30 protein-coding genes are annotated in these 42,554 nt (G+C 49.4%); 12 read left to right on the top strand and 18 right to left on the bottom strand.

Going from position 1 to position 42,554, the window contains the following annotated elements; genetic code table 11:
* Window positions 1–352: 352 nt before the first annotated feature.
* The 8 genes from Q0991_RS02910 to Q0991_RS02875 form a co-directional block, all read right to left on the bottom strand.
* Window positions 353–1,027, bottom strand: coding sequence for an SDR family NAD(P)-dependent oxidoreductase (locus Q0991_RS02910; protein ID WP_299485347.1), 675 nt, complete (start codon window positions 1,025–1,027; stop codon window positions 353–355).
* Window positions 1,028–1,148: 121 nt separating this feature from the next.
* Complete coding sequence (locus Q0991_RS02905; RefSeq protein ID WP_299485345.1) at window positions 1,149–2,756, bottom strand: VWA domain-containing protein; 1,608 nt, start codon at window positions 2,754–2,756, stop codon at window positions 1,149–1,151.
* Window positions 2,757–2,988: 232 nt separating this feature from the next.
* The gene (locus Q0991_RS02900) at window positions 2,989–3,609 is read right to left on the bottom strand and encodes a DUF4126 domain-containing protein (RefSeq protein WP_299485343.1); all 621 of its coding nucleotides are present in this window, start codon (window positions 3,607–3,609) and stop codon (window positions 2,989–2,991) included.
* A 24-nt stretch (window positions 3,610–3,633) separates the two neighbouring features.
* A complete protein-coding gene (locus Q0991_RS02895) occupies window positions 3,634–5,319 on the bottom strand; it encodes a dynamin family protein (RefSeq protein WP_299485340.1) in 1,686 nt (561 codons plus the stop codon).
* A 167-nt stretch (window positions 5,320–5,486) separates the two neighbouring features.
* Window positions 5,487–7,565 (bottom strand): dynamin family protein, encoded by a 2,079-nt coding sequence (locus Q0991_RS02890; RefSeq protein WP_299485339.1) that lies wholly within the window; start codon window positions 7,563–7,565, stop codon window positions 5,487–5,489.
* Window positions 7,566–7,821: 256 nt separating this feature from the next.
* Window positions 7,822–8,385, bottom strand: coding sequence for a hypothetical protein (locus Q0991_RS02885; protein WP_299485337.1), 564 nt, complete (start codon window positions 8,383–8,385; stop codon window positions 7,822–7,824).
* Between the two features lie 100 nt (window positions 8,386–8,485).
* A complete protein-coding gene (locus Q0991_RS02880) occupies window positions 8,486–10,048 on the bottom strand; it encodes a Na+/H+ antiporter (protein WP_299485335.1) in 1,563 nt (520 codons plus the stop codon).
* Window positions 10,049–10,149: 101 nt separating this feature from the next.
* On the bottom strand, window positions 10,150–11,505 hold the full coding sequence (locus Q0991_RS02875) for an ATP-binding protein (protein ID WP_299485333.1): 1,356 nt from the start codon (window positions 11,503–11,505) through the stop codon (window positions 10,150–10,152).
* 488 nt (window positions 11,506–11,993) lie between these two features.
* On the opposite strand from Q0991_RS02875, the gene Q0991_RS02870 reads away from it, so the two are divergent.
* The 3 genes from Q0991_RS02870 (at window position 11,994) to Q0991_RS02860 (ending at window position 15,436) form a co-directional block, all read left to right on the top strand.
* A complete protein-coding gene (locus Q0991_RS02870; RefSeq protein ID WP_299485331.1) occupies window positions 11,994–13,748 on the top strand; it encodes a ShlB/FhaC/HecB family hemolysin secretion/activation protein in 1,755 nt (584 codons plus the stop codon).
* 88 nt (window positions 13,749–13,836) lie between these two features.
* Entirely contained in the window at window positions 13,837–14,571 is a 735-nt protein-coding gene (locus tag Q0991_RS02865; RefSeq protein ID WP_299485329.1) for a CorA family divalent cation transporter, read from the top strand.
* 133 nt (window positions 14,572–14,704) lie between these two features.
* Window positions 14,705–15,436, top strand: a complete 732-nt coding sequence (locus Q0991_RS02860; RefSeq protein WP_299485327.1) for a hypothetical protein — start codon at window positions 14,705–14,707, stop codon at window positions 15,434–15,436.
* On the opposite strand, the gene Q0991_RS02855 is transcribed toward Q0991_RS02860, so the two are convergent.
* Window positions 15,425–17,683: a heavy metal translocating P-type ATPase gene (locus Q0991_RS02855; protein ID WP_299485324.1), complete on the bottom strand. Its 2,259-nt coding sequence runs from the start codon at window positions 17,681–17,683 to the stop codon at window positions 15,425–15,427. The genes Q0991_RS02860 and Q0991_RS02855 overlap by 12 nt on opposite strands.
* A gap of 84 nt (window positions 17,684–17,767) precedes the next feature.
* On the bottom strand, window positions 17,768–20,956 hold the full coding sequence (locus Q0991_RS02850; RefSeq protein ID WP_299485322.1) for a cyclic nucleotide-binding domain-containing protein: 3,189 nt from the start codon (window positions 20,954–20,956) through the stop codon (window positions 17,768–17,770).
* A 275-nt stretch (window positions 20,957–21,231) separates the two neighbouring features.
* Here Q0991_RS02850 and Q0991_RS02845 point away from each other — a divergent pair, with 275 nt between their 5' ends.
* Complete coding sequence (locus Q0991_RS02845; RefSeq protein ID WP_299485321.1) at window positions 21,232–23,964, top strand: cation-translocating P-type ATPase; 2,733 nt, start codon at window positions 21,232–21,234, stop codon at window positions 23,962–23,964.
* Between the two features lie 6 nt (window positions 23,965–23,970).
* Here Q0991_RS02845 and pyk read toward each other — a convergent pair whose 3' ends face one another.
* A complete protein-coding gene (pyk, locus tag Q0991_RS02840) occupies window positions 23,971–25,395 on the bottom strand; it encodes a pyruvate kinase (RefSeq protein WP_299485318.1) in 1,425 nt (474 codons plus the stop codon).
* A gap of 437 nt (window positions 25,396–25,832) precedes the next feature.
* Between pyk and gap the strand changes: the two genes are divergently transcribed.
* A complete protein-coding gene (gene gap, locus Q0991_RS02835) occupies window positions 25,833–26,873 on the top strand; it encodes a type I glyceraldehyde-3-phosphate dehydrogenase (RefSeq protein WP_299485316.1) in 1,041 nt (346 codons plus the stop codon).
* Window positions 26,874–26,909: 36 nt separating this feature from the next.
* On the opposite strand, the gene Q0991_RS02830 is transcribed toward gap, so the two are convergent.
* Both Q0991_RS02830 and clpB read right to left on the bottom strand, forming a co-directional pair.
* Entirely contained in the window at window positions 26,910–27,629 is a 720-nt protein-coding gene (locus Q0991_RS02830) for a glutathione S-transferase family protein (protein ID WP_299485314.1), read from the bottom strand.
* A gap of 366 nt (window positions 27,630–27,995) precedes the next feature.
* A complete protein-coding gene (gene clpB / locus Q0991_RS02825) occupies window positions 27,996–30,638 on the bottom strand; it encodes an ATP-dependent chaperone ClpB (RefSeq protein ID WP_299485312.1) in 2,643 nt (880 codons plus the stop codon).
* 283 nt (window positions 30,639–30,921) lie between these two features.
* On the opposite strand from clpB, the gene rpmI reads away from it, so the two are divergent.
* The 4 genes from rpmI (at window position 30,922) to accC (ending at window position 35,408) form a co-directional block, all read left to right on the top strand.
* Complete coding sequence (gene rpmI / locus Q0991_RS02820) at window positions 30,922–31,119, top strand: 50S ribosomal protein L35 (RefSeq protein ID WP_299485310.1); 198 nt, start codon at window positions 30,922–30,924, stop codon at window positions 31,117–31,119.
* 85 nt (window positions 31,120–31,204) lie between these two features.
* Window positions 31,205–31,555 carry a 50S ribosomal protein L20 gene (gene rplT / locus Q0991_RS02815; RefSeq protein ID WP_299485308.1) on the top strand — a complete coding sequence of 117 codons (351 nt, stop codon included), beginning with the start codon at window positions 31,205–31,207 and terminating at the stop codon, window positions 31,553–31,555.
* Between the two features lie 266 nt (window positions 31,556–31,821).
* Window positions 31,822–33,768, top strand: coding sequence for a hypothetical protein (locus Q0991_RS02810; protein ID WP_299485306.1), 1,947 nt, complete (start codon window positions 31,822–31,824; stop codon window positions 33,766–33,768).
* Between the two features lie 290 nt (window positions 33,769–34,058).
* Window positions 34,059–35,408: an acetyl-CoA carboxylase biotin carboxylase subunit gene (gene accC, locus Q0991_RS02805; protein WP_299485303.1), complete on the top strand. Its 1,350-nt coding sequence runs from the start codon at window positions 34,059–34,061 to the stop codon at window positions 35,406–35,408.
* A gap of 89 nt (window positions 35,409–35,497) precedes the next feature.
* Here the strand turns inward: accC and Q0991_RS02800 are convergent, their stop codons facing one another.
* Window positions 35,498–35,782 carry a YggT family protein gene (locus Q0991_RS02800; RefSeq protein ID WP_299485301.1) on the bottom strand — a complete coding sequence of 95 codons (285 nt, stop codon included), beginning with the start codon at window positions 35,780–35,782 and terminating at the stop codon, window positions 35,498–35,500.
* Between the two features lie 270 nt (window positions 35,783–36,052).
* On the opposite strand from Q0991_RS02800, the gene Q0991_RS02795 reads away from it, so the two are divergent.
* Both Q0991_RS02795 and Q0991_RS02790 read left to right on the top strand, forming a co-directional pair.
* Window positions 36,053–36,175: a photosystem II reaction center X protein gene (locus Q0991_RS02795; RefSeq protein ID WP_299485299.1), complete on the top strand. Its 123-nt coding sequence runs from the start codon at window positions 36,053–36,055 to the stop codon at window positions 36,173–36,175.
* Window positions 36,176–36,631: 456 nt separating this feature from the next.
* Window positions 36,632–37,525 (top strand): Ycf66 family protein, encoded by an 894-nt coding sequence (locus tag Q0991_RS02790; protein WP_299485297.1) that lies wholly within the window; start codon window positions 36,632–36,634, stop codon window positions 37,523–37,525.
* A 60-nt stretch (window positions 37,526–37,585) separates the two neighbouring features.
* Here the strand turns inward: Q0991_RS02790 and ilvN are convergent, their stop codons facing one another.
* The 4 genes from ilvN to msrB all read right to left on the bottom strand — a co-directional run bounded on the left by ilvN (window position 37,586) and on the right by msrB (window position 40,281).
* Window positions 37,586–38,104 carry an acetolactate synthase small subunit gene (gene ilvN / locus Q0991_RS02785; RefSeq protein WP_299485296.1) on the bottom strand — a complete coding sequence of 173 codons (519 nt, stop codon included), beginning with the start codon at window positions 38,102–38,104 and terminating at the stop codon, window positions 37,586–37,588.
* Window positions 38,105–38,155: 51 nt separating this feature from the next.
* A complete protein-coding gene (locus Q0991_RS02780) occupies window positions 38,156–39,127 on the bottom strand; it encodes an alpha/beta fold hydrolase (RefSeq protein WP_299485294.1) in 972 nt (323 codons plus the stop codon).
* A gap of 42 nt (window positions 39,128–39,169) precedes the next feature.
* Window positions 39,170–39,730 (bottom strand): DUF4333 domain-containing protein, encoded by a 561-nt coding sequence (locus Q0991_RS02775; protein WP_299485291.1) that lies wholly within the window; start codon window positions 39,728–39,730, stop codon window positions 39,170–39,172.
* Between the two features lie 155 nt (window positions 39,731–39,885).
* On the bottom strand, window positions 39,886–40,281 hold the full coding sequence (msrB, locus tag Q0991_RS02770; RefSeq protein ID WP_299485289.1) for a peptide-methionine (R)-S-oxide reductase MsrB: 396 nt from the start codon (window positions 40,279–40,281) through the stop codon (window positions 39,886–39,888).
* A 365-nt stretch (window positions 40,282–40,646) separates the two neighbouring features.
* Between msrB and Q0991_RS02765 the strand changes: the two genes are divergently transcribed.
* Window positions 40,647–42,554 (top strand): glycogen/starch/alpha-glucan phosphorylase (locus Q0991_RS02765; RefSeq protein WP_366524882.1); only part of this gene is annotated, 1,908 nt, incomplete at its 3' end.

Below are 42,554 nucleotides of genomic sequence, written 5' to 3'. Positions count from 1 at the left end.
TTACGATTAAACGGGTATAAATCTCTCAAACCCGCTATGACCAAGCTTGCTAATAGGATTCATCGCATTTTCTCGCTGCTAACTTAAAACAGCCCTGGTTTCTCTATGAGCACGTTCTGTTAATGGACTTAAATATTGAACGTGCTCGCAAGCCAACACGATTCCCCACTGTTTTTTTGCGCTCTGAAGTTGTGAGAGACAACATGGGTAGGGGCCACTTGTAAATGGTTAGCCTGCTCTATGGTGCTGGAGTACACCTCAGGGAATGTTTGTCGAGCCAAAGATATTGATTTTGACTATGACCAAATCGTAGTCAGATCACTTTCCCCGCCTGCATATGCTTATTAGCTGCTTAGTACTCAGCCTCGTGCCCAAAAGCATGATAAATGCCATTTGCAGGTGCGAAAAAAATTACATCTAACATACCTTGAGCGCCTTCCTCGGCTGTGTTTTTTGCATCCCTAGAACCCGAGTCAGTACGAAGTAACCCAGGTATAATCGAAATCACTAAATTACTGGACAGCCTTTCATCACCAGCAAGACACAAACTCAGCATATTTTGCGCTGCCTTTGCAATCCGATAAGCATAAGAGAAACCTTTACCATTAAAATCACCTCTGGCGTTCAGCTTAGTCGACCCTAAACGAGATGTGATATTGACGATTTTGGAATTATCCAGATAAGGGCAGAGGACTTGAACCATCTTGAACGCACTGACACAGTGAAGTTCGAACTGGCTTCTTAGTTCATTCACATCAATAGTTTCGATACTGCAACCCGTCGCGCCAACGCCTGCATTGTTGATAAGTAAATCTAAACGGGAAAAGCCTTGGTCGAGAAAAATGTCTTTCAGTAACTGTGGGCATTCTTCGGAAGTAATATCAGCAGTTAAGTGAAAATAGTTGTCGTGCTCAATGGGACAAGGTGAACGAGCAATACCGATGACTGTGTAATTTCGGGACAACAATTGCTTAGCCAGTTCTAACCCTATGCCCTTTGACGTACCTGTAATGAGTGCAGTATTCATAGGCAGCTAACTATGGCTATATGATTGTGAGGATAAAAGAGTGGCTCTCTGAAAACTAGCGTGATAGTCGCAAAATATCGTGAGAATTGGCCTGTCATCTCTTTGTGATCGCATCCCTCCCTTAAGAGAGCGTTTTGCTCTTCTCGACGAGGCGGAGAAACTCTGCTCGGTACCCCTCTAGATCGGGGCCTTGGGCCTGAGTGGCCCAGGCCTGCACTTGCGCTAGGGTGGCATTGCCCTTATGAGCAGACTCGCGCAAGACCATCCCAAACGCAGCTACTGCTGCCGAAAATCTCAGATTTGTAGAGGCTTTATCAAAGGTTAACCCTTGATCCGTAACCGATTGGGTGATCAACTGCGACTCATTTTGCTGAGGCAGCTTATAGCGCAGGTTCACCTGCAAGAGTTCATTGGATTGGAAGGTGGGAAGGGGCTGTTCACCTGACGGGGGCTCAATGGCAGGGCTATCATCTTGAACACCGGACGGAATAATTTCATATAAGGCGGTGACGGTATGGCCTGCCCCCAGCTCACCCGCATCTTTACGATCATCCTCAAAATCCTGACTCTGTAACAGTCGATTTTCGTAGCCAATCAGACGATAGCGCTGCACCTGTTTGGGGTTAAAGGCGACTTGAATTTTGACATCTTTAGCAATGGCAACCAGGGTGCCGCCTAACTCTGTGACAAGCGCCTTCTTCGCTTCCAATAGGCTGTCGATATAGGCAAATTGGCCGTTCCCTTTATTCGCGATCTGCTCCATCTTGGCATCTTTAAGGTTCCCTTGACCAAACCCCAATACGGTTAGAAAAACGCCTTTCTCCCGTTTTTGTTCGATCAACTCCACCAATTCAGCATCACTAGAAGGACCCACATTAAAGTCACCATCCGTGGCCAGAATAACGCGGTTATTGCCAGAGCGGATAAATTGCTCTTGGGCCACTTTGTAGGCTAGTTCTATGCCTTCCCCACCTGCGGTTGAACCCCCTGCTTCCAGTTGATCGATAGCCCCTAAGATTTTGGCTTTTTGACTACCGGGGGTAGAGGGTAAAACCAGTCCAGCACTGCCCGCATAAACCACGATTGCCACCCGGTCATTGGCATTCAATTCGTTCACCATCAATTGAAGAGAGGACTTCAGCAATGGCAGTTTATTGGGGGCATTCATGGACCCCGATACGTCCAGCAAAAAGACCAAATTACTGGGGGGTAAGTTCTCCGTAGACAACCGCTGACCCTGGAGCCCAATTTGTACCAGCCGATGTTGAGGATTCCACGGCGCTGCAGCCACTTCTGTAGTAACGGAAAAGGGCTGTTCCCCTTTGGGTTGGGGATAGGCGTAAGAGAAGTAGTTGATCAACTCCTCGATGCGAATGGCATCTTTGGGAGGACGTTGTCCCTGGTTAATAAAACGACGCACATTGCTATAGGCGGCGGTATCAACATCAATGCCAAAGGTGGATAGGGGATAAGCATTAGCCCTTAAAAATGGGTTTTCTTGAATCGGGTTATATTCTTCACCCGTTTGTTGAGCGTCAGGGTTGGGTATGGGCGGTGCCCCAGCCTCGATTTGGACCTGGGCAGGAGGGGCTTGGCTACTCGGCGCTGAGTCAGAGCCAGAAGTTTGGGAGGAACTACACGCCGTTAAAGCCGTTAATAGAACCAGGGTACTCAACCCATAGATTGGCCGAGAATAGCGTTGGGCTAAGGATCGATAGGTATGCTGCATGATCATGAGTTCCTATGGCGATGATGGACCTTCCTTTTGGGAGCACACGATATTTGCTGTGCGTACCGCTTAGTACGCTCTTATCTATCAATATTGCTTTATCCTTTCCAATTGAGATCGCTCTGTTTCCAAAAATGCAACCATACCAACTGTGCGATTCTGTATCACTATGGGGCCTCACCTATCGCAGTTGATACGCTGCCTGCTCAGACCCATGTCAGTTCACACGAGTCTAATGCGGGATAATTTGACGACGCATTTTGATAGAGCTAGATCTGCCAGCCTGTCGGCGTTTTCGCCGCTGAATCAAAATGGCTTTGGTCTTGCGAATCAGCCAGATGATCACTAACAAGACGATGCCGACGGCCAGTAGAGGAATTGCAAGGCCTAATAACGTCAATAAAACCGATAAAATGGCTTCGATGGTGGAGAGCACTGGATTACCTAGTCCTCCCGTCATGGTGGTGGCGGCAACGCGAGTAACGGAGGTGGTTGTTTCCACAATCCCGGCGGCACTGCCCCCAGCCAGAATGGCTAAGGTCCATTGCAAAACCGGATTCAGATCCCCTAGGGTGGCGGCAGTTAAGACGGAACCGACTGCGATCGCAGTCGGTATCTCGATCAAATCCAGTAGATTATTTACCCCAGGAATGTAGTAGGCTAAGACCTCGACCACGACGGCCGTGCTTAAGACGATCAGGGTAGGATAGGTGCCAATCCACTGTAAATTGGAGGCCAACGGCAAATCACCAAACAGGGCCGCCATACACATGATCAGCGGCGGGATAAAAACCCGTAAACCGCTCGCGGCACTTAGGGTAATCCCGAGACAGAGACTAATAAGGATTTCCATGGCGTTTTTAAGATCAATCCTTTTTTATAGTGCCTCAATCGCATCTTCTAGCGAAGCCAGGGTATTTTGCAGGAGGGTAAGCTGATGCTGATTTTGATAGGATTTCGGTTCTGCGTTGGCTTCCCCAATCGGGGTCAAGATAATTTTTTCGGCGGTGCGTTCATACTCCTGCAGAGCCGTTAAGGCCGCCGCTCGAAACTGTGTGAGATAGTAATGGGCAGCCTGTCGATAGCTTTCTTCATTCTTTTCAAACTTGGGCAAGTCCGCTTTAGAAACGGCAATGTTCTCCAGTTTATTGACCATATAGCCGGTGCCGCCAAAAATAGCGGCCCCCAAGGGGCCACCCATTAGCCAGCCTAATCCGGTTGCGATCGCAACCGGAGCGATTTCCTCTTCCTTCGATTGAGGGGATGATGTCGGCGGCTGGGGGGGCGAGGCAGCAGGGCCACTGGGAAACGCGAACCATAATTCTGCGGGACGAGGTTGGTTAAAGAATTCACACGCTTTATGCACCCAGCCCACTACTTGGCGCTGATGGTTGAGCCAGGTGGGTTTTAAGGTTTCGGTGAGCCAGGCAGGAAAACGGTCTTGTTGCAGGGCGATTTGGGCTCCCGTTTCATGGGTCCGTAGCAAGGTGGGCAAATCCAGCCAAGCTTTGGTATCGGCTACACTCTCTCGAAACCCTTTGATAATCAGCTTCTGTGCCCGTTCTTTAATCTCTAAGCGCTGTTGAGCTCGATCTTCAGCCTCGGTCTGAACTTGGGCTTGGACAAAGGCAATTTTTCCTTTGAGGGCGAGTTGGAGTCGGTTTGCAAGGGCGATCGCTCGCTGGGATTGCTGCGGAATGCCTTCCGTTTGATAGGTCTGGACAATACTGTGTAGCGCGGTCTCCAACATCGGCAGTCCCGTGGTTTGGGCAGCCGCCATATCCCCTTTAAGTCGGGCTCTCAAGGCGGGCAGCGCATCGACGCGGTAGAGGTTGCTAATCCCTGACGGCAGTTGAGACCGAAAGCTTTCGGCCACGAATCGCATCCGATTCATCACCTGTTTTTGATCCTCGGGGTCTAATAGGTTTAAGAAATTAACGACAAAGACAACACTTTCAATCCCCCGATCGAGCAGCCAATCCCGCAGATGTTCTCGCTCACCTAAGGTCATTAATTTGCGGCCATCCAGCATTTGAATAACTAAATCTGCCGTCAACAATTGCGCTTTGGCCAAGGCATCTTGAGCTTCTCGATCATTGGTCCCCGGCAAATCCAACAGCTCTACCCCCGTTTGCAAGAACGGATGGGGACAGCTCACTTCGACCGACACCACGTCTTCTCGCATCCGCCGATGATCATCCAAAATAGCGTACTGCTTGAGGATATCCGTGCCCTGTTCGATGATTTCTTGGCGACTTTGCAAACAGATGCGGGTTTGGAGGTGTGGACCATAGCGAACGGTAATGGCTGCCCCAGTGGTCGGGATCAAATCAATAGGTAGGGCCTTTTCTCCTAACAGAGCATTCAACAGGGTGGATTTCCCATAGTTGAAGGGACCAAATACCGCGAGTCGCAAAGTGGATCGGGGGCTACGATCGCAAATCGTTAATACCTCGCGCCGCAGTTCATCGGTCTCTTCCAGTTCAAGTACCCCCACTGCCATTTGCAGCCTTTGGATCAAATGACGGTAGTCTTCTGACCTATCCATCGCAGAATTTGACATCTTCAAATATGGACCTGATTTCAACTTCAGACTGCCTGCACAGAGCTGCATATCTTAGGCAAAAGCCCAGTCGCTCTTAATTGACGCTCGCTCTCCTCATTACGAGGAAGACGTCCCCTGTTCTTCCAACATAAATGAAGAAATAAATTTAGGCAGTAGTTTCAGCTTTATGCAGCTAGCAAATTTTGATAGGCCGTTTCAATTAACTCGCAGTCCGTAGAGACTGCTTGCTCTAAGTTTTCCAAACGGGCAACTTCTGTTTGACGATCAATCTCCCGAGAGTTTTTCTGCTCTAATAAGTTATCCAATTCTTGTTTGCGGGATTGGATATCCTCTTGCAAACGCTGCATCACCTCTTGGTTATAGGCATCAAAGCAATCTTGGACTGAGTTATAAATGGGCTGGTATTTTTCTTGAGCGATTTGGGGCAGACATTTGACAAACTCTTCCTTCGTGGCCTTGGTGAGCTGTTTGCGGGCATGATCCGCTTGCAAAGCGCCGATGCCTAATCCCACTAGGGCAAAGGTAATCGGTCCCAACATAATGCCAAAGACCGATGAGGCAATAAGAGCAATGCCAGCGGAGGTAAAGAAATTGAGCATAATGCTTTGGAAGTCGAACCCGGTGACGGCCATTGCTGCCCCACCAATATTCCCGGAAGCTAGGGAAAACAAGCCCATTGCCCATTTGGCCCATCCAGGCACATTGTCATTTGATTGGCGCTGGGGACCGCGAGCATGGACACTTTGCCCCGTCAATTTCTCAGTGATTCGATCGGTAATTCTGGCGTAGGAGTTGCCGTATTGCTCCGCGCTTCTGGATAGCTCTTCGAAAGCAGCTTTCAGATCGCGCTCGGCTTTGATACTCCAGGCAAAAAACTTATCGTTGACATACTGCTGAAAGGCTTGTTGGAAGGCCGCGTTAAAGGCTTCGCGCCGCCCTTGGCTAAATAGATCCAGCAGCTCTAGATCGGGGGGTTGATATTTCAGAAAGTCTTGATCAAAGGTGGTTTCTAAATCGAATATATAGGTACGAAATGAATCGGCAATGGATCGCGATCGCTGATCACGCATCCGATAAATATCTTCTTTAAAATGCTCACCAATCTCTTGCAAGTCTTCAAATTCCGGTTCTACGGACTCAATGCGTTGCTCTAGTTCCTGAACGCTCTGATCCAAAAGGGGAATGCGACGAGACGTAGCATCCTGGACTCGACTGAACGCTTGCCGCGCCAGGGTTCGGGCTTGCCGCAATTCAGAAATGGCTCGCTCCTGGGTGAGGAAGGTATTCAGCGCCGATAAAAAGCCCGGAAACCCTGTCCCCTCTAAGTTGGCGTCAGCGTCTTTGACTCGCTTGCGGAGGGCCTGCAAGGCTGAGATGGGAAAGACCCGTTCTTCATAGAGATCATAGCCATCGATCTGGCAGTATTCTGCCAAATTGGCATGAAAGACTTTATGGAGTTTGCGGGTGGCATCTTCTAGCTCTTCAGGATCATCGGGGTCAATCAGACTGTCCTGAATTTGGTCCCAAGCATTAATCAAGAAGAAGATTGACAGTCCCCGATCCTTGATGTAGTTCTCCAGATAGCGGCGTTCAGCGAGGGTGCAGGGTTGGGTGGCCCGCAGCACAAAGAGGATGGCATGACAGTTTTGAATAAACCCTAAAGACAGGTCGTTTCTTGCTTCCGTATCGTTTAAGCCAGGGCTATCAACAATCTCAACGCCTTTTTCCAGTAAAGGGAGAGGATATTCGACAACGGCATGGCTGACATCAGGAAAGGCAATCTGCTTTTGTTCCTCCAGTTGCTTTGCTTCTTCTGGGGCAATGGTATAGCGATCTTTGAAGCTAGCAAAATCAATTTGTTCGGGGGATTTACCATCATTGAAGTGGATGGTGACGGTCTTGTCGGGACCATATCTCAAGATGGTCAGCAACGCCGTACAGGGATTCACATCACTGGGCAGCAAATTCTCGCCAATCAGGGCGTTCAGGAAAGTGCTTTTTCCTCGCTTCATATCTCCCAGAACCATAAGCCGGAAGACCCCCTGCTTTAAATTGCGGCTGGCAATACTGACATCTTCAATTTCCTGTTGAAGCTGCAATGATCCCGAGGCAGATTGCCCTGCACGTTCGGCATCCTCTAAGGTGTCAGCAATGCTAGACAGGTGAGATGCAATTTCCTGACGAATTTGAGAAATGCGATCTAAATCTTGCAGAAAGCTGGCGGTTTCGACGGTATTGCTCATGTTGTGAGGAAGGTAGGCTGCTTTTCCAGCATACCCATCTGCCCTTTAAAATCCATCGAATAGTATTTGAGAATCAAGTTCTGCAACTGACAGTTGTTCTACTGTAGGAACGCCTCTCTAAATCGCTGAAATCTTGAAGTATGGGCGGTGATGGCTCTTCCATATAGGGGAGAAGATGATACTTGAATGGCATCTGATGGAGGCGGGGTCAATCTCGTAGCGTGCCTACTCGTCCTAACGCCTGCAAATTTAGGTTCTAACGCTTAAACTTCTTTTTGGGTTTTGCTGCTTTCTGCACCCGCCATGATGTTTCGGTTCCCATTTGTCCCACCTTGGTAAAGACAAAGCCATACCGCTCAAACTTTGGATACTTGCCCACTGAACGCCGAGACAATCCTAGGGTCATTGACAAGTCCGATGTTGGCAACAACCACTCATGGGCTGCCGCTTTTTCTAGTAAATCTAGTCGATTCGTCAGCGCTTGCACAGGCTCTGGCCGAGAGGCAAACGCATCTAAAAAAGTGGCAAAGTTCGCATTTGGATTCACGGGAGTCATGCTGTCTTCAGCAGTAACGGTCAAAGCGCTCGCGTCTACGCTGGATGCTTGCTCTGCAAAATCATGGATATTTCCACCAGCCTCAATATGATCGGCCAAAGCATCCAGTCGCCCAACATCGGCTGGGGTCACAAAGGCCCGCCGCCCCACTTTTGTGGGCTGTAATTCCAGTGCCGATAGACGATTGTAGAGAGCTGAACGCTTAATGTTATAGCGTTCTTGTAATTGGCTGACTGGAATGAGTTCGGCAGAATCTTTGGCCATAATACCGAGTAAAAACATTGAGGAACCTTGTTAGCCTAGGATACTCAACTTTGAGAGTCTTGCTAAGAGACCGTTGTTTTCCGTTACATCTGAGCCCTGATTATTCTGGAATAAACACTTCAGCCAGAAAAGGGGCTAACTCCTTATTGAGGCGACCGGCTCGGACAAATTCGGCGTAGGTATCTGCTTCAACCGCGAGTAGCTCCTCTTTAAGTTGCTCTGCGGTGAACTCCTTGAGCTGAGGATATTGTTTTTGCATCTCGTCCAGTTCGGATTCGATTTTAGCCAACTGTCCTTCAACTAAGGCTGTTTGATACCGATAGAATTCTGGCTCAATCCCTGGTCGGGAATCTCCTTTCTCTAGATAATCCAAGACCCGAGAGAGGGCTGCTCGACGTGCGATCGCAGCCATGTAATCCTGCTGTTGTGTCTGATCGCCAATCAACCCCAGGCCTTGGAGCAAAAACTTGGTCGTTAACCCTTGGACCAACAATGTAAACAACACGACGCCAAACACCGTGGCGATAATCTCTTCCCGCTCACCCAGCACTGCAGGCACACTCAAGGCCAGGGCAATGGATACAGATCCTCTTAGCCCTCCCCACCAGAGAACAGTTTGATCTTTTATAGGGATCTCTGACTTGGCGGTGACATTACTAAACAGCCCCAGAACATAAATGGAGACAGCCCGCGTCACCAGCATTCCCAAAATAGTAACGACAATGGTGCCCAAGTTATCGCCTAAAATGGCAAACCGAATCTGATCGCCAATTAGCAAAAAGACGATGGAGTTGACAAAGAAGGCCAGAAAATCCCAAAACTCTGTGACAATCAGGCGGGTCCTGGGGTTCATGCCAATTCGGGAACCGAAGTTGCCCAGCACCAGGCCAGTGGTGACCACGCCAATGACGCCAGAACCGCCCAAGTCTTCTGTCAGCAAATAGGTGCCGTAGGCAGACACCAAGGTCAGCGACTGCTCCACCAGGGGTAAATCAAAGCGTTGGGTAAGGTAGGAAATCCCAAAGCCAATCAGAGAACCAACACCAATGCCAATGCCAATCACGGCTAGTAGTTGTCCCAGGACTTGCGACGGTTCAAAAGTACTTACCCCCAGGGGTAGGCCTACCAGAAAGCTAAAGGCCACAACCGCCATACCATCATTAAATAGGCTTTCCCCTTCCATCAGGGTTTTAAGGCGTTTGCCTGCCCCCAGTTCCCGGAATAGGGCAATGACGGAAACCGGATCCGTGGCTGATAAGCTAGCGCCAATTAACAGAGCGGTGGTAAGAGAAATGCCGGCAAATTGGTTAAGGCCATAGGCGACACCACCCACGGTGATCACCACACCAAAAATGGCGTAAAGACAGATGGGAAATAAATCTTTTTTGAGGTCAGACCATTTCAGATTCCAGGCCGCTTCAAAGAGGAGCGGCGGTAAGAAGATGGCTAGAATCAGCTCTGGAGACAAATCTACTAAGCGGACATCGACAAAGGCTAGGCACAGGCCCACAATCACCAGCAGCAGCGTATAGGGAATTTGCCGAAACCAGCTAAACACCTGGGGTAGCGTGGCAACGCTTAAGGAGACCGATAACACCAGCAAAAATTGCTTGAGATTATTTGCGATCGCATCCTCTGCTTCCATCGCCACCTCAGCTACCATTGGATTGCTCAACAGCATTCAGTACTATTCCCCACAAACGTTTGTTTTGACTAGTGAGAGCGGATAACCCCGCTTCATTAACCCTTTATAGGCTACCCTGCTTAGGTTAGAATCTTGACGTCAGATTCCAGCAATCTCACCAGGAATGTGCTGCCTGGCGCAGCCCCAGTCAACTGATCGGGCTGATCAATGCGAGGACTAAAGGCTTGAATTTCGCCCTGCATTTGTTCTACTAAGGTTTTGGCAATGGCCAACCCTAAACCGGTTCCAGGAATATCGGTTTGTGCCTGTACCCCGCGATATTCACGCTCAAACACTCGATTTAAATCAGTCTGGGGAATCCCCGGTCCACTATCACTGATCAACAATAATTGTCCTGAGAGGCCGCTATCGGGGACTTGGCGATGGACCGCCATACACACCTCACCCCCAGCAGGGGTGTATTTCAAAGCGTTGTCCAACAGATTGCTACAAACCTCGCGCAGAGCCATTCCATCTGCTTGGATAGGAGGCAAATCCTTGGGAATGCTAACCGCTAGCTGTAGTTTCTTTTGATCGACTCGTCCCGCCGCTGATTGAATCAAGGGGCTGAGAATATCCATAAGCTGACAAGGTTGTAGATGCAGCTCATCCTCCCCTAACGGTAACGAAGGGGGGAGGGCGGGGGGAGAATGGGGAGGGGTGGATACCCAAGCGTCCACATCCCCAGGTTCGATAGCAGCTTCCCCTAAATCGATGGCATCGTCAAACTGGTGGAGCATCTCTTCTAAGCGATCGCTCTGTTCCACAATGCTGGCCGCAATCTTGCGATTGTTATCCGCTTCACTAAATCGCTTTTGGAGGAGTTTGCCCAAGGTTTTTAAAGCGGTGAGGGGATTGCGGAACTGATGTAGCAGATTTGAAAGGGTCTGATGCTGTTCCGACTTCAGGGCGCGCTGCTGATACTGAGAATTGGCTAGCCATTGCGATCGCTGGTCCAAAATACATGCGATCGCCAGGGTATCAGCAATCTGCTGCAATTGAGATTGTTCCCCCTCACTCCAGGCAAGGTGGTCTCGGGCAACGACCAGCAAGCCCAACACCATTTCATCATGGATCAAGGGAATCACGAGTCGTTGAGTTTGAGATAACGCCAGTGTTGAGTTGGGAGACACTAACGTTGGCCCATATTCCTTATGTTCCAGCTCTGAAGGGACTTCAGCCTGACTTGCAGCAGAGATGGAGGAAGGACGAATAATTGGGACAGAGGCGCTGGCGGGAAGTTGGAGGGTAGCGGGCTGTAGGTCGTGGGCAAGATCTTCAGGGTAAATAATGATGGGGACTAGCTCGCCTTGCTGCCGAGCGGGCAAATCCTTGGACAAATAAACAGCACCCATGTTGACTTGAAAGCTTTGTATTAGCAAGGTCACTTGTGTCTGACAGAGGGTGGTAAATTCGATGCTAACGGGCAACAACATAAGGTAGGAGCGACCAAGGCTGAAATGGGTTTCTCACCCTTACCCACTCTAATTGATTTCTAGAAGCTTTATCTGCAAATACTGAAGGAGCGGGTTGACATTCAATAGGTTTTCCCCTCCATTTTTTATTGAAAAATAGAGAAAAAGAATAACCGGAAGAATTCCTAATTTACGCCTCATCATTTTGCTGAGTCTCACGCTATCCATTGACAATAGTCGCAACCAGCTTTTTGTATACCCGAGAGAATAGGGTGTGAGCTAAAACGCAATTCATGCCAATAAGAACAGTCCACGTAAGCCTCATGTCTTAAAGGCCTTACAGGATAGTGATCCTATGAATTGATAGGTGAATAAGCTGACTAGAAAAATTTATTTTTGTTGAGGGATTGCGTATTTTTTCGATGACATCATGATGATAAAGTGAGCTTAATCGAATTAGAATCACTCCCCTATTCCTAAGCTAAGACAGTTACTGATGAACCTTAAAGATGGCTTCTGAATATCGTTTTCTTCGCCTTCGCTTTCACCTTCTCAGAACTTTGTTGGGATTATGGGGACTTTGCTCTCTCCCCCTGGGTGTTTCCGCACAATCTATCTCCCCGAGTAATCCCCCCCCTGACTTCAATCGGATTGAACCGGAAACATTGCCTGAGCCTACACCTCAAGTCCCTCAGAAACTCCCTTCTTCGGAAGACTTGTTAAACGCTCCGCCACAGCCCGTTCCCCAACCCGAATCTCCAGATAACCCTACCTTTATCACTGTCACCCAATATCGTGTGACGGGGAATACCGTCTTCAGTGAAGCAGAAATTGAGCGCGTTACCAAGCCGTTTACGGGAGATGCCGTTCCTTTTTCACAGCTTTTAGAAGCCCGTTCGGCCCTGACACAATACTATATTGAGAAGGGCTACATCACCTCAGGTGCTTATCTTCCAGCCGATCAGGTTATTGAAAACGGCATCGTCACGTTACAAGTTGTGGAAGGACAACTTGAGGATATCGAAGTCTCCGGCAATAAACATCTCAAATCTAGCTACGTCAGTAAGCGTCTAAACCTGGGAGCAGGACCGCCCCTGAATGTGAATGAGTTATTGGAATCCATGCGGTTGCTCCAGATCGATCCGCTTATCGGTAATATATCTGCTGAACTGACCGCTGGTTCAGGCCCAGGTTTGAGCATCCTGCAGGTGAAAGTTGAAGAAGCTCCCACGTTTGATGTGCAGTTTGTTTTAGATAACCAACGGTCTGGGAGTATTGGCAGCTTTCAACGACAAGTTGTGGTTAGCGAAGCCAATCTCTTGGGATTTGGGGATGGCGTTCGGCTGGGTTATGCCAATACGGATGGCAGCAATGAATTGGACTTTAGCTACACCGTTCCGATTAATGCTCGCAATGGCACCATTGGTGCAAGTTTCAGTCAGGTTTGGAGTCGAGTTGTGGAAGAACCCTTCGATCAGCTAGATATCGAAGGAGTGTCACGAGATATCAGTTTGACCTATCGCCAGCCCGTTATCCTGACGCCCCAGAAGGAGCTAGCATTAGGCATTACGCTGGGTCGCCAGGAAAGTGACACCTCTTTACTGGGCTTCCCCTTTCCTTTATCTCCGGGGGCAGATAATCAAGGCCGCACCGAAGTTTCTCAACTGCGATTATTCCAGGAGTGGACCCAACGGGGGAATGATTCTGTTCTCGCATTGCGATCTGAGTTTGGTATTGGGTTAGATGTCTTGGCCACGATTAATCAAACGGCACCTGATGGCCGATTTTTCCTCTGGCGGGGACAAGCACAGTGGGTCAAGCAATTTGCGCCTAGCAACCTCTTACTATTGCGTTCGACGGTTCAATTTGCCGATCGGCCATTAGTCCCTCTGCAGCAGTACGGTTTAGGGGGGCTGAATAGTGTTCGAGGGTATCCCCAGAATCTCTTACTCGTTGATAACGGATTATTTGGTTCCGCAGAATATCGTTTGCCCCTGGTTCGGTTTGGGAACAACCAACAAGGACTACTGCAGTTCGCTCCCTTCTTCGATATCGGTCATGGATGGAGCTACACCCTCCCTAACTCAAATCCAGGGAGGGAAGAGACTTTAGCGGCTGTCGGTTTGGGATTGAGATGGCAGTGGTCTGATCTGATGTCGGCTCGTTTAGATTGGGGAATTCCGATCCTCTCGGTGGGACAAGGTGCAAACAGTGGCTTTGATGACAGCCAGCTGTTCTTTTCAATTGTGGTGAGCCCATTCTAAGGATGGGATGTCTGGGGCATTCTATACTCTGTCTGCACAAAAGATCGTGCAGTTGGGCAAATTGGGAGTAAAAGACACTGCAAAAAACATGACGATGCAACTGCCTGCCAATTGGCAACTCCCTGATGAAATTAAACGCCGTTTTGGCCAAAAGGGGGCTGGCAAACAGCGGGCGATGCTAGCCGAGGATCATCTGCTACTGGTTCTCCATAAACTCCCCCAACCCGGAAGTCGGCAGCGGCAGGGAATCTTCTTTTGGCGCAATCCTCAAGGAATCTGGAAGTGCAGTGAGGGAGGAGAGGGGTTACCCCGACTTAAAAAACATCTCAAAGACTATAGCAAGGCAGAGCAGCAACTGAGCCAAGCGTATAGTCAAGCTGCCTTGGCAGACGACTATTTCCAGATCTTAGAAAACTTAGCTCCTCTCTGTCGTGCGGCTAAAAATATGATGGCTACCCTGCAAACTGCTCGGGAGGATGTCCCTGAGGATAGAGACATCATTGATCTACGGGATTGGGCGAATGATTTAGATCGGACGCTGGATTTGCTTTATACCGATGTTAAAAATGCCCTGGAGTTTGACTTAGCGCGACGGGTAGAGGAACAAAGTCGCCTCAGCTTGGAATCGGTCCGTACGGCTCAACGCCTGAATCTATTGGCTGCTGTATTTCTACCCCTCACTGCTCTGTGCAGCTTGTTTGGCATGAACCTGCCCCATGGCTTAGAACAGTCGCCTTTGGGCTTCTGGATTATTTTAGGTTTAGGGATTGCATTGGGAATAATCACACAGCGGTGGATTCTGCAGCCGGCTTCTAAAGCTTAATCCTTCGGTCTTCATTGGCGGACTAGAAACTCACTTTTTCTCAGCAAAAGTCTATGTCGATTTAACAACAGCGTTCAATTTAGCTGGTAGAGTTGGTGCGAGTGCAGCTTGAATACACTGAGAGCCAAGCAAAATGGTTAATCCTGGGATATTTCTCGCCATCGGTTTAGCGGTTGTCCATGCCTTTTTTTCTAAGCTTACTATCCCCAGTTTTATCCCTCACCATCGGTGGCTTTCGTTTGCGGGTGGGGTGTCTATCGGCTTTGTTTTCTTAGAGATTTTCCCGGAGTTGAGTCATGCTCAAGAAGAGATCGAACATGCACAAGTGCCGTTCATTATCTATTTAGAGAATCATGTTTATCTGCTGGCACTCTTAGGCTTAGTGGTCTTTTATGGATTAGACAGTTTGGTGTTACAGTCTCGGAAAGCCAATCAGGAAGAGCAAAATACTGATGGTGCTGGTACCGTTATCTTTTGGATTCATATCAGCGCTTTTGCTGCCCTTAATGTGATTTTGGGCTATTTACTCCAAGATTTAGGGGCCCATAGTCTCTATACCTGCATCCTCTTTTTTGCCGCATTGGCCTTGCACTTTTTTATCATTGATCATCATTTGTATGAGCATCACAAAACCCCCTATAACCAGCGAGGACGGTGGTTGTTGGTAGCTGCGATTATTTTGGGGATGGTCTTAGGACAATCGGCCATGCTAGATAAGGCAGGCGTCTTGATTATTTGGTCGTTTTTGGCGGGCAGTATTATTCTCAATGTGCTCAAGCGGGAACTGCCTGATGAGCAGGAGAGCTGTTTTATGTCTTTTATTGTGGGAGCTGCTTTGTATACCGGACTTTTACTAGCGAAATAACCCCGGTTGAAACTGCCGCAGTCGGAGGGCATTGGTTACCACTGAGACAGAGCTAAAGGCCATGGCTGCCCCCGCAATCATCGGGTTAAGGAGCAATCCCCAGAAGGGGTAGAGAATCCCAGCAGCAACAGGGATGCCAATAATGTTGTAGATAAAGGCAAAGAAGAGATTCTGACGGATGTTACTCATGGTAGCCCGACTCAGTTGGATGGCCGTGACGATACCCTGTAGATCCCCTGAAATCAACGTGATGTCGCTGGCGGCAATGGCAACATCAGTGCCTGTGCCAATGGCTAGCCCTACATCTGCTTGAGCTAAGGCAGGGGCATCGTTAATGCCATCCCCCACCATAGCGACGATGTGGCCATCAGCCTGGAGTTGCTGGATGGTGGCAGCTTTTTGGTCGGGGCGGACTTCTGCTTTTACCTGTTCAATATGGGCTTGAGCTGCGATCGCACCAGCAGTACGCCCATTATCCCCCGTTAGCATCACCACCTCTAACCCCATCTGCTTCAGGGTTTGGACCACTTCGATCGAGGTGGGTTTCAAGGCATCCGCAATTCCCATAATGGCTTCGAGCTGATGATCCACTGCCAGCCAAATCACGGTTTTGCTTTGGGCTTCCCATTGATGGGCATAGGTCTGCAGCGTATCCGTTTCGATCCCTAAGGTCTGAAGCCAGCGCTGGGTGCCAATATGAATCTGGTGGCCTTGGACTTGGGCTTGGACGCCTTGACCTGCGATCGCAGCAAAGTTTCGTGTATCACTCAGCGATACGTCCACGCCCTGGGCTTGAGCGTAACGGACGACCGCTTCAGCCAACGGGTGTTCGGAGTGGCTTTCGACGATACTGGCTAGCTGCAAGAGATAAAGCTCATTGCCATGACTGGTGCCCTTTACCGTCCTAAAGTCTGTCACAGTCGGCTTCCCCTCGGTCAGGGTGCCTGTTTTATCCAGCACGATGGTTTGAATTTGATGGGCTAGCTCTAAGCTCTCGGCCCCTTTAATCAGAATGCCGTGTTCTGCCCCTTTGCCCGTACCCACCATGACCGAAGTCGGCGTGGCTAATCCCAAAGCACAAGGGCAAGCAATAATCAGAACACCAACCGCTGTAATTAAGGCCAAGGAGAGAGTTTGGGTGGTGATTAGCCAGACGATAAAGGTGATGACTGCAATGGTGATCACTGCTGGGACAAACCAGCCTGTGACTTGATCGGCCAAGCGTTGAATCGGCGCTTTCGATCCTTGCGCCTCTTGCACTAATTTGACGATCTGAGCCAAGACCGTCTCTTTGCCCACATGAGTAGCCCGAAACTGGAAACTGCCTGTTTTATTCAGCGTTGCCCCAATCACGAGATCACCGGGTTGCTTAAGAACCGGCTGGCTTTCCCCCGTTACCATTGCTTCATCTATGGTGGATTGACCTTCAATGACTTCGCCATCCACGGGGATTTTTTCTCCGGGACGGACGAGAACAGTATCGCCCGGTTGCACAGTTGCGATCGCAATCTCCACGACCTGCCCATCCCGAATCACCCGCGCCGTTTTGGCCTGCAAGCCCATCAACTGACGAATCGCTGTAGAAGTTTGGCCTTTGGCTCGCTCTTCAAACCATCGTCCCAACAGGATTAGGGTAATCACCACAGCAGAGGTTTCGTAGTAAACCCCAAGGCCCTGGTTTGCTCCTGCGGGGATAAAGGTCACCGCCAAAGAATAGAAAAAAGCGGCACTGGTCCCCAGGGCCATCAGCGTATCCATCGTGGCAGTTCGCTGCTTTAGAGCCTTAAGTGCTCCGCCATAGAAGGGATAGCCACACCAGAACTGGACTGGCACAGTCAGAATAAGCTGCAAGATGGGGTGATGAGCCCAGCCTGGAATCCATGCCAAGGGGATGCCTGTCATCATTGGCAGTGATCCCACCATCAGTAAAATGCTGATCACACCACCGATAAACACTTTGAGTTGAAGTCGTTGAGAGGATGGGGAGGTAAGACGCTCAGACAGATCATCTGCTAGCTGGTACCAATCCCGATCATCCAGAACCTCAGCTCCATATCCAGCCGCATCAATAGAGGCAGCCACGGTTGCAGGTTTTATTTGAGTGGGGTTGTAGTGAACTGTCGCTTGCTCGGCCCCAAAGTTGACACTGCAGTCCTCAACACCATCTAAATTCTTGAGGACTTTCTCGATACTGTTAGCACAAGCAGCACAGCTCATCCCGTCCAGTTTTAGTGTCACTGTTGGCATCGCGTCACACTCCTCCGCAAATCAGACAGCCATCAGGCTACCCCCACTCAGGTGATCAGACTCTAATTCCAGTGTAAATCCTGCTTACGATTGAACTTCTGAGAGTTGAGAAGTTTCAAGGGTTCCTAAAGATCGATAATTATCCGTTTCTCGAAGGCGCTGACTGAGAAATCGGCAAATTTCCAAAATAATATGGGGGCGCTGGGTCATTAGGCTAATAAAGCGGTTCTTCTCCAGCTTTAGCAATGTGCAATCTTCTAATGCGACGGCTCCATCCCAATGGGGAGCGTCATCAAACAAAGCCACTTCCCCAAAGTATTCACCAACTGAAAGCTGCTTTAAATCGCAGGATTGGTCATCAATGTTTTTCACAATCTGAACCTTACCCTCAGCAATGATGTAGAAGTGAGTACACCAGCTCCCTTCCGAAAAGATGGTTTCACCAGCCAGTTTTTGCTCTTGTTCTAGGGTTTGGTCAATCAGCAGTAGCTCATCCAGCGATAGGTTCTTAAACAGAGCGACTTCCTTGAGCAGCAGCAGGCGTTTCATAAATTGATGGGTGGGTAAGGGATCTGGATCAACCGACAGAAAAATCTGTTCTGCCACGGTTTTGACCAGGGAGTCTGGATCATTGACTAAAGCAGAGGGTACCCCCGCTAGGGCAATTAAAGCCCCGATCCGAATCCATCGATCCTGAGTTTCCAAGGCCTCTAACAGTAATTTATACCCTTTATCGCGCATCCATTGGGGTTCAACACAGCTCCGCCCACTCGTTGGCTCTTTTTTGACAAACTGTTCCAGCACGGGCAGAAGCGGTAAGACAAAGCGACGATTTTTCAAGGAAGCCAAGGCTTCGACCGCGCTGGCTAAATCCTTTTGCTCATTAGTGCTCAAAATCCGATTAATGGCGTTGACGGTGCGGTCATGGCCCAAACAGGCCAAAATGTAGAGCACCTTTTGCAACAGGCGATTGTGAAAATCTTCAATGGCTAAGGCTAAAGGTTGCCAATTGGGGTCTGTGCTGGGGAGTTGCTGCTGCCATTTGCGGGTATGGACGAGCTGCTGAAACTCAGGCGCTAGGTGTTCATACAAGATCTTGCCAGCTTGGCGATTACGCACCTGTCCGATGGCTGCGATCGCAGTATTCACTACGTCCGTATCCTTCGCAGATAAACTCTCTTGGGCCATCAGCAATCCCGTCTTGCCATAGGCCGGCAAAATCTGAGCCGCCTGCTGGCGAACCCGAGGATCAGAATCTTCAAATCCGACGGCAATGTGAGTGACATAGTCAGGGACATGGACCACACCCAATAACTGAAAGGCGGCAGCTCGCACTAAGGGAGCCGGATGATCGAGGGCCGTAATGGCGATATCCGCTAGGTCCCGGTCCCCAGCTTGGCCCAGAGTAGCCAGGATAGCCAAGCTCTCCTGCTGGATGCCGGGGTCGTCCTGGATCAGTAATTTCGTGAGCAACGGCATCAATCTACGATCGTGGCTGCAGGCGACTACCCGCACAACGGCTTGACCCGCAGCTTCAGACAAACCTGAGTACCAGATTTGATCACAGGTGGCTTGCAGGGTTTCGTCCATTTGGCCGACTTGATCGACGGCGACAGCGGCTAAGGACCGAATGGTTGGATCGGCTTCTTTTAAAAGGGTCTGTAGCTGTTCTGCTGTAAAGGGGTAACGATTCGCAATCAGTATCTCTAAGGCGGTGGAGCGAAGTGCACCAGAAGCGGTCTGCAGGCAATCTTCGAAAATCGCGACGGTTTCTGGATCGGGATTCGTGCTGAATAGACGAACAATAGCCGTTTGCAACTCGGGATCGTCCTGTCCTAGCAAGGGCTGGACATCCAGATAAAACTGGCTGGGTTGCCCCAATTGGGTTGCAAATTCCAGACCCTTAATTTGAGTGTAGCGATCGCTATCTTTGAGCAAGTCGCGAATCACCGCATTGGACTCTGCCGGAAATTGCGCTTGCACATCCCCCAGCTCATCTAAGTTAATGGCATCCGAACGAATCATTTCTTCTAGACCCTGGGCATAGTACTTGCCCATGGGTAAGCGCAGGCCAAATAACACGCAAGTCAGGCCAATGGCTATCCAGGAAATTTGGGCCAAGCTGAGGGTGTGATGGCAGATCCACAGGAGTCCCCCCGCTGAGGTTAAGCCCACTGCATAGAAAAAGCCATCGCTCAGGGTGCGAATTCGACCGAGAAATTCTCGGGGAACGGCATTGTAGTTGAGTTGATGAACGGGAATATTGATGCTTTTGTAAAGACCATCCCCATTGATATGGAGAGCGATGGCAGCCGGTAAGCTGGTTTGCAGGACAATGCCAAACAAACCAAACAGCGTCGTTAAGGGATAGACCACATTCATCCGCGCCACCCCGACCCAGTGCAAAAGGGGACGGGTAAAGCAATAGAGCACTAGCACCTGAATAACGCTGACACTCACCCGCATCAGGCCTAAGAAACCGGTGAGGGCATCTTCGGTAAAGTTATCGGCGTAGATGCTAAACCATAAGAATTCGGCGGATAGGTAGATGATGACCAGTAGGAAGCTGCTGGCGGCGAGGAAGAGCATCAGCGGGTAGCGCCTCACCAAGTCAGGAAAGGTCTTCAGGGCTTCAATCATGCCCACATTGTCTGTTTTACTGACGGTTTCAATTTGGCGCTGGGTGTTTTCCAGGAAAAACAATTGTGCGATCGCAATTCCAAATACAACCGGCAACCCCAGCAATAGCTCCCGGGTAGAGAAGAAGTGGGACAGCAGCGCCGTCAATCCACCTCCGACTAAGGTGCCAGCCGCTTGGGCCATACCAATAAACGGAGCATAGCGCTTATAGTCCAGAGCCGAAAAATAATCTGTTAGTAAACTGGCATAGAGAATATTGTTGTGAAAGTCCCACTGAAAAAAGACCAAAATTAGGACAATATAGTAGGTGACGAGTCCTGTCTCAGCCAGGAGGAACCACATGCCGACGGCCATCACTGCGGCCAACAGCAGCATATAGCGAAACAATTGGGGACGGCTGTAGCGATCCACCACCTGTGAGAACATTGCATAGGCCGGGATCGAAAACAGACCAATCAAAATAAAGGCAAGGGGTAAGCCATCTGCACCCACATGGGTGAGGAAGAGTGAATTGGCCACGGCCATTTCAATGACGCTATAGGTCAGCACCACTACGGCCAGAAGCAATAGCTGAGTCAGTCGCCCCAATTTCCACGGGGACGAACCAGACGGACGCTCAGCTAAGTTGACCATAAATACACTCTGCTCAATACCTAATTTTGGCTTAATTTCCGTCTCAGTTGAATAATCCTTAGAGCTGATCCCTAGTGATCCCTTCCGTGAGTCTTTCTGAGCCTAGGGCATGCTTGGATTAATCCAGGCAATCTCAATGAATTGCAATAAGTTATCTCTCTTCTTGCCCAGTATTCGGTTGAATACCGTTCCTCGATCACTACAATTGAGGTAGAGCAACGGATCCCTGTCTTTATTAGGATGAGGAAAAGGCCGTACATTAGAGGGAATCCAGTATGGAGTGGTATCAGCTGCATCCAGAGGAAGTCCTGCATCATCTGGACACCTCTCTTGATCAGGGGCTCTCCCAAGCTGAGGCAACGATTCGACAACAGACCTATGGCTTGAATGAACTGATCGAACAAGACCGCGAAAGCCCCTGGCAGATGCTGTGGAAACAGCTAACGGCCACGATGGTTTTAATTCTAATTGTGGCTGCAGTTCTATCCGGTTTGCTGGGGGATCTGAAAGATGCCTTAGCGATCCTAGCCATTGTTATTTTCAATGCTGGACTGGGCTTCTTTCAAGATTACCAGGCTGAACAAGCCATTTCTGCTCTCAAAAAACTGGCTGTCCCCTCTGTTCGGGTGCGCCGCCAGGACGCTTGGCAAGAGATAGGGGCTCAGTTCCTCGTTCCAGGGGATGTCATCAGCATTGAAGCGGGTAACCTTATTCCCGCCGATTGCCGAGTCCTTGACAGTGCCTCTTTACGGGTACAAGAAGCCTCTCTAACGGGAGAATCAGAGCCGATTGATAAGATCTCCGATGCCTTAGCCGATCAGCACCCCTTAGCAGAACGCCACAACATGGTCTATATGGGGACTGCCGTTACCTATGGTCGAGGTGAAGCGGTTGTCACTGATACTGGGATGAATACGGAGCTAGGCCGGATTGCGGCAGCGATCCAAACGGCAAAGCCCAGTCCGACGCTACTGCAGCAGCGGTTGGATCAGTTCGGCAAACAACTTGCGATCACAATCACAATCCTAATCCTGATCATTTTTCTCCTTGGACTGCTCCAGGGTGAAGATTTGCGGTTTATGTTTTTGACCGCCGTGAGTTTGGGAGTCGCAGCCGTTCCAGAAGGGTTACCCGCCATCGTCACAATCGCGCTGGCGTTGGGGGCTCAGCGGATGTTGAAGCATCAGGCCCTGATTCGGAAGCTGCCCGCAGTCGAGACCCTGGGTTCTGTGACAGTCATCTGTTCGGACAAAACCGGAACGCTGACTGAAAACCGCATGACCGCCACTAATTTGGTGGTTGCTGGCACAGAAATCACCCTCCCTCCTCCCGCCATCCCCCTAACCCCCAAACCTTCTTCCCATAATCATTTTCAAGACCTCCAACCCAATCAACAGTCTGCATTGGATGTGATGTTGACCGGGATGGCCCTCTGTAATGATGCCTGCCTGGAATTGGATCCCGAACAACCCGACCACTTCCTGCTTTTGGGGGATCCAACGGAAACGGCGTTGCTGGCCGTTTCGGCCCAGTTGGGCGCTTGGCCTCCCCAATCCCGGCAACATCTTCCCCGTTATCAAGAATTACCCTTTGATGCCAACCGCAAGTTGATGAGTACAGTCCATCAATGGAAGGCAATGCCTTGTTTAGAGACGCTTGCTCAACAGGCTCCAGCGCCACTCAACTCCTTAAAACTGATGTTCACCAAAGGGGCTCTCGACCGCCTCTTGGATGTCTCCAGTCATATTCTGGGCACAGATTGGATTGAGCCGCTTTCTGAGATAAAACGCCAGAAAATCCTCCAAGTTCATGATCGCTTGGCTTCTGAAGGAAAGCGTATTTTAGGCATTGCCCTGCGATGGCTTCCTCAAAGTTCGAATGGGCTATCTCTGCAAAACCTGGAGCAGGATTTAGTCTTGGTGGGATTGGTCGCTATGATTGATCTCCCCCGTCCCGAAGCGAAAGATGCCGTGTTCCTCTGCCAAACCGCCGGGATTCGCCCGGTGATGATTACGGGGGATCATCCGATTACCGCCAAAGCCATTGCCCAACAGCTGAATATTTCAAGCCACCCCCCGCTGACCGGGCAGGACTTAACCCAATTCAATCCGGCCCAGCTTGCTGACGCGGTTCAGCAAGTGTCTATCTATGCCCGCGTCTCCCCTCAACATAAGCTAGCGATTGTACGCGCTTTGCAGCAGCAAGGACAGATCGTAGCCATGACTGGGGACGGCATCAATGATGCCCCTGCGCTGAAACAAGCCGATATTGGGGTAGCCATGGGTATCACCGGAACCGATGTCGCCAAACAGGCCGCGGATATGATTCTGCTAAATGATGACTTTTCCACTATTGTGGCGGCGGTGCGGGAAGGACGGGTGATTTATGACAATATTCGCAAATTTATCAAGTACACTCTGAGCGGCAATTGTGGTGAGCTGTGGGTAATCCTGATGGCTCCTTTGGTGAGCATGCCCATTCCCCTCCTCCCTCTGCAAATTTTATGGATCAATCTACTGGCAGATGGCTTACTAGCAATTGGGCTGAGTGTGGAACCTGCAGAGCGTAACATTATGCGCCGTTCTCCCTACTCTCCCGCTGAGAATTTGTTTAGCCGCGGTGTTGGGCGTGATATTGCTTGGATTGGATTCTGGTTAGGCAGCCTGTTTTTTGGGGTGGGCTATTGGGGCTGGCAATCCGATTTAGCCCATTGGCAAACCTTAATCTTTTCCACTTTGGCGTTTTCTCGAATTTTCCTGGTCCAAGCGATTCGAGGTGAGCAAGAATCCTTTTTCAACATGGGGGTAATGAGCAACAAACCGTTACTCGGATCGGTGGTGCTAACCACTGGACTCCAATTATTGGTCCTTTACAATCCGATGTTCCAAAAAATCTTCGAAACCCAGCCCCTTTCTGTCGCTGAGCTGTTGCTTTGTCTTGCGATCGCAAGTCTGGGGTTCTGGGCGGTTGAACTACAGAAATGGGGGCTGCGCCCAAAAAAGCGCTAGTCACCCCTACTCAATCCGATGAATCTTGATGAAATTAGTCCCTCGCGGCTGCTGGGTGGGAATTCCTCCAATAATCAAGATTTTGTCTCCATAATCCACAATTTCCTTGGCCAATAGGTACGATTGGGCTTGGGATACCAACTCCTCGAAGGATTCGACCTGGTGGTCAATTAAGATGGGCTTCACGCCCCAAACCAAGTTGAGGCGATGATAGACCTTCTCGAAAGGGGTAATGGCAATCACGGGGTGCCGGGGTCGCTCCCCTGCCGCCATTAAAGCCGTATAGCCGGTTGAGGTAAAGGCGGCGATGCACTTTAAGGTGAGCACATCCTGAATCGCACTGAGCGCTTCACTCAAGGCATGGGTTTCATCAAAGCAGGCAGGCGGGTTATTGACGAAGTTTAAATCCGGTTCCACATCCGTGGCGATCCGGGCCAGCATTTCCACTGCTTTGACGGGATATTTGCCTACAGCCGATTCTCCTGACAACATCACCGCATCCGTGCCATCAATAATGGCATTGGCTACATCACTGGCTTCGGCGCGCGTCGGTCGAGGATTGCGAATCATGCTATCCAACATTTGGGTAGCCGTGACCACGGGGAGGTTGCGCTTATTGCAAGCGCGTATAATCTGCTTCTGCAGCTTAGGGACTTTTTCCGCACTCATTTCGACGCCTAAATCCCCTCGGGCCACCATCACCGCATCACAGGCATCTAGGATGGCTTCCAGATTTGCGATCGCATGGGGTTTCTCAATCTTCGCCATCACGGGTACATCTGCAGCCCCATGTTTGGCTAGCAGCTCTTTTAGAACATGAATATCTGCGGCTCGCCGCACAAAGCTGAGGGACACCCAATCTACCCCTTGGGACAGGCCAAACGCCAAATCTTGCCGATCCTTGTCTGTTAGAGACGGAAGCTGCAAATCTAGGCTGGGGAGATTGACACCCTTGCGGCTGCCTAGAATCCCGCCTTGAATAATTTGGCAATGGATTTGATCATTCTCAACCGCTTCAACTCGTAATTCCAATAAGCCATCATCCATCAAGATCGGAGTACCGGCTTGGGCTTCGGTCGCCAAGTAGGAATAATCAATCGCAATGGTCTGAGGTTGATTGTGGAAATGTTCTTCCGCCACTAAGGTTAACCGCTCACCCGCGGTTAATGTCATGGAGTTGCCCGCAATCTGCCCCACTCGGATTTTGGGGCCTTGTAAATCCTGCAAAAGCGTAATGGGGGTATCCAACTCACTCGACACAGACCGGAGTAATGTCACCATCTGAGCATGTTGTTCATAGGTGCCATGGGAAAAGTTGAGGCGAGCCACGTCCATTCCCGCTTTGACCATATTGCGAATTATCTCTGGAGAGCTACTGGCTGGACCAATAGTGGCGACAATTTTGGTACGATGGGTTAGTTCGACAGTCACGATTTCTTATCTGTGGGGAGGAGTGACAGTTCTACAACCTTATCTTGAATAGCTAACTGATCTAAAAAATTGATTAGGAAAACCTTCCCTTCCTGAGTTCGCCCCTAACGTATGGATGGTTGCGCTTTTCTGATTCGCAATCGTCTTTTCAGACTTCATTCAGGTTTTCTTTCTCTACAGCATTTCAACAGATATTGAGATAAAAGGTTTCCTCTCGTCGAATACCCCATTGAGTACACCTGCCAGGGGACTGGTACTCAGCGTAATTCACATTACACATTGACGTGTATGGGGATTGGTTCGTTTTCTGTGTAGTGGTTTATTGACACGACCTCGGGATGGCGAGATTGGAGTTGTCCTTTTACTGAATAATTTGCAAAAAGCTGAAGAGTAAACCCTTGGACGTTGATCGATTCATTCTTTATCGGAGGTTTCCAATGACAATCAAACTCGGCATTAATGGCTTTGGTCGAATTGGTCGCCTGGTTTTCCGGGCCGGGATCAACAATCCCAATCTTGAGTTTGTGGGCATCAATGATTTGGTCCCTCCCGAGAATATCGCCTATCTACTCAAATATGACTCCACCCATGGTCCCTTTCAAGGAACTGTCGCAGCCACATCCGAAGGCATTATCGTCAACGATCGATTCATTCCCTGCACCGCCATCCGTAATCCGGAAGAACTACCTTGGGGGCAGCTTGGAGTTGATTACGTCGTAGAGGCCACAGGCTTATTTACGACCCATGAAACGGCTTCCAAGCATTTAACTGCTGGTGCCAAGCGGGTCGTCATTTCAGCTCCCACCAAAGAGAAAGATCCCAATAAAGTCCCCACCCTATTGGTGGGCGTCAACCATCATCTTTATGATCCCCACCGTCATACGGTCGTCTCCAACGCCAGCTGTACAACCAACTGTCTCGCCCCCGTTGCCAAGGTTATTCATGACAATTTTGGGTTTGCAGAAGGGTTAATGACTACTGTTCACGCCATGACAGCAACGCAACCCACCGTGGATGGACCCAGTAAAAAGGATTTACGGGGTGGACGGAGTGCGTCGCAAAACATCATTCCGGCTTCTACCGGGGCAGCCAAGGCGGTGACTTTAGTGATGCCAGAACTCAACGGTAAATTAACAGGCATGGCGCTACGGGTGCCCACCCCCGACGTTTCGGTTGTAGACCTGACCTTCCGAACAGAGCGTTCTACTACCTATGGCGATATCTGCGCAGCCATGAGAACGTCCGCTTTCGGTGACCTACAAGGCATTTTGGGATATACCGAGGATGCCGTAGTCTCTACCGATTTCACTAGCAATCCCTGCTCCAGTATTTTTGACGCCGGAGCAGGCATCGAACTCAACTCCAATTTCTTTAAAGTCATTACTTGGTATGACAACGAGTGGGGCTATTCCAATCGCATGATTGATTTAATCCTATCCATGGCAGCAAAAGAATCAGAGCGCATGGCATTGGTTTAATCTCCTTCGTGTAGTCTCCCTTAAATTCATAGGCTTTCAACTGCTCCCTGGGCTTGAGCTTGAGGGAGCGGTTTTGTTGGGTTCAAGGAGTATCTCGGCTCGTTGCCGACGACGACGTTGCCAAATCTTGCTCATCGCCCGGATACTACGCAAAAATCTTGCCTTTTCGGCATCCGATAGCTGAGTGTGCTGCCATGCTGGCCTTGACATCAGCGTTTTGATCCACGTTTGCAGGTGCGGATGGTTCTCTAGGCTAATCCCCAGATCCCCAGCCACGGGCACCAAGGAACCCGCCATAATATCTCCTAAACTGAGCTGATCGCCACCAAAGTAGGGAGCATTTCCCAATAACGTTTCGAAAAGATCTAAAGCTGTGTTCGCCCGATTTTGGGCATAGGTTCGCTTCTCTTCCGGTTGCATCAGGAGTTCACCGATGGCGGGGACCAACTCATTGATGGACACCATTTGCACCATTCGCACGGTCGCCAAGGCTTCTGCCCCACTTGGTAACAATTTAGGGGCGGGATATTTCGTCTCCAGATAATCCAAGATGGCTTGCGACTCCATCACCCTAAAGCCATCGTCAACCAACACCGGAATTCGTGAGAAGGGATTGAGGGCTCTAAATTCAGGCGAAAATTGCTCTTGATTGCCCATCTCCACATAGATCGGTTGAAAGTCGAGCTGCTTCTCCAATAACGTAATCCAGACTGGCCGACTAAATAGGGATGGTTTCGCAAAGTAAAAAGAAATCATAATTATATAAAACGAACGATCGTGCTAAATATAGGCGATCAATAGGACTCTTTTCAAGCTGAGGGATCACCCGGAAGAGGGGAAGTAGGGTGTATAGCACTACGAAAGCGTGTTAAGACGCCCACTGAGCAGAACTTCGCAAATGTGAATCTCTAAGCACGAAATCCGTCCTAAGCAAAATGCGTAGTGCTATATCAAGGCCAAAGTGAGCGATTAATCGAACCAATGCCAAAAATTAGACGAGGATTCTCTTTGAGGATCCTCGTCAATCAATTGAATAAACGGGTTTTAGCTTAAGAATCAGGGTTTTAGAAACGCTGACGTCCGCCTGAAGCATCGGGAGCAGCATAGCGATAGGCCAACTTTCTAAGAACTAACGGCTCCTGTAACGGGATAGGCTGCAACGTCTGATTCCATACGCTTAAAGGTTAAGCGCTCATTCTCGGCATCCGCAAGAATCGTATCGCCTTCCCCAAAGTCTCCGCGCAAAATCGCTTTGGCAATTTGAGTCTCTAGCTCTTTCTGGATCGCTCGCTTCAGCGGTCTAGCTCCATAGACCGGGTCGTACCCCACTTCTGCCAGGAAATCTAAGGCCGCTTCGGAAAGTTTAAGAGACATCTTTCGATCGCTCAGCCGATTTGCCAGCCTTTGTACCTGCAGTTGGGTGATCCGGCGCAATTGATCCTTGCGCAGGCTACGGAAAATAATCAGTTCATCAATTCGGTTGAGAAATTCAGGTCGGAAGTGGGAGCGCATGGCATCCATGACCCGATTATGCATTTCGTTATAGCGACTATCATCCCCAGCCAAGTCCAGAATATGTTGAGAGCCAATATTGCTGGTCATAATAATCACGGCGTTCTTAAAGTCAACGGTGCGACCCTGAGAATCCGTGACTCGGCCATCATCGAGAATTTGCAGCATGATGTTAAAAACATCGGGATGGGCCTTCTCAATTTCATCGAATAGGATGACCGCATAGGGACGTCGCCGCACGGCTTCGGTGAGTTGACCGCCTTCGTCATAGCCGACATAACCCGGGGGCGCCCCAATCATCCGGGCCACCGTATGTTTTTCCATATATTCCGACATATCGATGCGAACCATGGCATCTTCGGTATCAAAGAGATAGGCAGCTAAAGCTTTGCCTAGCTCTGTCTTACCTACGCCGGTGGGACCTAAGAAAATAAAGCTAGCAATGGGACGATTCGGATCCGCAAGACCCGCCCGCGATCGCTGAATCGCATCAGACACTGCCGTTACTGCCTCTTCCTGACCAATCACCCGCTGATGTAGTTCATCCTCTAGGTGCAGCAGCTTCTCCATTTCCGAGGCCACCAGCTTGCTCACGGGAATCCCCGTCCATTTAGAGATGATTTCAGCTATGTCGGCATCCGTAACCTCTTCTCTTAAGAGCGAATTAGTATTGGTTTGGCGTTGGGCTAGCTGGGTTTCCGCCGATTCAAGCTGACGCTGCAGATTGGTAAGTCTGCCATATTTAAGCTCAGCCGCATGGTTAAGGTCATAGTTACGCTCGGCTTGCTGAATCTCGATATTGACCCGGTCAATCTCTTCTTTGATGGTTTGGATATCATCGATAATCTGTTTCTCCGACTGCCATTGGGCATTCAGGGTCTTCTGATCTTCCTGCAGGTTGGCAATCTCTTGTTCGATCCGCTCCAGACGTTCTAAAGAAGCGCGATCGCTTTCCTTCTCTAGGGATAAACGCTCCATTTCTAGCTGGAGGATTTTACGATCAATTTCGTCTAGCTCTTCCGGCTTGGAGGTAATTTCCATTTTTAGTTTGGCTGCCGCTTCATCCATCAGGTCAATGGCTTTATCGGGGAGAAAGCGGTCGCTGATATAGCGAGTGGAGAGGGTTGCTGCGGCCACCAGAGCATTATCAGAAATCTTGACCCCGTGATGGACTTCATACCGTTCCTTCAGCCCTCGCAAAATCGAGACGGTGTCTTGGATATTGGGCTGATCAATATAGACTTGCTGGAAGCGTCGTTCTAGGGCCGCATCTTTTTCAATATACTTGCGGTATTCATCTAGAGTGGTGGCCCCAATACAGCGCAGCTCACCTCGGGCCAACATCGGCTTCAGCAAGTTCCCCGCATCCATGGCTCCTTGACTGGCCCCTGCCCCAACGACCGTATGGATCTCGTCAATAAATAAGATCATCTGACCGTCAGATTCAGTGACTTCTTTAAGGACGGATTTGAGACGTTCCTCGAATTCACCGCGATATTTGGCTCCGGCAATCAGGGACCCCATATCTAGGGCAATCAATTTGCGATCTCGCAAGGATTCCGGTACATCGCGAGCCACAATTCGCTGGGCTAACCCTTCAGCAATCGCCGTTTTACCAACGCCCGGTTCTCCAATTAAAACTGGGTTGTTTTTGGTCCGTCGAGATAGGATCTGAATCGTTCGCCGAATCTCATCGTCACGGCCAATCACGGGGTCCAGCTTGCCTTCCCGCGCCAGTTCTGTGAGGTCTCGACCATATTTCTCCAGAGACTCATACTTGCCTTCTGGATTTTTATCCGTGACTTTATGACTGCCCCGAATATCCGTGACCGCTTGCTTTAACATTTGCTCTGTCAAGCCTAGTCCTTGCAGGAGGGGTTGGCCGAAGCGATCATCTTCGATATAGCCCAAGACCAAATGCTCAATGGAAATAAAATCATCTCCAAAGGAGCGACGAAAAGTCTCGGCCCGATCAAAGAGGGTGTCTAAGCTCCGACCTAAGTAAACCGAATCACTAGGGGTGGTTAATTTGGCTTGCCGATTGATAAATTCCGTGGTGCGATCGCGGACGCGCTGCATATCAGCTCCCGCTTTAGTAAAAATCTGTCCTGCTAAGCCATCTTCTTCAATTAGGGCTTGCAGTAAATGCTCACTCTCGATTTGCTGTTGTTGGGCTTCTTTGGCTAAATCTGATGTCCGTACAATCGCAGCCCAAGCTTTCTCAGTAAACTGCTCATGATTGGTGGGTTGCATAAATGGAGAACCTCCTGGACATTGGGGATTAATGATAGGCGGGCCTTTCGCCTACTGCCATTGTAGAGAGGGAAGAGCGTTACCTAAGATCGGTCTTCCCCCCTAGGGGAATAGGTATTGCCGTCCTCTGCACCGTCAGCAGTCTTGGCCCAAATTTAAGATTCTTCTCTCAGCCTGCCCCCCTATCCGGGGGTTACCCATCCTTTTTGACTAGCTATTGTCAATAAGTTGTTACTTATACTATGATGCTAGTTTGTGTCGATGCTGCGATTCTAGACGAACAATGCCCAAACTTAAAACCCGACGATCCGCTGCCAAGCGCTTTAAACGAAGCGGAAGCGGCAAATTTATGCGTCGCAAGGCATATAAGAACCATCTGTTAGAGCATAAAGGCCCCGACCGTAAGAGTCGCCTTTCAAAGAAAACTGTTGTCAGTGAGCAAGACGCAGAAAACGTTCGGGCGATGATGCCTTACTCCTAGGGCGTGGCTCTAAGGCGTCAAACTTCCAATTTCATACCTAAAATAATTTTCCCTACCTAAAAATTCACCAACAAGGACCAGGACCATGACTCGCGTCAAACGCGGCAACGTCGCTCGCAAGCGCCGCAAAAAAATATTAAAACTCGCCAAAGGCTTCCGAGGCTCACACTCTCGCCTGTTTAGAATCGCCAATCAGCAGGTGATGAAAGCGTTACGTAACGCCTACCGCGATCGCCGCAAGCGTAAAAGAGATTTTCGCCGTCTGTGGATTGCTCGCATTAATGCCGCAACCCGGCAGCATGGCGTTAGCTATAGCCAATTTATGGGACAGCTGAAGCGGGCCAATATCCAGCTCAACCGCAAAATGCTGGCCCAGCTCGCCGCCACGGACCCAGATAGCTTTAGCAAGATTGTTGAACTCGTGGCTAAAGCCTAGCGCCCTGTTACTATAGCGATTCGCTTGGTCCCGGCATCCCCATCAATAGCCCAATCCTCAAGGCATATTTTAGGCTGCTTACTCGCTGCGCCTGGCCTTGAATGGATGGGCTATTTTTGCTGAGCTGTCAATTCTCAGTTTTCTAGCCTATTATCTACATGAGGCTTGTTTCCGCTTTACCAACACTATATAGATGGGTGAAATGCATCAAAATTTGATAGATCGTGCCAAGTCTTCGTGTGATTTTCTGCTTTAGTTCCTAGGATATGACGAGTAACCAACCTGCTGAAAGCAATCCTCCTTCACTGGAACCTGGACAAGGATCGGATCTACCGAATCCCAAGCAAAACGCTAGGGTCCAGAAGGTCCAAAACACCTTGATTAAAATTGTGACCTTCAAAGGGTGGCCTTGGCTGATCACAATTGTCGTATCTTGGGTGACAGGCGTGACAGCGTTGCAGTGGTTGTCGAGTTTACCGCCTACGCCCAATTGCAAGCAGATTGCCGCAACCCTTTCCGAGGCAGAACAGCTAGAATGTGCCGATCAGCTGGCTCGCAAGGGCAATGTCAAAGATATCAAAGCCGCCTTAGCCATTGCTGAAAAATGGGATGAAGAGCATCCCCTTTTTCCAAGGGTTTCTCTCCTCTCCGATGAGTGGTCTCGCTCTATTCTGGGTCTCGCTCGCAGAGAACTGTCGAAGGGCAATCTCAAAGAGGCGATTAGCTTGGCGAGAGAAGTGCCCGATGCAAGCAGCATTCAGCCGGAGTCGAAGCGTTTAATCAAACGATGGGAAGCGAATTGGGAAGCAGGCGAAGAATCCCTAGAAAATGCCCGCAATGCAATTAAGAAGCAAGACTGGACCCAGGCAGCATTGCAGGTTCGGTCCTTGGTGCAATTAGGAGATCGTTATTGGCAAGGCCAGGCCGATAAAATCCTGGGAGATATGGCGATTGAGAAAAAAGCGTTCCAGGATCTGTATAAAGCCCAAGACGTTGCTGCCTACGGTCAAGCTAAAGACTTTGCCGAAGCCATTCAACTCGCTAGCAAAATTGATCCGAAGCGTCTTGCCAAGGACGAAGTCCAGGAAAATATTGAAAAATGGAGCCAAAAGCTGCTCGATCTATCTGAAGAGCATCAAGAGTATGGTCAGTTTGAGGAGGCGATAGCTGCTGCTCAATGGATTCCGCCCGATACCAAAGCCGCCAAGAATGCAACTACTTTAGTTCAGCTTAGTCGAGCAGAGGCGACCGTTGAAGAGGATGATTTCTACAGTTATATCCATGCCTGGGCCTTAGCTGAGCAGATTGATCGCAAAAGCGACTTGTTTGAGAAAAATCGAGATCGCGTTGAAACCTGGGAGCAAAAAATTCAAAATACCGGCCAGCTCCATCTGGCGAAATTCTTTGCCAACATTGACAATGTCCATACCTATCAGTTGGCCATTGATCATGCGGCCTTGATTGATACCGAGAAACCAGGTCGAATCCCAGCTCAAACCTTAATTGCTCGGTGGGATCAACAGATTAATACTTTCCAAGATCGGCAAATCTTGGCCCGAGCCCGCCAATTTGCTACCCAAAATACAACGGCGGGTTTCCAAGCGGCCATTTTGGAAGCACGGAAAGTGGAGATTGGCAATCCGTTGCAGGGTGAAGCCCAAACCCTGATGGTGGAATGGGAAGAATCGATTGAGAAGGTGGAAGATCAACCCATTCTGGATGAGGCACGTCAGCTCGCAAAAGCGGGCAAGCTAAACGATGCCATCAAAACGGCAGAACAAATTCAATCTGGGCGATCGCTTTATCGAGAAGCGCAGGATGATATTTACACTTGGGTCGCTGACATTCAATCTGTCGAAGATCGCCCCATCCTTAACGAAGCCAGTGCCCTAGCCCGTAATGGTCGTTTGTCGGATGCGATCGCAACTGCCTCGCAGATTGGCTTCGGCAGGGCTTTATACAATGAAGCGCAAGATAAGATTGCTGCCTGGGCCGCTGAACGAGATGCGATTTATGCCGCCCGTCGTCGTCGGGAAGAACCTCGGTATGAGCCAGAGCCTCGATATGAGCCAGAACCTCGATACGAGCCAGAGCCCGTTCCAGTTCAACAGCAAGCGCCAGCAGCACCGCCTCCCCCGACGGACAGCTACGCCCCAGATCCAGATGGTGAAATTTCTCGACCGGTTATTCTGGATCCCACCGCAGAAGAATAGCGGTAGGGATTCCGTATCATCTTTGTTGATCTCAAAGTCGATCTCAGATAAAGGGATTTTCTGGCAATGGATATTTACATCAGTTTGCAGGATCACCCAGGCTATCATCGCTGCATCTGCATGATACGATAGCTCTTGATTTTACTTTTGACACTGCTCAACGCGACTGGACAAATGTGTGATGAAATTTTGCTTCACGCAGCTCTTTAGGGGGTTTGATTTTGGGCGTGTAGCAGTTTCGTCCTGGGTGATTGTGCGAAGGTTATCAAGTGTCACGCTCCCTTTAAAACATGCGCTTTTCTAAGATTCTGATTGCCAATCGGGGAGAGATTGCCCTGAGAATACTCCGCACCTGTGGAGAAATGGGAATTGCCACCGTTGCTGTTCACTCCACGGTTGATCAGCAATCTCTCAATGTGCAGTTAGCGGATGAAGCAGTCTGTATTGGCGAACCGGCTAGCAGTAAAAGCTACCTCAATATTCCCAATATTATTTCAGCGGCCTTAACGCGAAATGCAACAGCGATCCATCCTGGCTATGGTTTCCTGGCAGAGAATGCTCGCTTTGCCGAAATTTGTGCGGATCATAAGATTCACTTTATTGGACCGTCCCCCGATGCGATGAGGGCGATGGGCGATAAATCAACGGCCAAGGAAACCATGCAAAATGCAGGGGTTCCCACCGTCCCTGGTAGTGATGGCCTCGTGCCGGATGAAGCAACGGCCAAAAAGATTGCCGATGCTATGGGCTATCCCGTTATGATTAAAGCCACAGCGGGCGGGGGTGGACGGGGCATGCGCTTGGTCCGAGACCCAGATGATTTGGGTAAGCTCTATTTGGCTGCTCAGGGAGAAGCCGAGGCGGCTTTTGGCAATCCAGGGGTCTACATCGAAAAATTTATTGAAAATCCCCGCCATATTGAGTTTCAGATCTTTGCCGACAGCTATGGCAATGTTGTCCATTTGGGGGAGCGGGATTGCTCAATTCAGCGACGACACCAAAAACTATTGGAGGAATCCCCCAGCCCTGCGCTCAGCCCAGACTTAAGAGAAAAAATGGGCTCTGCAGCTGTCCGAGCTGCCCAATCGATTGGCTATGTTGGAGCAGGTACCGTTGAATTCTTGCTGTCTGCCACGGGGGAGTTCTACTTTATGGAAATGAACACCCGAATCCAGGTGGAACATCCAGTTACGGAGATGACGACGGGCTTAGATTTGATTGCCGAGCAGATTCGGATCGCTCAAGGGGAAAAGCTGAGCGTCACCCAAGATCAAGTGCAGTTGATGGGACATGCAATTGAGTGCCGCATCAACGCTGAAGATCCAGATCACAACTTCCGTCCCCATCCCGGTCGGATTAACGGATATCTGCCACCCGGTGGACCTGGGGTGCGGGTTGATTCTCACGTTTATACGGATTATGAGATCCCGCCTTACTATGACTCACTGATTGGCAAGCTGATTGTTTGGGGGCGGGATCGTCCAACTGCGATCGCACGCATGAAACGTGCGTTACAAGAATGTGCGATCACGGGATTGCCGACTACGATTGGCTTCCACCAAAAAATTCTGGACACGCCAGAGTTTGTCCAAGGCAAAGTCTACACCAACTTTATTCAAGAAGTGATGGGCCTGCAATAGCGGGCTGAATCAAGCCGATAGGTCCAGGTATTGATTGTGCCCATCCTCAGGATAGATATCCAACCATCCACAGGACAGAGATGGGAGCTTCAAAATAACATCTTTAGCAAACCTTGTTGCCCCAGCAGAACTTCCCGCAACAGGCTAGTGATGCCCACCCAGATAATGGGCGTAATATCAACACCACCCATGGGAGGAATCAGTTTACGGGTGGGGATCAAAAAAGGTTCTGTCGGCCAGGTTGCCAGCGCAAAGGGCATTTGATTCAGATCAACCTGAGGATACCAAGTCAGGATTATTCGGAAGATAAACAGAAAGATAAATAGCCCTAAACCAAAACTGAGGCCCCAAAGTAGTAATGTTTCTAAGGTCATAAAAAGCGGTTCTAACCCAGTCCCTATCACTCTTTAGTGTAGCGTGTTGCCTAAGCTAGAGGTAGCGAGGAAGATATCTTGCATGCTGCCAAGCACTTCGTGCTGTCCTGGTCTTTTGGGATTGAAATAAACCTCAAAAACAATGTCAACTCAGGGGCAACTGGGCTACTAAGGGTAAGTTGTCGTTAAGGAAGGCTTCTCAATCTCCTTACAAACCTTTAAGATTAGAGATGCTGTCGTAGATATCAAAAAAATATGACTTCCATGTTAATGACAATATCCCCTTCTTTACAGGGTTTCTTTTATAGCATCCTTTTTGGTGCCGTTGTTTTGGGTCTACTCGGGGGTGGATTCATCTTCTTTAGCCAAAAAGATAAGATCGTACGACGCTAAGATTTCGGGTGATTATTGATCTCTAGCGTTGACTGCTTCAGTCTACCTGTAGTGAAATGATCACCTCCAACGGCGTTTTGGCAGCTTAGCTTTTAGTGGCTTAACTATTAATGCCCTTTGGGACAAATTTTCTTAAAATACTTTTTCTTGGGTACGGCTGAAAATACTGTTCAGCCGTTCTTTATTTTCGCGGTTTGATGGAGCTTTGCTGACTGCTACTAGCTGCATCATCCCCCACACTTTGAGGTTAAGCTTCCCCTGCGAACTCATCCCCGATCCCTATACCTGTCCCATTTTGGTCCAGAACTCGTTAGCATAGAGTTTGATCAAGGTGGGGGCGTTTCAGTTAAATTACAATTTGGTTCCCTACAGCCAACCTAGCGTTTCTCCTTCGTTTTATTCCTGATTGAGCACGCGGCTCCTGGCTATCAGTCGTCACCCAGAGAGAAATCCCAAGTGAATTTCGGTACTCCTGTTCCACTAATTGTTGGAGTTATTCTGATCGTCGGTGCGATCGCATTATTCTTTTTGGATAAAATTAAGCCTGGCTACCGTCGAGACTCCGATAATATCTATGCCTTCCTTGGCTTACTAGCGGGTGTGATCCTCCTAGCCCACTTGGGTATGGAATTTACCCTATCCCTTCAGCAAATGATTATGGTGGGGATGTTGGTGGCACTGATGATTGAAAACATCCAGAATCGCTTGCCCAATAATGGTCCTATGCGGCAGCCTCGTGAGCGGGGCTATCGAGAGCGAGATGATGAGTATCGCTCTAGACGTCCTCAGCGTTCTAACCGTACGCGGTCAGAAGCTCAACTTGAGTTTGACGATGATATGCCCTCCCGGCCTCGCCGTATTCGAGGTGAGCGGGAGCGGCGAGGCCGAGATGAGTATACCTATGGCGATAGCTATAACGATGACGCCTCCTACCAGCGGTCTAGAAGACGAGCTGCGGCCTATGACGACTATGAGCAGAGCAGCTATTCCCAAGACAGCTATGGCTATGATCAAAGCCGTAGTTCATCTACGTCCTATGCTCCGCCTGAGACCTCGACAGAGCGACCTCGACGCCGTCGCCCGCTTCAATTAACAGGTGAGCTAGAAGATAAAGACTATACCCCAGATGATTATTCCTCGGCAGTCAAAGCTATGAGAAACCGCCGTCGGAAGGACACGGGAGATGATGCTGATGGCTACTCTACCAATGATTATTCTGGAGACAACAACGGATCAGACACTTATGGGCAGAACGGCAACGATGACTACGTAGACTACAAGCCCCTCGATTTACCCAAATATCCTGGCCCTAGTGCGGGCGGACCTGAGAGTGACGACGGTAGCTATTAAACCCAAGCCTCGAAATTCCTAGGGTTTACTCTGAACTGTCAGAAAATAGCTTTCAACCATTTAGACTTTAGCCGCTAAGGATTTCAAATATTCAGTATTAACGCGGGATTCACGGGTTAAGGCGATTTTGCCCGTGCGAGCAATTTCTTGAATGCCGAATTTATTCAGCATTTGGACAATGGCGACCATCTTGCCTGGATCACCAGCCACTTCGATCGTCAGGGCGTCTTCGGAAACATCCACCACTTTGGCGCGAAAGATCTGAACAATCTCGACAATTTCAGATCGGAGAGAAGCGGCCGCATTAACTTTGATCAACATCAACTCGCGTTCCACACAAGGGACTTCAGTAATATCCTGAACCTTGAGCACGTTAATCAGTTTATAGAGCTGCTTGGTGAGCTGTTCAATGCTGCGGTCATCGCCTGGGACCACCATTGTAATTCGAGAGACGCCAATCTGTTCGGCAGGGCCGACGGCGAGACTTTCGATATTGAATCCTCTACGGGCAAATAGTCCGGCAATACGAGTGAGAACGCCAGCTTCGTCTTCAACTAAGACGGATAGTGTATGTTTCATCGGCTCATCCCCGAGTTGGGGTGGTGGTGTGACCTGATTATGTGATCAAAGCTAGGTGCAGTGCAACTGTTCTGCGAGGAGTTTATCCATCGGGAAGTGGGAGGCGAGCCAGTCTAGCAGAATAGGGTTAAGTCGATCTGGACATTCATCATGGGGGCAATGTCCCGCATTTGCTAACTCTACTAGTTGGATGCGAGGATTACAGCGAGCAAACAGCGGTCCTAGCTTGGGCGGGATCATGACATCTTGCTGGCCCCAAATCAACAAGATGGGGATGGTTAACTGCGGCAGCATCTCCTTCGCCGTATGTTGAGGAATATTGCGCTTGGACATGGTGTTAACCATCGCCCGAAGGGCGTCTGCGGCACCCTGATCGTAGGCAGGACTAGAGAGAATATCGACAAGATCATCTTCAACTGACGTGGTGTCGATATAGGCTTTCTTCACCCAAGCGCGAATAATCTTGGGTTGACGAATAAAACGAAAAAATGGATTAAAGACGGGGGGAGAAGTCAAGAAGGCTTTAGCTAGGGTAGCAACTGGGCTGAGGGCCAGTTTCAAGGGTGCGATCGCAGGTTGGACCCAAGAAGGATTCTCCAAAACCGATGTATCAGGCAGCGTTAACATGGCTAGTCCTGACACCATCTCTGGGTAAAGGGCTGCAGCCGTCAAACTCACCAGGGAGCCAAGGGAATTCCCCACCAAAATCATTGGCCTGCGAATATAGGTCTGCCAAAAATCATGGACCTGTTCGACCCACAGGGTCACCAGATAATCTGTTGAAACTTTCTCTGACCCCCCAAACCCCAATAAATCCAAGGCATAAACGGTTCGATCTTGGGCCAATACCGGTACATTGAAGCGCCAATGACCAATTGAAGCACCAAATCCATGCAACAGCAGCATGGGGGGCTGATCCAGATTTTTTGCTGCCCGCATAAAGGTATAGCGAATTTGCCAGCCCCGCCAAGCCCAGTCCCGCTGATGCCCGATTTGTTGTTGCCAAGTCGTTGTCGTGTTCAAGCCGATTGCCTACTATATCGCATCTTTAATTTCGTTTAGCCTTTACGGGGTAGAGGGTTGTTCCTCCTGGGGAGTAGAGTCAGGGTTATCCAAAAACTGGAAATTTACTTTCCCTTGTGGATCCGTCACTTGAACCATCACTTTGCCCTGGTTGTCATTGCCTTCTTGCACATTGCACTCAAACGTATCTCCTTTGTGCACAATTTTGAATTTTCCATCGCAAGAGGCTTTGACCTTGCTTAAACGTTCCGTTTCGAAGATTTTCTCAATATTCTCTTCAATAACCCCTAAGTTCACAAGGCCTGTCTGCACAGACCAGGAGATATCGCCTTGGTCATCTTTTAAGGTAACCTGGACTTCGAGAATCTTTCCATCTGGGACCTTTCTATCTGGAGCATAGATTTTGCATTTAAATTGGTTGCCCACTTTACTCTCAATATCTTGAGGACAGTCCACAGAGTCCACCGCAATTTTAGTTTTGCGCTCAAATTCCCTTTGAATTCTGCGACCCACCTCATCTCCATCCACGATAGGCGCACAGGCTAGGAGAACACTGGGGAGAAAGATGAGGCTGAACCATCGCAAGCAATCGTTTTTATTCACGGGATTTGGAGATAAGACGATGAAACTTCAGAAGATTATGGATGTCTGTCTGTTCCAGAATTCTGTATGTTCGAGAATATGGATGCAAACCGTAACGGATATGCCAACTGAATTAAGGGACATCTATGACGAAGAGCCAGGAGGATCTGATCTACTCAGTCTTGAGGGATAAATTTCAGGGCAGCAGAGTTCATGCAATAGCGTAAACCTGTGGGTTGGGGGCCATCATTAAAGACATGGCCGAGGTGAGCATCACAAGCCGCGCAGAGCACCTCAGTTCGGACCATAAACAAACTGCGATCCGTCTTTTCCTGGACATGGGTTTTATCGGAAGGCGCCCAAAAACTTGGCCACCCTGTTCCCGAATCAAACTTAGTATCGGATTTGAATAATTCCGTACCGCAACAAACACATTGATACGTGCCCTCTGCCTTCAGATCATGATATTCCCCGGTAAAAGCCCGCTCTGTTCCTTGCTGACGGGTGACCCGAAACTGCTCTGAAGTGAGTTGTGCTTTCCATTCCTGTTCTGTTTTCTGTACTTTTTCCATAAATCTTATATTCAGTGTCAGAAGGACGATATTTCTTAGAAGCTTGATTTTGCATGAACCATCAACGGCCAAGCCGTTAACCATGGCTATTCTTTAAATCCTAACGTTCCTTCTTCCATCTTTGGGATTGGTTTGGGGCGATTCCTCCCGGTCATGGGTGGATAGTTGATATGGGGGGGCATATTTTGAATTGAGTTGATAACGGATGGGGATCTAAAGCAAATCCTAAAATTATGAAGTTATGGGGGTGTTCTAGTGCTGCACAGCACAAACATGATTAACATTGAATGATAATAATCTGAGCACAGCTCTCAAGTGCGATTGAGGCTGACCGTTTATTCCTGGTACTTTCTTCATCTAGTGCAATGACCAGCAATCCTTCAGCCCAAGTTCATGGTTCTAACGAACTATCTCTCAACGCTATCGACTTACAAGATCGCTGCGAGTTAAGTAATCGCACCGGTATGGATAGCGAAACCCTTAAACGGGCTTTCCTGAATAATCTTTTCTACGTGCAAGGTAAGTTCCCGGCCCTAGCCACCACCAACGACTACTATATGGCACTGGCCTACACCGTCAGAGATCGTCTTCTCCAACGATGGATCAATACAGCGGCCACCTATACCGAGCTGGGGTCTCGGACCGTCGCCTATTTCTCGGCGGAATTCCTGATGGGACCGCATTTAGGCAATAATCTGATCAACTTGGGAATTTACGATCAAGTTGAGCAAGGCATGGCCGAACTCGGCCTAAGCTTGGATGAACTGCAAGAGGAAGAAGAGGAACCAGGCTTAGGCAATGGTGGTCTAGGCCGCCTAGCTGCCTGCTATTTAGATTCTCTTGCCACCTTAGATATTCCCTCTTTGGGATACGGCATTCGCTACGAATTTGGCATCTTCGATCAAGATATTCGCGATGGTTGGCAAGTTGAACTGACTGACAAGTGGTTAAGTGCAGGCAATCCCTGGGAAATCGCCCGACCAGAATGGTCAGTGGAGATTAAGTTAGGGGGCCACACCGAAAATTACACGGATGATTACGGTAACTTCCGGTCGCGTTGGGTGCCCGATCAAGTCGTTAAAGGGATTCCCTACGACACCCCAATTTTGGGTTATCAAACGAATACAGCTAACACCCTGCGTCTTTGGACGGCTGAAGCACCTGAATCTTTTGACTTCAGGTCCTTTAACTCCGGTGACTATTTAGGGGCCGTCTACGAAAAGATGATCTCGGAAAATATTTCCAAGGTCCTTTACCCCAATGATGATTCATCCCAAGGTAAGCAACTCCGTCTGACTCAGCAGTTTTTCTTTGTCTCCTGTTCGTTGCAGGATATGATTCGCATTCTGCATGGCCAGAACTTGCCCTTAGAAAATTTCCACAAGAAATTTGCCGTTCAGCTCAATGACACCCACCCTGCTATCTCAGTGGTAGAACTGATGCGGCTCCTGATCGATCATCACCAGATGAACTGGGAGCAAGCCTGGGCCATTACCCATCAGACCTTTGCTTATACAAACCATACGCTCTTGCCTGAAGCCTTAGAACGATGGCCTATCGAGTTGTTTGGTTCTCTGTTACCCCGTCACTTAGAACTGATTTATGAAATTAATCAGCGGTTCTTAGACGAGGTGCGGATTAAGTTCCCTGATGATGAAGAGCGCATGATCCGTATGTCTCTGATTGATGAAAGTGGGGAACGGTATGTGCGCATGGCTCACCTGGCCTGTGTCGGCAGCCATGCCATTAATGGGGTTGCGGCCCTACATACCGAGTTGCTGCAAAAAGATGTACTGCGGGATTTCTATGAAATGTATCCCCACAAGTTCACCAATAAAACGAATGGGGTGACGCCCCGTCGGTTTATGGTCCTCAGTAATTCTCAACTCAGCAAGCTGATTACGAGCAAAATTGGGGACTCTTGGATAAAAAATCTGAAGGAACTGCAGCAGTTAGAACAGTTTGTCGATGATGCTGGCTTTCAAGTGGAATGGCGGCGGATTAAGCAGCATAGTAAGACTGAACTCGCGACTTATATTCAAAACAACAACGGCATCACCGTTGATCCCGATTCTCTCTTTGATATCCAGGCAAAGCGCTTCCACGAATATAAGCGCCAACATCTAAGTCTGCTCCATATCGTGACCCTCTATAACCGGATTAAAGCCAATCCTGATATTGAGATTACGCCTCGCACCTTTATCTTTGGTGGGAAAGCAGCGCCAGGCTATTTTATGGCCAAGCTGATTATCAAGCTGATCAACTCCGTGGGA

Source organism: Acaryochloris sp. IP29b_bin.137, assembly GCF_028285745.1.
Classification (GTDB): Bacteria; Cyanobacteriota; Cyanobacteriia; order Thermosynechococcales; family Thermosynechococcaceae; genus Acaryochloris.
Note: the sequence above shows the minus strand (reverse complement) of the source record. Positions and strands in the feature narration are given on the sequence as shown.

Bases quoted from the DNA above. Each gene is read 5' to 3' on its own strand.
- gap (WP_299485316.1), top strand. From the start codon at position 25,833: ATGACAATCAAACTCGGCATTAATGGCTTTGGTCGAATTGGTCGCCTG.
- Q0991_RS02890 (WP_299485339.1), bottom strand. From the start codon at position 7,565: ATGAGCAATACCGTCGAAACCGCCAGCTTTCTGCAAGATTTAGATCGC.
- clpB (WP_299485312.1), bottom strand. From the start codon at position 30,638: ATGCAACCCACCAATCATGAGCAGTTTACTGAGAAAGCTTGGGCTGCG.
- accC (WP_299485303.1), top strand. From the start codon at position 34,059: ATGCGCTTTTCTAAGATTCTGATTGCCAATCGGGGAGAGATTGCCCTG.
- Q0991_RS02895 (WP_299485340.1), bottom strand. From the start codon at position 5,319: ATGTCAAATTCTGCGATGGATAGGTCAGAAGACTACCGTCATTTGATC.
- Q0991_RS02885 (WP_299485337.1), bottom strand. From the start codon at position 8,385: ATGGCCAAAGATTCTGCCGAACTCATTCCAGTCAGCCAATTACAAGAA.
- Q0991_RS02795 (WP_299485299.1), top strand. From the start codon at position 36,053: ATGACAATATCCCCTTCTTTACAGGGTTTCTTTTATAGCATCCTTTTT.
- rplT (WP_299485308.1), top strand. From the start codon at position 31,205: ATGACTCGCGTCAAACGCGGCAACGTCGCTCGCAAGCGCCGCAAAAAA.
- Q0991_RS02800 (WP_299485301.1), bottom strand. From the start codon at position 35,782: ATGACCTTAGAAACATTACTACTTTGGGGCCTCAGTTTTGGTTTAGGG.
- Q0991_RS02865 (WP_299485329.1), top strand. From the start codon at position 13,837: ATGACGATGCAACTGCCTGCCAATTGGCAACTCCCTGATGAAATTAAA.
- msrB (WP_299485289.1), bottom strand. From the start codon at position 40,281: ATGGAAAAAGTACAGAAAACAGAACAGGAATGGAAAGCACAACTCACT.
- Q0991_RS02905 (WP_299485345.1), bottom strand. From the start codon at position 2,756: ATGCAGCATACCTATCGATCCTTAGCCCAACGCTATTCTCGGCCAATC.
- Q0991_RS02810 (WP_299485306.1), top strand. From the start codon at position 31,822: ATGACGAGTAACCAACCTGCTGAAAGCAATCCTCCTTCACTGGAACCT.
- ilvN (WP_299485296.1), bottom strand. From the start codon at position 38,104: ATGAAACATACACTATCCGTCTTAGTTGAAGACGAAGCTGGCGTTCTC.
- Q0991_RS02870 (WP_299485331.1), top strand. From the start codon at position 11,994: ATGGCTTCTGAATATCGTTTTCTTCGCCTTCGCTTTCACCTTCTCAGA.
- Q0991_RS02900 (WP_299485343.1), bottom strand. From the start codon at position 3,609: ATGGAAATCCTTATTAGTCTCTGTCTCGGGATTACCCTAAGTGCCGCG.
- Q0991_RS02880 (WP_299485335.1), bottom strand. From the start codon at position 10,048: ATGGTAGCTGAGGTGGCGATGGAAGCAGAGGATGCGATCGCAAATAAT.
- Q0991_RS02855 (WP_299485324.1), bottom strand. From the start codon at position 17,683: ATGCCAACAGTGACACTAAAACTGGACGGGATGAGCTGTGCTGCTTGT.
- Q0991_RS02830 (WP_299485314.1), bottom strand. From the start codon at position 27,629: ATGATTTCTTTTTACTTTGCGAAACCATCCCTATTTAGTCGGCCAGTC.
- Q0991_RS02875 (WP_299485333.1), bottom strand. From the start codon at position 11,505: ATGTTGTTGCCCGTTAGCATCGAATTTACCACCCTCTGTCAGACACAA.
- Q0991_RS02910 (WP_299485347.1), bottom strand. From the start codon at position 1,027: ATGAATACTGCACTCATTACAGGTACGTCAAAGGGCATAGGGTTAGAA.
- Q0991_RS02860 (WP_299485327.1), top strand. From the start codon at position 14,705: ATGGTTAATCCTGGGATATTTCTCGCCATCGGTTTAGCGGTTGTCCAT.
- rpmI (WP_299485310.1), top strand. From the start codon at position 30,922: ATGCCCAAACTTAAAACCCGACGATCCGCTGCCAAGCGCTTTAAACGA.
- Q0991_RS02845 (WP_299485321.1), top strand. From the start codon at position 21,232: ATGGAGTGGTATCAGCTGCATCCAGAGGAAGTCCTGCATCATCTGGAC.
- Q0991_RS02850 (WP_299485322.1), bottom strand. From the start codon at position 20,956: ATGGTCAACTTAGCTGAGCGTCCGTCTGGTTCGTCCCCGTGGAAATTG.